Origin of the sequence: Streptomyces incarnatus (genome assembly GCF_001027185.1) — a bacterium.
In the GTDB taxonomy this organism is placed as follows: Bacteria; Actinomycetota; Actinomycetes; order Streptomycetales; family Streptomycetaceae; genus Streptomyces; species Streptomyces puniciscabiei.
Genome location: NZ_CP011497.1, coordinates 4,558,518 through 4,613,395, shown reverse-complemented (window position 1 = coordinate 4,613,395; position 54,878 = coordinate 4,558,518). Strand labels below are relative to the sequence as shown.

Below are 54,878 nucleotides of genomic sequence, written 5' to 3'. Positions count from 1 at the left end.
TCGCCCTGCAGCTCGTACCGGAAGGCCTCGGCCGGCTTCTTGAAGTCGCTCGCGTAGTCGCCCAGGTCCAGCCAGCCGTCGGCGCTCCCGAAGTCGGTGGCCCGCGCGCCCTTGGGCCGCTTCAGCAGCAGCTTGCGCAGGTCGCCGTCGGTCTTCACCCGGCGGTCGTACGCCGCCGACAGAGGCTCGACGGGTCCCTTGGCCTGGGCGACGACGGGCTGCGACAGCGAGGGCAGCTTCGTGGGCGCGCGGTCGGCCTGGACGACGTAACCGGTGCAGACACCCGCGACGACACCGAGCACGGCGGCCCCCGCGACCAGCGCGGCGGTCCGGCGCCGGCCCGGTCTTTCAGGTGATTCCAAGACGTCTCCCTACAGAACGGGAAGCGCGGGTTCCGTCACCCGCGCCCCACAGGAGACTCATGGCATGCGCATGGAGTTGTAGCGCAGTTGATTACGATTCAGCGCTTGACGCCTTCGACGAACGCGCCCCAGGCGCCCGCGCCGATCAGCAGGGGGCCACGGGTGATGTCCTTGCTGTCCCGGACAGGGACGAAAGAGGGGATGTTGTCGGCGACTTCCAGGCAGGCGCCGCCGTCCTGGTTGCTGTAACTGCTCTTGCGCCACGTGAGGGTGCTCAGATCGATGGCTCGCATGGCGCCTCCTCCAGGATCCGTTCGATGAACTCCCGCGATTCGCCCGGAGATAGGGCCACATCGCGCACCCGATCGTAACGGAGCTGAAGCTGGTCGACGGCCGTGCTTTCCTGGACAAGTTCGCCCGAGTAGCCCGTCTCGACCCAGGCGACGATACGGCCGGCGCTGTGCAGGAGCATCGTGTCGGTGTTCGTCAGTCCGTGCAGGCCTTTCGCGAAGGGCAGCACCTGAACGGTGACGTTGGCGTGCTCCCCCATCGCCAGAAGATGGCGCAATTGCGCCTGCCACGCGGCCGGTTCACTCAGCGGGCTGCGCAGCACCGTCTCCGAGAGGATCGTGCGGAACTGCGGCCCGCCATCCATCAGCAGCAGCTCACGCCGCCCCATGCGAGCCGCCACCTGCTTCTCCAGCTCAGCGCCCGCCAGCCCTCCCAGTGCCAGCAACTCAGTGGCGTACTCAGGCGTTTGCAACAGGCCGTGAATGATGCTCGGTGAGTAATGGCAGATACTCACCGCCTCCGCCTCCAACACCATGTACCGCCGGTACCGCTCCCTGAACTGCGTCGGGTCGGCGACCGCCAGCTCCCACAGGGTGAGCAGCATTCCGTTCGTGCCGTAGTAGTGGTCCAGCGCCTGCACCACCTCCGGGCCCCGGCCTGTCTGGCGCTCGCCGAGCGGCGGGACGCGGCGCGGGCGGTGTGCGACCGGAGCGCGGAGACCGACGCCAACGTGCTGCTGCGCCAGCACCGGCGGCAGGAGCACCAGGCATGAGGGGCGAGGGACTGCCGTACGAGGAGTGCAGGCGACAGCTGGAGCAGGCCCCGCCGGGCGAGACACGCGAGCGGACGCCGGTCTCCCCGGGGTACGCGCTCCCGCCCTTCCACCCCTACTTCGCCGAGCGGGCACGGGAGCGACGGCGCTCGCGGCGGCCGGTCGACGGGGCCACGGTCAGCGGCGTACTCACGGCCTTCTGCGTGGCCATGCTGATCGCGACGGTCGTGCTCACGGCTACGCTGCCGGTATGACCAAGAAGCTCGTGATCAAGGTGACGGCCGGGGCCGACGCGCCCGAGCGCTGCTCGCAGGCGTTCACCGTGGCGGCGGTGGCCGTGGCCAGTGGCGTCGAGGTCTCGCTGTGGCTGACCGGGGAGTCGTCCTGGTTCGCGCTGCCGGGACGGGCGGCGGAGTTCGAGCTGCCGCACGCCGCCCCGCTGCCGGACCTGATCGAGGCGGTCCTGGCGGCCGGCAGCATCACGCTGTGCACCCAGTGCGCGGCCCGGCGGGAGATCACCGAGAAGGACGTCATCGAGGGCGTGCGCATCGCGGGCGCGCAGGTCTTCGTGCAGGAGGCGCTGGCCGACGGCACGCAGGCGCTCGTCTACTGACCCCTCACCTGCGCGGGGGCTTCTTGCCGTCCAGCTCGTCCCACCACTCGTCGGACTGGGGATCGCCGGAGGGGTCGTCCCACCAGCGGTCCTCCGGGCCCCGCCGGTTGGCGATCATCGCGGCGACCGGCGGGATGACCATGGCCACGATGCACATGCCGACGGCCGCCGGGACCGACCAGATACGCACGACTCCCCAGGCCAGGACGAAGAGCCCGATGCAGGTCCCCATCATGGCGAAGTAGATGTGACGCCGCCGTGCGTACATACGTACAGGGTAGGCCGACAGCGACACGGGCGAAGCCCGGGAAGTAACCGCGGATAACGCATGCCATCGAACATGTATTTCCTATTGCACTCAATCGAGTAACCGCCGACGAATTCAGTGCGGGCGTTCGGTTCTCGTATATACGGTCTTGCGGTGGAAGCCGGGGAATCGGGCAGGCCTGCGTGGGGGATGGGGCGTGGTGGCAGCTTCGGATACTGACAGTGGCCTTCATGCCAGGTACACGTATCGCCTGCGGCTGTCGTCAACGGCCCGTGCAAGGCTGCTGGCCGAATGGGGGCGCTGCCGCTGGATCTGGAACGAGTGCGTGGCCCGTTCGAAGAAAGCCCACGCAGAGAGGGAAGCGTGTGGTCCGGCCCGGTTGGACCGTATGCTTACCCAGGCCCGCGCGGTGACGCCATGGCTGGCAGCGGGGTCCTCAGTCCCACAGCAACAACTCATCCGCGACTTCGGCGCATCCCGTGCGAAAGCCTTGAAGGACATCAAGGAGCGGTTGCCAGTGCACCGTCGGGCCGGGATGCCGCGCTACAAGAAAAAGCGCGAATCCGATCCGAGTTTGAATTACACGCGGCGCGGCTTCCGGCTCAAGGACGAACGGCTGCACCTTGCGGGCGGGATCGTTCTGACTGTGGTGTGGTCACGTGAGCTGCCGGCCGAGCCCTCCTCGGTACGGGTGTTCCGGGACAGCGTCGGCGACTGGTACGCCTCGTTCGTCGTCCCCACCCAGGTGGAACCGCTGCCCGCCACCGGCCGGGTGCTCGGTGTGGACTGGGGCGTGAGGGAGATCGCCACCACCACCAGCGACGCCCACGACCTCGCCCACCCCCAACACGGCGGAAAGGCCAAGGCCAAGCTGACCCGGTACGACCGGATGATGGCCCGCCGCAAGCCGAAGAAGGGACAGGCCGCTTCGAGGGGCTACCGCGAGGCGAAGAAATGGCGGGCGAAGACGTACCAGAAGATCGCCCGTCAGCGGCGGGACACCGCCCGCAAGTGGGCCAAGCGGGTCGTGCGTGACCATGATGCGGTCGCGGTGGAGGACTTCCGGCCGAAGTTCCTCGCCAAGACCCGCATGGCACGCAAGGCTGCGGACGCCGCGATCGGCGCGACCAAGAAGACCCTGATCGAGATGGGTCGCAAGCACGGGCGGGACGTACGCCTGGTCCATCCCGCACACACCACCATGGACTGCGGACGCTGCGGAGCGAGAACCAAGCACGCACTGCCGCTGTCGGAACGCACCTACACCTGCACCGCGTGCGGAGCCGTATCCCCTAGGGACAAGAACTCCGCACGCGTGATGCTCGTCCGGGCTGGTCTGAACCCGGCTGGTGTCGAGGGCGTAAGACCTCCCGGAGCGCAGCTCCCGGAGGCGGCCTGAGCCAGAAATCCCCTCCTCCAGGGAGGGGAGCAGTCAAAAGTGATCGACAATCGGCGCCCGGGTGGCGCCCTCGGGGTTACCGTGGCGTAGCCGAAGACCGCTCTCGCCCCGGGGGAACACCACATGCGCGCCCTGCGAATACTCCTCATCCTCGTCGTGATCCTGGGTGGGCTGTTCGTGATCGCGGACCGGGTGGCCGTGCACTTCGCCGAGGGCGAGGCCGCCGACAAGCTGAAGTCGACGGAGAACCTGGCCTCGACGCCGGACGTGAACATCAAGGGGTTCCCGTTCCTCACCCAGGTCGCGGGCGGGTCGCTCGACGACGTGGAGGTGGGGATCAAGGACTACGAGGCCGCGACCGGCACCGCCGGGAAGACGATCCGGATCGACGACCTGAAAGCCGACATGAAGGGCGTCTCCTTCTCCGGCGACTACAGCTCCGCCACCGCGGCCAGTGCCACCGGCACCGCGACGATCTCCTACGCCGAGCTGCTGCGGACCGCCAAGTCGGAGCCGACCGAGGTGGCCCCCGGGGTCAGGGCCCGGGTCGTGGGCCTGTCCGACGGGGGCAACGGCAAGATCAAGGTCGCGGTCCGGGTGACCGGCAGCTTCCTGACCGTGCCGATCGACCGGACGGTGTCCCTGCTCAGCACGGTGACCGTCGTGAACGACAAGGTCGAGGTGCACGCCGACTCCCTGCCCAAGCTGGCCGCGATCTCCCTCGCGGAGAACCGCGTCCGCAACATCACCGACTTCCAGCAGGCCATCGACCACCTCCCGGGCGGCATCACGCTGGACAAGGTGCAGGCCGCGCAGGACGGTGTGCAGGTCAGCGTGAAGGGTTCGGACGTCAGGCTGGCGGGGTAGGAAGACCGCCGGGTGGACCGGCGGTGGACCAACCTCGTCCGACTGGCGAGACGGTCACGTCCGTACCGTAGATCCAGTCAGCCACACGAGCGCCCGCAGACCGTCCGGCGACGGTCCGGGCGCTCTTCTCGTCCCGCCATACGGACGATCGTGTCTCGTCATATGACACACCGGTGACACGCCCACCCGGACGTCCCTACGATCGGGCCCATGAAGCGACAGGCGGATCTCACGAAGCGGCGGGCAGTGGACCTGTGCCGCGTTGCCGCCATGCTCTGTCGCCCCTTCTGAGCGAAAGTCCCCGACTTCCGCATCCCTCAGCCGCCCTGCTGGAAGGGCACCCGTGCGCCGCCCGGTTCCCGAGCGCGCGCATCCCCGTACCCGCACGCCCCGCCGCAACTGCCCCGGAGGAGAAAGAGCATGAGCCGCACCGACGTCCTGGTCGACGCCGACTGGCTGCAGGAGCACCTGGACGACCCGGCCATCGCCATCGTCGAGGTGGACGAGGACACGTCCGCCTACGAGAAGAACCACATCAAGAACGCGATCCGCATCGACTGGACCAAGGACCTCCAGGACCCGGTCCGCCGCGACTTCGTCGACCAGGAGGGCTTCGAGAAGCTCCTGTCGGAGAAGGGCATCGCCAACGACACGCTGGTGGTCCTGTACGGCGGCAACAACAACTGGTTCGCCTCCTACGCCTACTGGTACTTCAAGCTCTACGGCCACGAGAACGTCAAGCTCCTCGACGGCGGCCGCAAGAAGTGGGAGCTGGACGCCCGCGAGCTGGTCCCCGGCGACGAGGTCCCCGAGCGCCCGAAGACGGACTACAAGGCCAAGCCGCAGGACACCTCGATCCGCGCCTTCCGTGACGACGTCGTCGCCGCGATCGGCTCGCACAACCTGGTCGACGTGCGCTCCCCCGACGAGTTCTCCGGCAAGCTGCTCGCGCCGGCGCACCTGCCGCAGGAGCAGTCGCAGCGTCCGGGTCACGTCCCGAGCGCCCGCAACATCCCGTGGTCGAAGAACGCCAACGACGACGGCACCTTCAAGTCGGACGAGGAGCTCAAGGAGCTCTACGCCGAGGAGAACGTGGACCTCGCCAAGGACACGATCGCCTACTGCCGCATCGGTGAGCGCTCGGCCCTGACCTGGTTCGTGCTGCACGAGCTGCTCGGCGTGGAGAACGTCAAGAACTACGACGGCTCCTGGACCGAGTACGGCTCCCTCGTCGGCGTGCCGATCGAGCTCGGCGCGAACAAGTAAGCCAACAGGTATCCCACTCCCGACCGGCCTTCCGGTCAGACCCCTCTGGAGAAACAGCATGTGCGGAGCGAAGGCCGGCGGCCCGGACGCCTCGACGATCAAGCCCGGTGAGACCACGATCCAGGGTCAGGTGACCCGCGACGGCGAGCCGGTGACGGGCTACGTCCGTCTGCTGGACTCGACCGGCGAGTTCACGGCCGAGGTGCCCACCTCGGCGACCGGCCAGTTCCGGTTCTACGCGGCCGAGGGCACGTGGACGGTCCGGGCGCTCGTCCCGGGCGGCACGGCCGACCGCACGGTCGTCGTGGCGGAGAAGGGCGCGCTGGCCGAGGTCGCCATCGCGGTCTGAACCGGCTCGCGCGAAGCAGCGGCACAGTGACGGTCGAAGGGCCGCACCCCTGGGTTGGACGCCAGTGGGGGTGCGGCCCTTCGGCATGCGTGGGGGGCCGTCGCTAGCGCGCGAGGGCTCCCCGCGCCAGTAACGACACGCTTGCCGCTGGGGTAGCGACTTGTCATAAGATCATCCAAAAGGTCTAGCGGTGTATCAATTCCCCTTGTTTCGCGGCGATTTGACACCTCCTCCAGGAACGAGGAACGGCAGCCAGGTGCCGTAATTCCCCTGATTGGCGCACAAAAACCAGGTCTCCGGGCATTCCCGACATGACAGCCATGGCGGTCGGTCCGTACGTTCATCACGACCGGCCAACGAGTCGGCGTCTCAGAGACTGGAGTTGCACCATGAAGTTCTCGCGTTCCACCGTCGTCACGGCCTCTGCCCTCGGTGCAGCGGCCCTGGCAGCGACCGGCGTCACCTACGCCTCCGCTGCCTCCGCGCCCGAGGCGGCGCCGGCCGCAGCCGCCCCGCAGGCGGCGCCGGCCGCTCCCGCGCCTCTCGGTGGCGCCGGAGGCAGCAACAACAACGGCAACAGCAACAACAACAACGACAACAACAACAACGGCAAGGGCAACGAGGGCAAGGGCAACGAGGGCCGTGAGGGCCGTCGTCACTTCGAGGGCCGGATCGAGATCAACGAGCGGTCCTACTCCGCCCACCCCGGTGACTGCATCACCGTGGTCAGCGGCCTCGGCGCGAAGACCCTGAACATCCGCAACGACAGCCACCGGGTGGTCGAGGTCTTCCGCGGCGCGGTCTGCGACAACGGCGCCCCTGTCGCCACCGTCGGACCCTTCAGCCAGAGCGACGGCGTGCGCGTCCGCCAGACCCGTGGGATCCACGTCCACGACGGTGTGGTCGGCAGCTTCCGCGTCGTCGGTCACGACGGCTGGGGCTGGGGCGGCCGCGACGGCGGTCACGACGGCGGCTGGGACGGTGGCTGGGACGGTGGTGACGGCGGCGACGGCGGCCGGTAATCCACAGTCCCTTGCGAGATAGGGAGCCCCGGCCCGCCGGAATCGGGCCGGGGCTCCGGCTTGTCCGGGTGCGGACGACGGCGCTAGCCGAGCGCCCGCCCCAGCACCCACACCACCGGTGCGGCGGCGGACAACGGCAGCGCCACACCGGCCGTGAAGTGCACGAACCGGGACGGGTAGTCGTAACTGGCGACGCGGTGGCCGACCAGCGCGCACGCCCCGGCCGCCGCCCCGAGCAGCGCGCCCTTCGCGCCCAGCCCGGTCATCCCGCCCACGGCGATCCCCGCACCCGCCGCCGCCGTCAGCGACACCACGACCGACGCCGGTCCCGGCAGCGGCAGCGCCCGGGCCAGGACCGCCACCGCCACCGCCGCGGCGCCCACGGACACCGCGTGCGCGTCGGCGCCGAGGTAGCCGGTGGCCAGCACCGACAGCGCCGCCGAGACGACCGTCGCCATCAGGCCGTACATCCGCTCGTCCGGCGAGGCGTGCGAGCGCAGCTGCAGGACCAGCGCCAGCAGGACCCAGACGCCGAGCGGGCCGAGGATGGCCGCGGGGGCGTGGTCACGCCCGGCGGCGAGGACCGCCGCGTCGGCCGCCAGCCCGCCCAGGAACGCCAGCGCGATGCCCTGCCGGGCCGGCCACATGCCGTTCAGCCGGAACCAGCCCGCCGCCGTCACGCCCTGGAGCACCACGAGCGGCACGACCAGCGCGTACGAGGCGACCGGCGCCGCCGCGGCCAGCAGCAGACCCAGCACCGCGGTCAGCAGCGCCGGCTGCATGCCGGGCTCGATGATCGGCGAACGGCCCTCCAGGCGCGCCCGCTGGGCATCGGTGATCCGGGCGTTCCCGGCGAGCGTGGCGGGGCCGTAGTCCGGCCCGGAGTCCGGTTCCGCGTGCGGCGCGGGCGCCGATGCGGACCCAGGCGCGGGCGCGGGCTGCGGCTCCGGGTGCGGGGCGGCCGCGTACTGCTGCTGGTGCTGGTGGTACTGCTGCTGGTGCTGCGGGTACTGCTGGTACTGCCCCTCGTACGGCTGCGCGTACGCCGTCTCTGCCGTCTGCGCCGGCATCTGCGTCGAGGCGTGGGTGTGCGTGTCCCAGGTCTGGCCCTGCCACTGCTGGGTGTGCTGGGGGTCGTAGCCCTGCTGCTGGTGCTCGTACCCGGCCCATTGCTGCTGCTGGTAGGGGTCGTGGCCCTCGTAGGGGCCGCCCTGGTACGGCTGCCCGCCCTGATGGGGCTGACCGCCCTGATACGGCTGGTCGCTCATCGCCTCACCCTCCTGCGAACGGCGGGAGCACCTCGACCGTGCCGCCCTCGGCCAGCCGTACCGTCTCATGCGCGCGCGTCCCGACGGGGTCACCGTCGACGAGGAAGGAGCATCGCTGCAGCACGCTCGTGAGTTCACCGGGGTGTCGCGCGCGCACGGCGGCCAGCGCGTCGGCGAGCGTCTCCGCGGCGTACGGCTCCTCGGCGACACCGGCCGCGGCCTTGGCGGCGGCCCAATAGCGCACCGTGACCTTGGGCATCTGTTTCCTCAATCGACGGCAGGAAAGAAATAAAGAGTGCTGTCAGGCTAGCCCGCCTTGGCGGCGGCCCATTCCCCGATCCGGCCCAGCAGGGCGTCGTCCGCCGCGTGCTCGGCGTGGCCCATACCCGCCTCCACCCAGAGTTCGCCGTGGTCACCGGCCGCCTCGGCGAGCATCCGGGGATGGTCGAGGGGGAAGTAGCCGTCGCGGTCGCCGTGCACGATCAGCAGGGGCGTGGGGGCGATCCGCGGGACCGCCTCCGTCGGGGAGAGCGGGACCGGGTCCCAGTCGCGGTGGTGGATGCGGGTGCGCAGGCCGTAGCGGCCGACCAGGCGGCCCTCGGGGCGGGTGACCAGCCAGTGCAGGCGGCGCATGGGGGCCGTGCCCCGGTAGTACCAGCGGGCCGGGGCGCTGACCGAGACCACCGTGTCGACCGTGCCGCGGTTCAGGGCCGCGTGCCGCAGGACCACCGAGCCGCCCATGGAGAAGCCGACGGTCGCCACGCGCGCGTGCCCCAGGCCCCGGGCCCAGGCGACGGCGGCGGCCAGGTCCAGCACCTCCTTGTCACCGACCGTGGAGCGGCCGCCGGAGCGCCCGTGGCCGCGGAAGGAGAAGGTGACGACCGCGCCGTAACCGCGCAGCACGCCCGCCACCCTTCGTACGTGCGGGCGGTCCACGTCGCCGGTGAACCCGTGGGCGACGACGAACACCAGGTCACGGGCGGGCGAACGGCGGGCGTCCGGATCGGATCCGGAGGTTTCGTATACGACGGGGGCCGGATCGTATACGGAATCGATCGGGATTCCGTCGGCGGTGCACAGAAACGTCCGGATAGGCGCCTGTCTGCGCGTCTCGCGATTCGGACGAACGGTGGAATGCGCCACTTGACCTGCCGAACGGTTCCTCATGTGGGCTATTCTGCTGGGCAGAGGACTCGGGCAGCGCAGCCCCCGGGTCCTTTTGTGCTTTCGGAAGCGTTGTATACGAAGTGGGAAACCTCAGGTGAAGACGCCGGGGCGACCGCCGGTGTACGGGCCTTCGGGATCGCAGAGCAGTGCCCGTCCGCACAGCCTCGCAGGGACCGAGGAGGAACCAGACGTATGAGTTCTCTGCTGCTCCTGACCAACGCCCTCCAGCCGTCGACGGAGGTGCTGCCCGCCCTCGGCCTGCTCCTGCACAACGTGCGGGTGGCCCCGGCGGAGGGCCCCGCCCTCGTCGACACGCCGGGCGCCGACGTCATCCTCGTCGACGGCCGCCGTGACCTGCCCCAGGTGCGCAGCCTGTGCCAGCTGCTGCGCTCCACCGGGCCCGGCTGTCCGCTGATCCTCGTCGTCACCGAGGGCGGTCTCGCCGCCGTCACCGCCGACTGGGGCATCGACGACGTGCTCCTCGACACCGCAGGCCCCGCCGAGGTGGAGGCGCGCCTCCGCCTCGCCATGGGCCGCCAGCAGATCGTCAACGACGACTCCCCCATGGAGATCCGCAACGGCGACCTGTCCGTGGACGAGGCGACCTACTCCGCCAAGCTCAAGGGCCGGGTCCTGGACCTGACCTTCAAGGAGTTCGAGCTGCTGAAGTACCTCGCCCAGCACCCGGGCCGGGTCTTCACCCGCGCCCAGCTGCTGCAGGAGGTGTGGGGGTACGACTACTTCGGCGGCACCCGGACGGTCGACGTCCACGTACGGCGGCTGCGGGCCAAGCTCGGCCCGGAGCACGAGTCGCTGATCGGCACCGTCCGGAACGTCGGTTATCGATTCGTTACGCCCGAGAAGGCCGACAAGGCCGACCGGGCCGGCGAGGAGGCGCGGGCCAAGGCGGACCGGGCAAAGGCGGAGGATGCGGACGCACCGGCCGTCCTGGACGGCACCGAGGTCCACGCGGACGTCTAGTTCCGGAAAGTTACCGACGGGTTCCCGCCGGGCGGGTGTGACGACCGCCCGGGCGGGGCATCGCCTGCGCACATCCAAGCAGTGATACGCCCTGCCCAGAAGTGGTCAATCCGCGTAGACTCCGCGCGTGGCCAAGGTGACTCGGGATGACGTGGCACGGCTGGCTGGAACCTCCACCGCCGTCGTCAGTTATGTCATCAACAACGGACCCCGGCCGGTCGCCCCGGCCACGCGCGAGCGTGTCCTCGCCGCGATCAAGGAACTGGGGTACCGCCCCGACCGGGTCGCCCAGGCGATGGCCTCCCGGCGCACGGACCTCATAGGCCTGATCATCCCGGACGCCCGCCAGCCCTTCTTCGGCGAGATGGCGCACGCGGTCGAGCAGGCCGCCTCCGAGCGCGGAAAGATGGTCCTGGTCGGCAACACCGACTACATCGGCGAGCGCGAGGTCCACTATCTGCGCGCCTTCCTCGGCATGCGCGTCTCGGGCCTGATCCTCGTCTCGCACGCCCTGAACGACCTGGCCGCCGCCGAGATAGACGCCTGGGACGCCCGGGTGGTGCTGCTGCACGAGCGCCCCGAGGCCATCGACGACGTGGCCGTGGTCACGGACGACCTCGGCGGCGCCCAGCTCGCCGTACGCCACCTGCTGGAGCACGGCTACGAGTACGTCGCCTGTATGGGCGGTACGGCCGAGACACCGGCCGTCGGCGACCCGGTCTCCGACCACGTCGAGGGCTGGAAGCGGGCCATGGCCGAGGCGGGCCTGTCCACCGAGGGCCGGCTGTTCGAGGCGCCGTACAACCGCTACGACGCCTACCGGGTCGCCCTGGAGATCCTCGCCCGGCCCGACCGGCCGCCGGCGGTCTTCTGCTCGACCGACGACCAGGCGATCGGCCTGCTGCGGGCGGCGCGCGAGCTGCGCATCGACGTGCCGGGCGAGCTGGCGGTGGCCGGGTTCGACGACATCAAGGAGGCGGCGCTGGCCGACCCGCCGCTGACCACGGTCGCCTCGGACCGCTCGGCGATGGCCCGGGCGGCGGTCGACCTGGTCCTGGACGACGGCCTGCGGGTCGTCGGCTCCCGGCGGGAGCGGCTGCGGACCTTCCCGTCCCGGCTGGTGGTGCGCACGAGCTGCGGCTGCGAGTCCTGAGCCGCACCGGCGGGTCCGTATCCTGAGCCGCACCGACGGGTCCTTGTCCTGAGTCGCACCGGCGGGTCTTTATATCGGGCAAACGAGGTTCTGCCGGGCTTCTCAGCGAGCACTCAGGAAGCTCTCATGGTCACAGGGGAGGCTTCTAGGCATGACCGAGAGCCAGGGTGACCACACCCAGCCGCAGCAGCACAGCTACGCCGCTCCCGTGAACCCGGAGTGGCCGCCTCCGCCGCCGTACCAGCCGGTGACGGCGACCGGTGTCACGCCGGCGCCCGAGCCCGCCCCCGCGGCGCGCAGGAAGCGCAGTCGGGGTCCGGCGGCGCTCCTCGCGGCCGTCGCGGTCGTCGCGGCGGCGGTGGGCGGCGCCACGGCCTACGGCTTCCAGGAGCTGACCGGCAAGGACACGGTGTCGTCCTCCTCCGGCGCCAGCACCACCGTGGTGCCGACCGGCAAGCGGGGTGACGTCGCGGCGATCGCCGCCGCGGTCAGCCCGAGCGTGGTCGAGATAAACGCGACCCTCGGCAGCGGCTCCTCCACCGGCTCCGGCGTGATCATCACGTCGAACGGCGAGATCGTCACCAACAACCACGTCATCTCCGGCGCGCAGACGATCAAGGTGCGCACCAGCGACGGCAGGAGCTACACCGCCGACGTCGTCGGCACCGACAGCTCCAAGGACCTCGCGCTGATCAAGCTGCGCGGCGCCTCGGGCCTGAAGGCCGCCTCCCTCGGCAACTCCTCCGCCGTCCAGGTGGGCGACTCGGTGGTCGCGATCGGCTCTCCCGAGGGCCTGACCGGCACCGTCACCAGCGGCATCGTCTCCGCGCTCAACCGGGACGTGACGGTCTCGACCGACGAGAGCCAGGGGCAGGGCCAGGGCGACGGCCAGTGGCCGTTCCAGTTCGGCGGCCGCCAGTTCAACGGCGACACGGGTTCGTCCACGACGACATACAAGGCGATCCAGACGGACGCGTCCCTCAACCCCGGCAACTCCGGCGGCGCGCTGATCGACGCGAACGGCAACGTCATCGGCATCAACTCGGCCATGTACTCGTCGAGCCAGCAGTCCTCGTCGTCCTCGGACGCGGGCAGCATCGGCCTCGGTTTCGCGATCCCCGTCAACACCGTCAAGTCCGACCTGACCAAGCTGCGGGCGGGCCACAACAGCTAGCGCGGCAGCGCGCACGAGCCGGCGTCCGCGCCTGAGCACTGGACCAGCCCGGCGCGTGAGCACCGCATCAGCCGGCGCGTGAGCACCGCACCACTCAGCGCGTGAGCACTGCACCACTCAGCAGGGAGTACGTCATGATCACCAAGGTTTCGCACCAGATCGCCGACCACGGTCCCGCCGACCTCGGCCTGGCCCTCGCGGTCACCCGGACCCTGCACCTGCCGATCCCGGCGCCCCGCAAGCCCGAGTCGGCGCCCCGCGCGCCCGAGGTGGTCGTCACGCCGGTCCCGGAGCTGATGGGCCTGCGCACCGCTCCCGTCCGCACCCACCGCCGCAAGGTCCCCCTGAACCGCCTGACCGCGGTCCGTGCCTGACCCCCAGCGGGTCCTCCCCCCGGCCGGGTTCACCCCGGCCGGGGGCGCCCTTGGGACGGGCCAGGCGCAGGTGTGCTTCACGCGGCGCCGACCGTGGCAGGCTGAGAGACAGGCGTGAGACACCCGACCGACACCCCGTCCACCCCCACACCACCGCATCCCGAGGAACCCCGAGCCATGAGCCCCGCCGAAGGCGACCGTGACCCGCAGCGCATCCTGATCGTCGACGACGAGCCGGCCGTACGCGAGGCGCTCCAGCGCAGCCTCGCCTTCGACGGGTACGACACGGAGGTGGCCGTCGACGGCGCGGACGCGCTGGAGAAGGCGACCGCCTGCAAGCCCGACCTGATCGTCCTGGACATCCAGATGCCGCGCATGGACGGCCTGACCGCGGCCCGCCGCATCCGCGGGGCGGGCGACACCACCCCGATCCTCATGCTCACGGCCCGGGACACCGTCGGCGACAGGGTGACCGGCCTCGACGCCGGCGCCGACGACTACCTGGTCAAGCCCTTCGAGCTGGACGAGCTGTTCGCCCGCATCCGCGCGCTGCTGCGCCGCAGCTCGTACGCGGCGGCGGTGTCGGCCGAGGCCCAGGAGGACGAGGCGCTGACCTTCGCCGACCTGCGCATGGACCTCGCGACCCGCGAGGTCACGCGCGGTGGCCGGCAGGTGGAGCTGACCCGCACCGAGTTCACCCTGCTGGAGATGTTCATGGCGCACCCGCGCCAGGTCCTCACCCGCGAGCAGATCCTGAAGGCGGTCTGGGGCTTCGACTTCGAGCCCTCCTCCAACTCCCTCGACGTCTACGTCATGTACCTGCGGCGCAAGACCGAGGCCGGCGGCGAGCCGCGCCTCGTGCACACGGTGCGGGGCGTGGGGTACGTCCTGCGTCAGGGCGGCGCCGAGTGAGCAGGCTCGTACGGCGCTACCGCTCCCTGCCGATCCGGGCCCGGCTGGCGATGCTGGTCGCGGCGGCGGTGGCGTTCGCGGTGGCGGCGGTGTCGGTGACGGCGTGGTTCATCGTGCAGGGCAAGCTGTACGACCTGGTCGACACGGACCTGCAGAACTCGGCGAAGCATCCCGTGCGGCCCGGGCAGGTGCTCGATCTGCTGGCCACGTGCCCGTCGAAGCCGACGGAGTCCACCAGCGGGCTCCCGCCCCGCAACACCCTCTACTGGCAGCTGGTCAAGCCGGACGGCACGGCCTGTGTGTCCTCGGACTCGCCGGGCGTGGTGAAGACCACCGCGGCGGACCGGGCCGTCGTCGGACGCGCCGACGGCCGGGGCATCCTCCGCAACGGCACGGACACCGAGGGCAACCAGCTCCGGGTGCTCACCATGCCGCTGATGATCGGCACGGACACCGGGTCCCAGGCGTACCCGGGTGCCGCCTGGATGACCGCCGTCCCGCTCGCGAACACCGAGAAGACCCTCAACGACCTCGCCCTCATCCTCCTCGTCGTCTCCGGCATAGGAGTGGTGGGCGCCGGCGCCGCCGGCCTGGCCGTGGCCCGGGCCGGTCTGCGCCCCGTCGACAAGCTGACCGAGGCCGTGGAGCACGTGGCGCGGACGGAGGACCTGACGATCCGCATCCCGGTGGAGGACGACAGCGAGGACGAGGTCGCCCGGCTCTCCCGGTCCTTCAACTCCATGACCGCCTCCCTGGCCAGCTCCCGCGACCTCCAGCAGCAGCTGATCGCCGACGCCGGCCATGAACTCCGTACGCCGCTGACGTCGTTGCGCACGAACATCGAGCTCCTCACCCGCAGCGAGGAGACCGGCCGCCCGCTCCCGCCGGAGGACCGCAAGGCGCTGCTCGCCTCGGTGAAGGCGCAGATGACCGAACTGGCCGCGCTGATCGGCGACCTGCAGGAGCTGTCCCGCTCGGAGGGGCAGCACGGCGAGCGGGTCCAGGTGGTGTCGTTCCAGGACACGGTCGAGGCGGCCCTGCGCCGCGCCCGGCTGCGCGGCCCGGAGCTGACGATCACGGCGGACCTGGAGCCCTGGTACGTCCGGGCCGAACCGTCCGCGCTGGAGCGGGCAGTCGTCAACGTCCTGGACAACGCGGTGAAGTTCAGCCCCGACGGCGGCTCGGTCGAGGTGCGGCTGAGCGACGGCGTGCTGACCGTCCGGGACCACGGCCCCGGCGTCCCCGAGAACGAACTCCCGCACGTCTTCGACCGCTTCTGGCGCTCCCCCAGCGCGCGGGCCCTCCCGGGCTCGGGACTGGGCCTGTCCATCGTGGCCCGCACGGTCCAGCAGGCGGGCGGCGAGGTCACCCTGGCCCGCGCGGCGGGCGGCGGCACGGTGGCGACGCTCCGGCTGCCGGGCGCCCCGACACCGCCGCCGGAGACACCGGAGACGGCCGAGACCCTGGCCGGCTGAGCGGGACCTTCGCGAGCGGAGCCGCCCGGCTCAGTCCGGCTTGGGCAGGGCGCGCAGGCGCTGGATCTGGGTGCGGCTCAGTTCGTTCGCGCGGCGCATGTGGCGGGTGATCGCCCGCAGTTCGTCCTCGCTGTGGTCGTCGAGCAGGGTCTGCCAGGTGCGGCCGAGCTCGTCCCACACCGCGGTGACCCGGGCGATGCGCTCCGGCACCGGGCTGACCAGCACCCGGCGGCGGTCCCGCGCGTCCGGCGTACGGGCCACGTAGCCGCCGCGTTCGAGCCGGTCCACCAGCCGGGTGGCCGAGCCCGTGGTGAGGCCGGTCAGGTCGGCGATCTGCCGGACCGTGAGCGGCGCCGCCTCGACGGTCAGCAGGCTCAGGGCCTGCACATCGGTGGGGTGCAGGCCGAGGTGGTCGGCGACGGCCTGGTTGAACAGCACGAACGCCGCGTGGTAGCGGCGCGACTCCGTGGCCAGCTCCTCGTACAGCCGGGCCCGGCGCGGGTCGGTCGCGTCCGTCACGTGGCTCACCTCCAAAATCACTGCGCGGCGCAGCAGAAGTTCCGCTACTCTCCTGCGTGGCGCAGCTAATGCGTCACGCAGCTACTAGCCGCCCGTCATCCTATCCACCGGGGGACACCCATGCTCACCGTCGCCGTCACCGGCGCCACCGGCGCCCAGGGCGGAGCCACCGCCCGCGCCCTGCTGACCGCCGGGCACCGGGTCCGCGCCCTGACCCGCCACCCGGACGCACCGGCCGCCGCGGCCCTGCACGCCCTCGGCGCCGACGTCCGGCACGCCGACTTCGACGACCGCGCCTCGCTCGACGCCGCCCTCACCGGCGCGGACGCGCTCTTCGCGGTCACGACCCCCTTCGGCACCGACACCGACACCGAGGTGCGCCAGGGCAGGGCCCTCGTCGACGCCGCGGCGGCCGCCCGCCTCGGACACGTCGTCCTCACCTCCGCCGCCCACGCCGACCGCGGCACGGGCGTCCCGCACTACGACAGCAAGTACGAGGTCGAGCGCCACCTGCGGGCGTCCGGCGTGCCCTGGACGGTGATCGCCCCGGCGGCGTTCATGGACAACTACGCCACCGGCTGGACCCTCTCCGGACTGCGCGAGGGCGTCTTCGGCTGGCCCATGCCCGCCGGCCGGCCCTTCGCCCTGATCCCCGCCACCGACATCGGCGCGTTCGCCGCGCTGGCCCTCGAACGCCGGGCAGACTTCACGGGCCGCCGCATCGACATCGCCTCCGACACGTGCACCCCGGAGCAGATCGCGGCCGCCCTCACCACCGCCACGGGCCGCCCGGTCACCCACCACGAGGTCCCCCTCGACACCGTCCGCACCCACTCCACGGACCTCGCGGCCATGTTCGCCTACTTCACCACCACCGGCCTCGACGTCGACACCCCGACCCTGCACCGCACACACCCCGAGATCACCTGGCACACCTTCGCGGACTGGGCGGCGGGGGAGGACTGGGGGGCGTTGCTGGGGCAGGGGTAGCCGCGAGGGGCTCAGCCGTCGCCCGAACGGGTGAGCGTATGTCATTTTCCCCGGTCATATACACCGCCACGCCTACGGTGATCGCGTTGCTTGTGCCGCTCGCACACCCAGCCCACACTTGAGGAGGAGGTGCCACCTTGACCGCTCTCGCACAAGAGAGGCCGAAGACCATGTCCGAGGCGCAGGCCGAATCTCTGAACGGACCCGACCTGGACGAAGTCCTGTGGCAGGCATGGAAGGCCATGGAACTCCCCGAGGGCTACCGCGCCGAGATCATCGAGGGAGCCATCGAGGTGTCGCCCACCGCCCGCCGCTCGCACGGTCAGATCACCAACCGCCTGCGAAGGGCTCTCGACAGGTTTCTGGATGGGACCGAGTACGCCTGTCATCAGGACGTGAACGTCATCCACAAGCGCAAAGCGTGGATCCCTGATGCCTTCATCGCCCCAGAGGACACCGAACCGTGCGGCGATGAGGACGACATGGGCGTGAAGGCCGACGCCGTGCACCTCATCGTCGAAGTCGTCTCCCCCGGCAAACGCAACCAGGACCGCGACCGCATCCGCAAGCGCCGCGAGTACGCCCGCGCCGGGATCCCCGTCTACCTGCTCATCGACGACTACGACGGTCAGGGCGCCGTCACCCTGTTCACCGGCCCGCGCCCCGAGAAGGCCGACTGGGAGGACATCCACCGGGTCCCGTACGGCACGGAGGTCACCATCCCGGAAGGCCCCGCCAAGGGGTTCGTCGTCGGGGAGGGCATCACCGGGCCCAAGCGGAGCTGACCGCGGCTCGCGGTGACGCAAGCCGGGCGTACGTGCCGCCCCGGCATCGGCGACAACTCCTTTCCACAGCTGTGGACAACACGCCCCGCGCACATACCCGAGGCGGGGCCACCGGTACGACCACGCGGTAACCGGTGACCCCGCCTCACCACGGCCTGACTCAGTGCTTTTCCCCGACCGGGCGGCGCCGCGGCGCGGGATTCTTCGGCGCCGGCTTCTTCCGCTCCGGGGCGAGCTTGTGGAAAGACATGGAATTATCCTTCCTGAATCCTATGACTTCTGAGAATTAGTTGTGGCCGACCGGGCGCCTGGGCTCGTGCCTCTTGGGGGCGTGCTTCTTGTGCCGCGAGGCCGGGGTCGGGGCAGGCCGGCGGGTCCTCTTCACCGGGACGGGTGCGGTTCGCTTTCGGCACGGAAAACATTACGGCATTCAGGAGTCAGGAAAAGCCGATTCCGATGAGACCTCGATTAAAGAGCACTGTGCGCAATTCACAGGCAATTCCGGAAACCACGGCGCCATTCACATGGGTTTTACCGGGTGGCTGCCGTACCCTCTACGCATGAGCAGCGACGACACCGTACGGGCCTTCCCCGCCCGCTCCATCGAGACCCACTCCGCGCTCACCCCGGACCAGGCCGAGGCGGTGCGGGCCATGCTCGCCGAGGCCGCCGCGGTCGACGGACAGCAGCCGGTGTCCGAGCAGGGCCGGCTGCAGCTGCGCGGGGGCACCCGGGAGGGCGTCTCGCATCTGCTGCTGTCCGTCGACGGCGAACTCGTCGGCTACGCCCAGCTGGAGGACACCGACCCGGTGGAGGCGCCGGCCGCCGAACTCGTCGTACACCCCGCGCACCGCGGGCACGGGCACGGCCGGGCGCTCGGCTCGGCGCTGCTCGCCGCCTCCGGCAAGCGGCTTCGCGTGTGGGCGCACGGCGGGCATCCCGCCGCCCGGCATCTCGCGCAGGTGCTCGGCCTGACCCTGTTCCGCGAACTGCGGCAGATGCGGCGGCCGTTGACCGACCTGCAGCTGCCCGAACCGGTACTGCCGGAGGGCGTGAGCGTGCGCACCTTCGTGCCCGGCAAGGACGACGCCGCCTGGCTCGCGGTCAACGCGGCCGCCTTCGCCCACCACCCCGAGCAGGGCTCGCTGACCCAGCGGGACCTCGACGACCGCAAGGCCGAGCCGTGGTTCGACCCGGCCGGGTTCTTCCTCGCCGAGCGGCGCGGGGAGCTGGTCGGCTTCCACTGGACCAAGGTGCACGCCGAGGAGGGGCTGGGCGAGGTCTACGTCCTCGGGGTCCGCCCCGGCGAACAGGGCGGCGGGCTCGGCAAGGCCCTCACCACGATCGGCCTGCGCCACCTGGCCGGCCAGCAGCTGCCGACCGCGATGCTCTACGTCGACGCCGACAACCAGGCGGCGGTGTCGGTGTACGAGCGGCTGGGCTTCACGACGTACGAGACGGACCTGATGTACCGCACGGAGACCTGACATACGGCAGGACGAGGGGCGGCCGACTTGACGGCCGCCCCTTCCTTACACCACCCTTTCACTACTCAATTAGTGAAAGGGTGGTTCAACGCATGGTCGAGTACCGCATCGACCGGCACAGCGGGGTCGCCACCTACGTGCAGATCGTCCAGCAGACCAAACAGGCCCTGCGCATGGGCCTGCTCCGGCCGGGAGACCGGCTGCCCACCGCGCGCGAGGTGGTGGAGGCCACCGCGATCAACCCCAACACCGTCCTGAAGGCGTACCGGGAACTGGAACGCGAGGGGCTGGTGGAGGCGCGCCGGGGGCTCGGGACCTTCGTGCGGCGGGCACTCGGCACCACCCCGGTCGACCCCTCCCTCCGTACCGAGCTGGCGGCCTGGGCCGAGAAGGCCCGCGCCGCCGGGCTCGAGCGCGACGACGTGGCCGCGCTCTTCACCGCCGTACTCGACAAGCACTTCCAGGGAGAACGTTCATGAGCGACACGGCGATCGAGGCGACCGGCCTCGGCAAGCGCTTCGGGCGCCGGGGCGGCTGGGCGCTGCGCGACTGCGCCTTCCGGCTGCCCGCCGGGCGGGTGTGCGCCGTCGTCGGGCCCAACGGCGCGGGCAAGTCGACGCTGCTCGCCCTCGCCGCGGGCCTGCTCCCGCCCACCGAGGGCCGGATACGGGTGCTCGGCACCGGCCCGGCCGCGGCCCGCCCCCGGGTCGGCCACGTCGCCCAGGACAAGCCGCTGTACCCGCAGCTCACCATCGCCGAGACGCTGCGCATGGGCGCCGACCTCAACCCCGGGCACTGGGACGCGGCCACCGCCGAGCACGTCGTCGCGGGCGGCGACCTGGACCCCGGGGCGCGCATCCGCTCCCTCTCCGGCGGTCAGCGCACCCGGGTCGCGCTCGCCCTCGCCCTCGGCAAGCGGCCCGAACTGCTGCTCCTGGACGAGCCGATGGCCGACCTCGATCCCCTCGCCCGGCACGAGCTGATGGGCACGCTGATGGCCCAGGCCGCCCGGTACGGCACCACCATCGTGATGTCCTCCCACGTGGTCGCCGAACTGGAGGACTCCTGCGACCATCTGCTCCTCGTCGGCGGCGGCCGGATCCGGCTGGCCGGCGAGATCGACGAGCTGCTCGACGCGCACGTCCGGGTGAGCGGCGCCGCCGAGGGCGCCGACCTCGGCCCGCACACCGTGGTCGAGTCCCGGGTCACCGGCCGCCAGCTGAGCGCGCTGATCCGCCCGGCCGGACCGCTCCCCGCCGACTGGCGCGTCTCCGCGCCCTCGCTGGAGGAACTGGTCCTCGCCCACCTGCGCAATCCCGAGGCCCCCGCCCTGACCACCGCTCCGGCCGTCACCGAGGAGAGTGCCGCGTGACCACCGACCCGACCACCCCGCGCCCCCGCACCGCCCGCTGGCTGCTGCGGCTGCACCGCCCCGCGCTGTACGGCTTCACCGGGCTGGTGATCGTCCTGGCCGCCCTGCAGCTCGCCCTCGCCGGTCCGTGGGCCGACGCGGCGGCCAGAGGCTGGCGGCAGTTCGACGCCTGCACCGGCACGGGCATGTGCGGCTACGACCAGAACGCGATCCTGCGCTACAAGGACTACTACGACTACGCCACCTACGCCCTGGACGCGCTGCCCTTCCTGGTGGCCGCCTGGGCCGGCGCCGCGCTGACCGGCCGCGAGCTGGAGTCCGGTACGGCCCGGCTGGCCTGGACCCAGGGCATCTCACCGGCCCGCTGGCTCACCGTCCGGCTGGCCGTCCCGGCCGCCCTCGTCACCGCCGGCACGTCCCTGCTGTTCTGGCTGCACCACCGCGCCTGGGCGGCGGGCCGGGGCCGCATCGACACGCTCAAGACCTGGTACGACCTGCCCACCTTCCACGCCAACGGCCCCACCACCGTCGCCCTGGCCCTCGCCGCGCTCGCGGCCGGCACGCTGGCGGGGCTGCTGCTGCACCGTACGCTGCCCGCGTTGGTCCTCGGCACGGCCGTCACCGGCGGCGTCGTATGGGCGGCCCAGCGGCTGATGCCCCACCTGTGGCCGGCGGTCACCCGGGTCACCACGCTCAAGCAGGGCGGCGTCGGTACGGGGATCCTGGTCGAGCAGGGCCTCGTGACCAGGTCCGGCGCCCACCTGCCGCTCCCGCGATGTTCCAGCGAGGCGGCGTGCGACGCGGCCCTCGCGAAGGCCTCCGGCTACTACAGCGCCTACCACCCCTACTCCCACTACTGGCCGCTCCAGCTCACCACCAGCGCGTTGCTCCTGGTGGTCGCCGGTGTGCTGGTGCTCGCCTGCTACCTGGAGCTGCGGCGGCAGACGGGGGCGCTGCGAGGGGCCGGGGAGGCCACGGCCTGTGGAGCCAAGGGGATTCTTGTCGGCGCCTGATCGCCGTGGGGCTCTGCCACCGTGCGCGAGCGCGGGGGCGTGTGGCTCGTCGCGCCGTTCCCCGCGCCCCTCACGGGGCGCTGCGGCGCCGCGGGCCCCCAGGCACGGAAACCGTCGCTTTCGCGACCGCGGCCCCTGTGATCCGCCCCGCGCTATCCCGCACGTCATGTCGCCGTAACCATCGATTCAGCCGGGCTTGCGACGCTCGGCCAATGAAGCCCGTCGTGCCAGAGCCTTCGCCGCCCCCCGAGGGGCCCGCGGGGAACGGGGCCGTGACGCTCCCGCCCGCACGTTCCGACGCGCCTGTGCTGCCCCTGGCGCGGAAGAATGGGGTCATGAGTCAGCCAGACACCCAGGCAGAGGTCCAGCGCATCCAGCCCGACGTGGGCTCCATAGCCGCGCACCGCACGCATGTCGCGCAGGGCGCGGTGTCCGACCTCGAACCCGACCTCGACGCGGACCTCGACGCCTACGAGGAGTCGAAGGCCGACGGTGCCGCGCTGCCCCAGGGGCGTTTCCTCGACCGGGAGCGCAGCTGGCTCGCGTTCAACGAGCGCGTCCTGGAGCTGGCCGAGGACCCGGACACGCCGCTGCTGGAGCGGGCGAACTTCCTCGCGATCTTCGCCAGCAACCTGGACGAGTTCTTCATGGTCCGGGTCGCCGGACTGAAGCGCCGCATCGCCACCGGCGTCGCCACCCGGTCCGCCTCGGGGCTGCAGCCGCGCGAGGTGCTGGAGATGATCTGGGCCCGCTCGCGCGAGCTGATGGCCCGGCACGCCGCCTGCTACCACGAGGACGTCGCCCCCGCGCTGGCGGACGAGGGCATCCACCTGGTCCGGTGGAACGAGCTGGCCGAGAAGGAGCAGGCCCGCCTCTTCACGCTCTTCCGCCACCAGATCTTCCCGGTCCTCACCCCGCTGGCCGTGGACCCCGCGCACCCGTTCCCGTACATCTCCGGCCTGTCCCTGAACCTGGCCGTCGTCGTACGCAACCCGGTGAGCGGCCACAAGCACTTCGCGCGCGTGAAGGTGCCGCCGCTGCTGTCCCGCTTCCTGGAGAGCAGCCCCGGCCGGTACGTCCCCATCGAGGACGTCATCGCCGCGCACCTGGAGGAGCTGTTCCCGGGCATGGAGGTGCTGGAGCACCACGCCTTCCGCCTCACCCGCAACGAGGACCTGGAGGTCGAGGAGGACGACGCCGAGAACCTGCTCCAGGCCCTGGAGAAGGAGCTCATGCGGCGCCGCTTCGGCCCGCCGGTGCGCCTGGAGGTCGAGGAGTCCATCGACCGCGAGGTGCTGGACCTGCTGGTCCGCGAGCTGAAGATCTCCGAGGCCGAGGTGTACCCGCTGCCGGGTCCCCTCGACCTCACCGGTCTCTTCCGCATCCACAGCCTCGACCGGCCCGAGCTGAAGTACCCGAAGTTCGTCGCCGGCACCCACCGCGACCTCGCCGAGGTCGAGTCGGCGTCCGCGCCGGACATCTTCGCGGCCCTGCGCACCCGGGACGTGCTACTGCACCACCCGTACGACAGCTTCTCCACGTCCGTGCAGGCCTTCCTGGAGCAGGCGGCGGCCGACCCGGACGTCCTCGCGATCAAGCAGACCCTGTACCGCACCTCCGGCGACTCCCCGATAGTCGACGCCCTGATCGACGCCGCCGAGTCCGGCAAGCAGGTCCTCGTCCTGGTCGAGATCAAGGCCCGCTTCGACGAGCACGCCAACATCAAGTGGGCGCGCAAGCTGGAGGAGGCCGGCTGCCATGTCGTCTACGGCCTGGTCGGCCTGAAGACCCACTGCAAGCTGTCCCTGGTGGTCCGCCAGGAGGGCGACACCCTGCGCCGCTACAGCCACGTCGGCACGGGCAACTACCACCCGAAGACGGCGCGCCTGTACGAGGACCTGGGGCTGCTCACCGCCGACCAGCAGGTCGGCGCGGACCTCTCCGACCTCTTCAACCGCCTGTCCGGCTACTCCCGCCGGGAGACCTACCGGCGCCTGCTGGTGGCCCCCAAGTCCCTGCGCGACGGCCTGATCTCGCGGATCGACAAGGAGGTCCAGCACCACCGCGCGGGCCGCCCGGCCTTCGTCCGCATCAAGGTCAACTCGATGGTCGACGAGGCGGTCATCGACGCCCTCTACCGCGCGTCCCAGGCGGGCGTGCCGGTGGACGTGTGGGTGCGCGGCATCTGCGCGGTCCGCCCCGGCGTCACCGGCCTGTCGGAGAACATCCGGGTCCGCTCGGTCCTCGGCCGCTTCCTGGAGCACTCCCGGGTGTTCGCCTTCGGCAACGGCGGCGAGCCCGAGGTGTGGATCGGCAGCGCCGACATGATGCACCGCAACCTCGACCGCCGGATAGAGGCCCTGGTGCGGGTGGTCGACCCCGCCCACCGGGCGGCCCTGAACCGGCTGCTCGACACCGGCATGTCCGACTCGACCTCCTCCTGGCACCTCGGTCCGGACGGCGAGTGGACGCGACACGCGACCGACGCGGACGGCCAGCCCCTGCGCAACGTCCAGGAGATGCTCATAGACGCCCGGAGGCGCCGGCGTGGCACAGCAACACCTTGACCCGACGGACCCCACGGCCGAGGTGGTGACCGGGGACACCCTCGGGGCGTACCTGCGCGCGCAGGCCACGGAGTTCCTGCGCGCCCTGCGCCTGCACCGCGAGACCGGCGGCAGCACGGCGGCCGGTGCGGAGGAGTCCGTCGACGCGGCGCGCCTGCTGCGCCGCTCGGCCCGCCGCATCAGCGGCAGCCTGCACACCTTCCGCCCGCTCCTCGACGCCGACTGGTCCGAGGAGATGCGCCCCGAACTGGCCTGGCTGTCCGGCACGTTGGGCCTGGAGCACGCGTACGAGACCCGACTGGAACGGCTGTTGCTGGCGTTGCACCGGTTGTCGGGGGCCACGGTCCTGCCCGCCCAGGCAGTCGACGTCGTAGCTGCGGGCAGTCGTGCCGCTGGGGCGGCACCCGTCCCACTGAAAGCGGCACTTGAAAACACCAGTGGCCCGGCCAACGCGACGCCCACGGCAGAACGCGGCAACCTCACAGTGGGCGCAGCCAAAGCAGGCGCCCTGCTCGAACGCCAGCTCACCCTGGCCCGGACCCGCGCCCACTCCACGGCGCTGCAAGCCCTCGGCTCGTCCCGCTTTCACGCCGTCGCCGACAAGGTCGCCGTACTCGCCAGCGAGGTCCCGCTCACCCCCGCCGCGCCCACCACCGGCCTGCGCCCCCTGGCAGCCGCCGCGGAGGAACGGCTGACCGACGCGATCGCCGCGCTGCCGCTGGTCGTCGCGGGGAACCCGTACAACGCGGAGGCCCTGGTGCACGGGCTGTCCCCGGACCCGTCCCCGCACCCCCAGGACGGCCCCTGGCACCAGGTCCGGCTGCTGCTGCGCCTGCACCGGTACGCCCAGGAGGCGCTGCACGGCGGCAACTCGCCCGTGGACGTACGCCTGCTCGCGGCCGGCCGGGCCCTGAACCGGCACCGGGACGCCTCGGAGGCGGCAGCCGCGGCGGCCCAGGCCGCCCGTACGCCCCGGATCGCCCCGGCGACGGCGTACGCGCTCGGTGTGCTCCACGCCGACCAGCGGCACGAGGTGGAGGCCGCCAGGTTCGCCTTCCAGCAGGCCTGGCAGAAGCAGACCGTCAGCACACCCTGAGTTCTCCCGAGGAGGCGGTGTGAACGACACGTTGGTCCGGGCGGCCGGCTGCGTGCTGTGGCGCCGCTCGCCGGTCTCCGGTGACCTGGAGATCTGTCTGGTCCACCGGCCGAAGTACGACGACTGGTCGCACCCGAAGGGCAAGCTCAAGCGCGGCGAGGACCCGCTCGCGGGCGCCCTTCGGGAGGTCGCGGAGGAGACCGGGTACACGGCCGAGCCCGGCGCGGAGCTGCCGACCCTGCGGTATCTCGCGAACGGCCGCCCGAAGCAGGTGCGTTACTGGGCGGCCGAGGCGGTCTGCGGGCACTTCACCCCGAGCGCCGAGGTCGACCGGATCCTGTGGCTCTCCCCCGCCGCGGCGCGCAGCCTCCTCACCCAGCCCCGCGACCGCGAGCTCGTCGACGCCCTTCACAGCTCCGCGGCGTGAGCCTCCGCGTCCGTACGCGCCTGGCTGCGGGCCCGGCGAGCGGGACCCCGCCAGCCGCAACTGCAGCGGGCCACGCAGAAACGGCCCTGTTCCGTCGTCGAGGTGAGGTGCTCCTGCCCCTGCCGGACGCGCTCCGGCCCCTCCTGCTGCGCCACGGTGACAACGCTACCGGCCGCACGGTAAAGGGCTCGTACGGCCTGCCCCGCCCCCGGCGGCGCGTGACGGCGCCCCCTACCCGTCGTTAACCGGACGAGTAGGGGGCCCGTGACGGACGTACCGGCTGGGGGTAGGCAGGCGATGGATCGGCGGCAGCACAGGAACGCGGGCAGGACGGTCGTCGCGGTCGGGCTCATGCTCGGCCTCGCGGCGGGTGCCACGGGCTGTTCCGGCTTCGGGGCCGCCGCCGAGGACGTCAAGGGCGGGGGCGATCCGGTCGCCGTGCTGCGGCGGGCCGCCGACACCCTGCGCGGCGCGGGGAGTTCCAAGGCCACCACCTCCATGGAGATGGCCACGGGCGGCACCCGGGTCACCATCCGCGGCCAGGGCGTCTACGACTTCCGGCACCGGCTCGGCCGGCTCACCGTCGTCCTGCCCGAGGACCCGGCGGGCACCTCCGAGCACAAGCCGATCACCGAACTCCTCGCCCCCGGCGCCCTGTTCATGAAGAACCGGGGCGCGGGCGTGCCCCCCGACAAGTGGGTCCGGGTGGACATCGCCACGCTGTCCGACGGCAACCTGGTCACCGGCGGCGCGACCGACCCGTACGCGGCGGCCGAGGTGCTGCGCGGGACGCGTACGGCGGCCTACGTCGGCCGGACCGAGGTCGCCGGGACCGCCGTACGGCACTACCGGGGCACCGCGGACCTGACCGGCGCGGCCGGCCAGGCCGCCGCCGAGAACAGGGAACCGCTGGCCGCGGCGGCGAAAGGGTTCGCCACGGCCGAAGTGCCGTTCGACGCCTATCTCGACGACCAGGGCCGCATCCGCAAGCTCAGGCAGCGCTTCAGCTTCGTCAACGGCCGGCAGAAGACCCCCGTGGCGGTCGCCTCGACGACCCTGCTGTACGACTTCGGCGCCCCCGCCGACGTACGGCTGCCGCGCCCGGCGGACATCTACGCGGGCCGTATCGCCGAGGAGGACGACTAGTCCGCGGCACCACCCGGTAAGTAGCCCGTCCGTGCCATGCGCGGTATGTAGGGCGCTGCCTACTCTAGGAAGTCGGTACGGCAGAAAAGAGACGGCGGGGAAGAGGTGAGGCGGGTGGCTCCGGTCGGCGGGACGGCGGTACAGGACCACGTGGCCCTCGCCGAGATCGAACTGTGCGGGGAGCTGATCATCGCGGCCTCCGCGGCCGAGGAGCGGCTCAGCCTGGAGAGCATCGACGCGGTGCTGCGGGTGGCCGAGGAGCGGGAGTCCTGAGAGATCAGGAACGCAGGAGGCGGCCGATCGCCTTCGTGGCCTCGTCCACCTTCGTGTCGATCTCGTCGCCGCCCTTGAGGGCCGCGTCGGCCACGCAGTGCCGCAGGTGCTCCTCCAGCAGCTGCAGCGCGAAGGACTGCAGCGCCTTGGTGGACGCCGAGACCTGGGTCAGTATGTCGATGCAGTACGTGTCCTCGTCGACCATCCGCTGCAGGCCGCGGATCTGCCCCTCGATCCGGCGCAGCCGCTTGAGGTGCTCGTCCTTCTGCTTGTGGTAGCCGTGCGTGGCGCCGGCCTCGGTCGTCGTCATCACAGGCCTCCCTCTCCGGACGAGCCGCCAATACATACCCCTAGTGGGTATATGGTAACCAATTTCGCGGGGTAGGGAGCCCTTGGTACGCCCCCGTGCTGATCACTCTGCCCGATGGGCGACACTGGGATACGGCCCGATAGCCGTGGCCGAATGATGCGCCTAGCATCAGCGTGACCGAAACCGAAGCACCCCGAGGACCCCACGTGCGCTTTCGTCTGACCCCCAGGGAGACGAGCTTCTACGACATGTTCGCCGCCTCCGCGGACAACATCGTCACCGGCTCGAAACTCCTGATGGAACTGCTCGGGGCGGACGCATCTGCCCGAGCCGAGATCGCAGAGCGTATGCGGGCCGCGGAACACGCGGGTGACGACGCCACGCACGCGATCTTCCACCAGCTGAACTCCTCGTTCATCACGCCGTTCGACCGCGAGGACATCTACTCCCTCGCCGGGTCCCTCGACGACATCATGGACTTCATGGAGGAGGCCGTCGACCTGGTCGTCCTCTACAACGTCGAGGAGCTCCCGAAGGGCGTCGAGCAGCAGATCGAGGTCCTGGCCCGGGCCGCCGAGCTGACCGCGGAGGCGATGCCGAACCTCCGCACGATGGACAACCTGACCGAGTACTGGATCGAGGTCAACCGCCTCGAGAACCAGGCGGACCAGATCCACCGCAAGCTGCTGGCCCACCTCTTCAACGGCAAGTACGACGCCATCGAGGTGCTCAAGCTCAAGCAGATCGTGGACGTCCTGGAAGAGGCGGCGGACGCGTTCGAGCACGTGGCGAACACGGTGGAGACCATCGCCGTCAAGGAGTCCTGAGGCGTCGATGGCCACCTTCGCCCTGGTCGTGACCATCGCGGTCGCGCTCTTCTTCACGTACACCAACGGCTTCCACGACTCGGCGAACGCGATCGCGACGTCCGTGTCGACCCGCGCCCTGACCCCGCGCGCGGCGCTCGCCATGGCGGCGGTCATGAACCTGGCCGGTGCCTTCCTGGGCTCCGGCGTCGCCAAGACGGTCAGCGAGGGCCTGATCGAGACGCCCTCCGGCGCGCACGGGATGGGCATCCTGTTCGCCGCCCTGATCGGCGCGATCACCTGGAACCTGATCACCTGGTACTTCGGCCTGCCGTCGTCCTCGTCCCACGCCCTGTTCGGCGGCCTGGTGGGCGCGGCCCTGGCCGGCGGCACGGCGGTCCACTGGAACGGCGTGCTGGACAAGATCATCATCCCGATGTTCCTGTCCCCGGTGGTCGGCCTGATCGTCGGCTACCTGGTCATGCTGGCCATCATGTGGCTGTTCCGCCGGGCCAACCCGCACAAGGCCAAGCGGGGCTTCCGCATGGCGCAGACCGTCTCGGCGGCCGGCATGGCCCTCGGCCACGGCCTCCAGGACGCCCAGAAGACCATGGGTGTGGTCGTGATGGCACTGGTGATTTCCGGCCACGAGACGTTCGGTGATCCGATCCCGGTCTGGGTGAAGATCATCTCCGCCCTGATGCTCTCCCTCGGCACCTACGCGGGCGGCTGGCGCATCATGCGCACGCTCGGCCGCAAGATCATCGAGCTGGACCCGCCCCAGGGATTCGCGGCCGAGGCCACCGGCGCCTCGATCATGTTCGGTACGGCGTACCTCTTCAAGGCGCCGATCTCCACGACCCACGTCATCACCTCGGCGATCATGGGCGTCGGCGCGACCAAGCGCCTCAACGCCGTCCGCTGGGGCGTGGCCAAGAACATCGTCCTGGGCTGGTTCATCACGATGCCGGCAGCCGCGCTGGTCGCCGCGCTGGCTTTCGGCGTGGTGGACCTGACGGTGCTGTAACACCCTTTCCGCCCACCCGCCCACCCGCCTCGGCCGGCTGCACTGCCGCCCAAGGGGGTGGGCGTTCGCCTTTCCGGAACCGGCTCGCCGCCGTAGCGGCCGCCGAGGGGACGTCGCACGATCATCGCCACCACCCCGGACCGGTGGATCGGCGGGCCGGTGCGCGTGCTGGACCTCAATCCGTGGCGGCCGCACGCAATGGGCCCGCCCCCGGGAGCCAGGGGCGGGCCCTCTTGCGTCCTCGCGGTGGCACCGCCATGCAGCACCGCGAGGGGTCGTACCGGCCTAGCCGAAGCGGCCGGAGATGTAGTCCTCCGTCGCCTGGACGGACGGGTTGGAGAAGATGCGCTCGGTGTCGTCGATCTCGATCAGGCGGCCGGGCTGGCCCACCGCCGCGAGGTTGAAGAACGCCGTACGGTCCGAGACACGCGCCGCCTGCTGCATGTTGTGCGTCACGATGACGATCGTGAAGCGCTCCTTCAGCTCGCCGATCAGGTCCTCGATCGCGAGGGTGGAGATCGGGTCCAGGGCGGAGCAGGGCTCGTCCATCAGCAGGACGTTCGGTTCGACCGCGATCGCGCGGGCGATGCACAGACGCTGCTGCTGACCGCCGGACAGGCCGGAGCCCGGCTTGTTCAGGCGGTCCTTGACCTCGTTCCAGAGGTTCGCGCCCTTGAGCGACTTCTCGACGATGTCGTTCAGCTGGCTCTTCTTGTAGTTGCCGTTCAGGCGCAGGCCCGCCGCCACGTTGTCGAAGATCGACATGGTGGGGAAGGGGTTCGGGCGCTGGAAGACCATGCCCACCTCGCGGCGGACGGACACCGGGTCGATCCCGGTGCCGTACAGGTCCTCGTCGTCGAGGAGCACCTTGCCCTCGACGCGGCCACCGGGGGTGACCTCGTGCATGCGGTTCAGCGTGCGCAGGAACGTCGACTTGCCGCAGCCGGAGGGGCCGATGAACGCCGTCACCGAACGCGGCTCGACGGTCATCGAGATGTCCTCGATCGCCTTGTGGGAGCCGTAGTACGCGGTCAGTCCGCTTACGTCGATTCGCTTGGCCATGTCTTCTACTTCACTTCCAGGGATTCAGGCTCGGTCGCTGTTGGCCGCGTCAGCGACCGGTCTTCGGGGCCTTCCAGCGGGCGATGCCGCGGGCCACCAGGTTGAGGATCATCACGAAGGCGATCAGCGTGAGCGAGGCCGCCCAGGCACGGTCGTACGCCGCGCTGGCACCCGCGCTCTGCTGGTACTGCTGGAAGATGAACAGCGGCAGCGACGCCTGCGCACCCTCGAACGGGTTGTTGTTGATGAACGGGTTGCCGAACACCAGCAGCAGCACCGGCGCGGTCTCGCCCGCGATACGGGCGATGGCCAGCATGACGCCGGTGGTGATGCCGCCGATCGAGGTGGGCAGGACCACCTTCAGGATGGTCCGCCACTTCGGCACACCGAGCGCCAGCGAGGCCTCGCGCAGCTCGTTCGGGACGAGCTTGAGCATCTCCTCGGTGGAGCGCACGACGACCGGCATCATCAGGATGGCCAGCGCCAGCGAACCGGCGAAGCCGAACGGCTGCATCTGGAAGATGAGCATCAGCGACAGGATGAACAGGCCGGCGACGATCGACGGGATGCCCGTCATGACGTCGACGAAGAACGTGACGGCCTTGGCGAGCCGGCCCCGCCCGTACTCCACCAGGTAGATCGCGGTGAGGATGCCGACCGGCGCACCGATGACGGTGGCGAGGCCGACCTGCTCCAGGCTGCCGATGATGGCGTGGTAGATGCCGCCACCGGGCTCGGAGTCGGCGACGACGCCCATGGAGTGGGTGAGGAAGTAGACGTTCAGGACCTTCACGCCGCGCGAGACGGTCACCCAGATCAGGGAGACCAGCGGGATGACGGCGAGCAGGAAGGCGACCCAGACGAACGAGGTGGCGATCCGGTCCTTGGCCTGCCGGCGGCCCTCGACCCTGGCGGCGATGCCGTAGGTGCCGAGGACGAAGAGGACCGCGGCGATCAGACCCCACTGGACCTTGCTGTGCAGGCCGCCGGCCAGGCCGATGACCACGGCCAGGGCGATCGAGCCGGCGGCGATGGCCCACGGGGACCACCTCGGGAGGCTGGCGCCGCGCAGCGTGCTGGGGCGCTTGTGGGTGACGGCTGCGGTGCTCATGCGTTGGCCCCCGAGTACTCCTTGCGGCGGGCGATGATCATGCGGGCCGCGCCGTTGACCAGCAGGGTGATGACGAAGAGGACGAGGCCGGAGGCGATCAGCGCGTCCCGGCCCTGCTCGGTGGCCTCACCGAACTTGCTGGCGATGTTCTGGGCGAAGGTGCCGCCGCCCGGGTTCAGCAGGCTGGCGTGGATGACGTAGTCCGGGGAGAGCACGGTGGCGACGGCCATCGTCTCGCCGAGGGCGCGGCCGAGGCCGAGCATGGACGCGGAGATCACACCGGAGCGGCCGAAGGGCAGGACGGCCATGCGCACGACCTCCCAGCGGGTGGCGCCGAGGGCCAGCGCGGCCTCCTCGTGCATCCGCGGGACCTGCCGGAACACCTCACGGCTGACGTTGGTGATGATCGGCAGGATCATGATCGCCAGCAGGATGCCGACGGTGAGCATGGCGCGGGGGGCGCCGCCGTCCCAGGAGAAGACGCCGGTCCAGCCGAGGTAGTCGTTCAGCCAGCCGTACAGGCCCGTCATGTGCGGGACGAGGATGAGGGCGCCCCAGAGGCCGTAGACGATGGACGGCACGGCGGCGAGCAGGTCGATCACATAGGCGATGGGACCGCTCAGCCGGCGCGGGGCGTAGTGCGTGAGGAACAGCGCGATCGCGACGGCGACCGGTACCGCGAGGGCCATGGCGATGACCGAGGAGACGATCGTGCCGAAGGCCAGCACCGCGATGCCGAAGCTCGGCGGGACGAGGTTGGTGTTCCACTCGAAGGTGGTCAGGAAGTTCCCGTGGTCCTTGCTGATCGCGAGGGAGGCGCGGTAGGTGAGGAAGACCGCGATCGCGGCCATGATCACCAGCAGCAGGATGCCGGAGCCACGGGACAGGCCGAGGAAGATGCGGTCGCCGGGGCGGTTCGCACCCCGGGCGTTGCGCTTCCGCTCGGCCGGCGAGGGCTGGGGCGCGGGGGGAGGTGCGTCGGTTGTCTTGGTCGATATGTCCATCGGGTTCTCCGGTCTGCGGAGCCGTTCGTCCTCACGGACGGCGGCTCATGGCGGCGGTGCACCGGACGGTGCGGCCCGGGCCCTGTCGGGCACGGGCCGCACTCTCGGATCAGGTCAGCTGAGGCCCTCGATGGTGGTGCGGACCTTGCTGTTGATCTCGGCGGGGATCGGGGCGTAGTTGTTGCTCGTCAGAAGCTTCTGACCGTCCTCGCTGGCGATGTAGCGCAGGAACGCCTTGGTGGCGGGCAGGGTGTCCGCCTTGTTGCCCTTGTCGCAGACGATCTCGTACGTCACCAGGGTGATCGGGTAGGCACCCTCGGCCTTGGTGGCGTAGTCCAGCTTCAGCGACAGGTCCTTGCCGGTGCCGACGACCTTGGCGGCCGCGATGTCGGCGGTGGCGGAGTCGGTGGAGGGCTTCACCGGAGCCTTGGCACCGGTGTTGATGGCGACGGTGGTCATGTCCTTGGCGTAGGACAGCTCGAAGTAGCCGATCGCGCCGGTGTTCTGCTTGACGCCCTGGGCCACACCGGCGGAGCCGGAGGCCGCCTGGCCGCCCTTGGCCTGCCAGGCCTTGCCGCCGGAGTACTTCCAGTTGTCCGGGGTGGTGGCCTTCAGGTACTTGGTGAAGTTGTCCGTGGTGCCGGAGTCCTCGGAGCGGTGGAAGGCCTGGATCTTCAGGTCCGGGAGCTTCGCCGACGGGTTCAGCTTCTTGATCGCCGGGTCGTTCCAGTTCGTGATCTTGCTGTCGAAGATCTGGGCGATGGTCGGGGCGTCCAGGACCAGGTTGTCGACACCCGGGACGTTGTAGCCGAGGGCGATCGGGCCGCCGACCATCGGCAGGTCGATGCCGGTGCCGCCGGAGCAGACCTTCTGGGAGGCGGTGACCTCGTCCGGCTTCAGCGCGGAGTCGGAACCGGCGAAGGCGAGCTGGCCCTGGTTGAAGGAGGTCACACCGGCGCCGGAGCCGCCGCCCTTGTAGTTGATCTGCACGCCACAGGCCTGGGAGAACTCCTTGACCCAGGCGTCGATCGCGTTCTTCTGCGCGGAGGAGCCGTCTGCGAGCAGCTGACCCTTGGCGTTGTCACACTTGATCGAGGAAGCGTTGGTGGCACCGGACGGGTTGCCCGAGGACTTGCCACCGTTGCCGGTGTCGTCGGAGCCGCACGCCGTCAGGGCCAGGGCGCCGGTCACGGCGATCGCACCGAGGGACAGGGCGCGCAGCCGGTTCTTGCGCTGAAGCTTCACTTTCGGGAGTTCCTTCCAGGAGCCGCCGCGGTCGGCGGCGTGCGAGGTTTCGAGGAGTGCGCGAGCGCATCTATGGCCGCACTCCGCACCGTGCACGGCCGAAATTAGGCAGAACAGGTGAAGCCGCCGATGGCCGGAAGTGAACGGGGGGTGAACCCCTGCCGTCGGCCCGGTTAGGTCACGGAATGCTCACGGGGAGGGCACACGAAGGTTCCGACCGGCGGGTTACGCGCACGCGTATTCGGTGTTCGAACCGCTGTGGGCGAACTGTTACGAACCATCGTGCTCATGGCGCCGTCTCACCCCAGGAAGGGCCAAGGTGGCCCGTGGAAGGGCGACTGAGGACGATGGGCATGGAACGGCGTACGTTCATCGCGGGCGGCACGGCCGTACTGACCGCAACCGCACTGACCGGCTGCAGCTCGGGTACGGACAGGTCCACCGCCGCGGCGACCACCCGCTCATCGTCACTCACGTCCCTCAAGACCACCAGCGCGAACGCCGCCGCGAACTGGACGGCCCTCGCGCACGCCCTGGACGGCACCCTGGTCCGGCCCGGGGACGCCTCCTGGGCGACGGCCCACCAGCTGTACAACACCCGCTTCGACACCCTGAGGCCCGCCGCGGTGGCGTACGTCGCACACGCCGACGACATCCGCACGACCCTCTCCTACGCCCAGGCGCACGGCATCCGGGTCTCCATACGCAACGGCGGCCACTCCTACGCGGGCTACTCCTCCGGCGACAACCGCCTCGTCCTCGACGTGTCCAAGCTGAACCGCATCCGGGTCTCCGGTGGGACGGCGGTCGTCGGCGCCGGCTCCAAGCTGATCGACGTCTACCGGGCGCTGGCCGCGAAGGGCGCGACCATACCCGCGGGCTCCTGCCCCACCGTCGGCGTCTCCGGCCTGGTCCTCGGCGGCGGCCACGGCGTCGCCTCCCGCGCCTACGGCCTGACCTGCGACAGCCTCACCCAGGCGACGGTCATCACGGCCGACGGCACCCAGGTGACGGCGAACGCGTCGTCCCACTCCGACCTCTTCTGGGCCCTGCGGGGCGCCGGCAACGGCAACTTCGGCGTGGTCACGGAACTGCAGTTCAGGACCCACCCGGCCCCGCAGGCGGTGACGGCGTACATGACATGGCCCTGGTCCAAGGCCGCGGCCGTGCTGAAGGCCTGGCAGGAGTGGGGCCCGAGCCAGCCGGACGAGATCTGGTCCTCGCTCCACCTGTCCTGCTCGCCGGGCGGCACCCCCTCCGTCTCCGTGGCCTGCTTCTCCCTCGGCACCTACGGCGAACTGCAGAACGCCGTGGACCGCCTGGCGCACGCCGCCGGCGCGAACGCCTCCTCCGTCACCCTGCGCCGCCGGGGCTACGAGGAGGCGATGGAGATCTACGCCGGCTGCTCCTCCTTCTCCTCGGACGCCCAGTGCCACCTGCCGGGCTCCACCCCCGGCCGCTCCCCCCAGGGCCGCCTGGGCCGGGAGACGTACGCGGCCCGCTCGGACTTCTTCGACCGCTCGCTGTCGGCGGCGGGCATCCAGACGGTGCTGCGGCAGATCGCCGCGGTCCGGGGCGGCGCGGGCAGCATCGCGTTCACCGCCCTCGGCGGCGCGGTCAACCGCGTCTCCCCCACGGCTACGGCCTTCGTCCACCGCCGCTCCCGGATGCTGGCCCAGTACATCGCGTCCTGGGGCGCGGGGGCCTCCGGCGGCACGGCCCAGTCCTGGCTGACCTCGGCCCACCGGGCGATGGCCCCGTACGCCTCCGGAGCGGCGTACCAGAACTACACGGATCCGACGCTGACGGACTGGAAGAAGGCGTACTACGGGGACGCGGCGACCCGGCTGGGCAAGGTGAAGCAGAGTTACGACCCGCAGCGCTTCTTCTCGTACGCGCAGGGGCTGTAGGAGACCTGGAGGGGACGCCCAGCAGGCGACGGGCGACGGGATCCGGCCTACGCCGCCAGGTCCCGTTCCTCCGACTCGACCGGCTTACGGGTGCCCGGAAGGAACGCGCCCTCGCGCCCCACCGACCGCGCCCGTACGACCCACCCCGCCCGCCGCGACCGCTCCACCGCTCGCATCAGCGGGGTGAGCAACGCCGTGGCCAGCGGCGACAGCAGCAGCGCGACGGCCGTACCGAGGGCGAAGCCGCCGACGACGTCGGTCGGATAGTGCACGCCCATGTAGACCCGGCAGAAGCCCTCCAGCAGGGCCAGCCCGATGCCCGCGATGCCGAAGCGGCGGTTGGCGACGAAGAGGCCGACACCCAGCGCCATGGTGATCGTCGCGTGGTCGCTGACGAAGGAGAAGTCGGTCTTGCCGGAGACGAGGACGTCCAGGCCCTGGTGATCGACGAAGGGGCGGGGGCGTTCCACGAAGCCCCGGATCGGGATGTTGACCAGCACCGCGATACCGGCCGCGAGCGGTGCCCACACCAGCGCGGCCACGGAGGGCGCCGCCTCCTCGCCGCCCCGGCGCCGCACGGACCACCAGCACCACAGCACGAGCAGCACCATGGCCACCAGCAGGCCGTACTCACCGACGAACTCCATGACCCGGTCGAACCAGCGGGGCGCGTCCTTGGCCAGGCCATTGATGTCGTAGAGCAGGTCGACGTCGGGGTTCGATCCGGATTCGGCGAGTACAGCCATGGTGCTGCGGCCCCTTCGTCGTCTACCGGACGCACCTCGTGTGCGCCGCTCCTACCCCCGTGGTTCGTAGATCCGCTTCCGCTGCACTGCCGTACTGCCCGCACTGACGTCCGCTCGGCTACGTCAACAGGAACGCACGGCCCCCATCATTACGTTCCACTCTCCACTGAATGATCACGCAGACGTTATCGAAGAGAGACTCATCTTCGCAGCTCAGGGGGTTGGTTCACGCTCGGTCACACCGTCGTGGGGAGCGCTTTCGCGCCATCCTCGGTGACCCGGGTGGCGCCGAAGTACTCGGCCGTGTCGACCGGATCGAACCGGATGACGGCCCCCGTCCTCGGCGCGTCGATCATGTACCCGCCGCCCACATAGATGCCCACGTGGTGGATGGCCCGCGAGTCAGCGGGGTCGGTCGAGAAGAACACCAGGTCACCCGGGAGGAGCTGGTTCCGCGACGGGTGCGGCCCGGCGTTGTACTGATCGTTGGCCACACGCGGCAGACTGATCCCCACCTTCGCGTACGCCGCCTGCGTCAACCCGGAACAGTCGAACCGCCCGCCCTGCTCGGCCGCCCCCTCCCCACCCCACAGATACGGCGTGCCCAGCTTGCTCTGCGCGAAGGCGATGGCACCGGCGGCCTGCCGGGTGGGGTCGATACGGGTGACGGGGGCGGCGAAGCTCTTGGCCAGGCTGTTGATCCGCTGGACGTAGTTCTGGGTCTCGCTGATGCCGGGCACCCCGCCGGCCTTTATCACCCGGTAGGCACCGGCGTTGTAGGCGGCGAGCATGTTGTCGGAGACGTTGCCCGGCACGTCCTTCACGTCTTTCGCCAACTGGCAGTCGTACGAAGCGGCAGACGGAATGGCGTCGTTGGGATCCCACACGTCCCGCTTGCCGTCCCCGTTGCCGTCGATGCCGTAGATGGCCCACGTGCCAGGGATGAACTGCGCGATGCCCTGCGCGTTGGCCGGGCTGACGATTCTCGGATTCCAGCCGCTCTCCTGGTACAGCTGCGCGGCGAGCAGCGCGGGGGTCAGCTGGGGGCACAGATTGCCCCACTTCTGCACGAGCGCCTGGTAAGCAGCCGGTACAGCCCCCTTGGACAGCCCCCGGCCCGCCGAGGTGAGCCCGCCCATGATGTTCCCGGCGACGAGGTAGACCCCGACGACGAGCAGCATGACGAACCCCATGCCGAGCCCGACGGCCGCCCCACCGATCACCCATACCTTCCGCACGGTTCAACTTTCCCCCATGCGTCGCCCGTTCAAGACGCTTTCCGCATGATGTGGCGTCATTTCACAGTGGAGACCCGGCCCATGATGCCGCCGTAGTCGCCGGGCGAGCGGATGTGGAAGGCGGACGTGGAAGGTCGACGGGCTTGCTGGTGCAGCCCGGCGTCACGCCGCCGAGTACGCCCGCCGCTCCGCGGGCACCGTCGTCACGACCGCCCGCCGCCAGTGGAACGCCTTCGTACTCGGCGTACAGGCGGGCGAGTTCGACCACTTCGCTGAAGGGACCTCGCCGACCCGGCGCGGTGCACCACTCACATGGACGTCGTCCCGGTCACCGCGTGGTCGTCTCCGCGACGCCCGGCGCGGTCCCGGCCGGCACGCGGGTGGCCGGCGCCTCGCCGACCGCGCCCGCGCCGACCGCCGGCAACCTGTGCCGGCGCCGGTCCGCCCAGCACACGGCGACGGCAGCGGCGGCGAACGTCGCGGCCGAGAGGCCGGCGGTGAAGGTGACGGACGGGAAGACCTCACCGGCCGCGGCGGCCCGCTGACCGGCCGACGGGCTTTGCGAAGGGCGGCTGACCGCAGGTGCTCCCCCCGCCGGAGCCACCTGCGCGCCGTCCGCTCTTCAGGGATCGCCGATCGCGTCCTTGTACAGCTCGGCCGCCTTGCTGCCGAGCACCACGCTGTAGGACACGTCGTCGGTCGAGCCGCCCTCCTCGTGGCCGCCGAGGATGCCGACGACCTGGTGGTCCCCGTTGATCCAGGGGCTGCCGCTGGTGCCGCTGGTGAGGCTGGGGCAGTCGATGCGCTGCTGGGTGCTGCTGTGCGGGACCGGCTTGTTGGTGCAGCTGATGGGCACCTCGCGGGAGTCCGGGTAGCCGACGACGGTCACCGCCGTGGCCCCGGTGGCCGTACCGGTGGTGAACCGATTGGCCCCCACCACGTCCTCGATCCGCCTGCCGTCCAGGTCGTCCACGGTGACGAGGGCGACGTCACTGTCCTCGTCCTGGTCCTTGGACCAGCCGTCGGGCAGGTGGCGCTTGGCGACCTTCCACACCCCGAACGGTGCCTGCCCGTCCCGGTAGCCCGGCACGAACACCAGGTCGGTGCTGGGGTCGCCCACGCAGTGCGCGGCGGTGACGAGGAGGTTGCCCTGCGGGCTGTGCACGACCGAGGCCGTGCAGAAGTGGCCGCCGGACAGGTCGTCGGCCCGGTCGGCACCGAATAGCGCGCCGACCCTCGCCGTCTGCCGTGTCGCCGCGGCATCGGCGGTGACCCCCAGGGGCCCCGGCCCGTCATCGGCGGCCGCCACGGACGCCGACGTCAGGGCAAGCATCACCACGGCCCCGAGCAGCGCGGGACGCGAGGTGACCGTGATGCGTGAGATGCGCTTCATCAGGTCTCACTGTCCCCCACGAACGTGAGATTCCCGCTGCGACTTATCTGAGATTTTCCTGTGAAACCTTCTGCCCTGCGCGCGGCGCACCCACAGCGACTCTCCGACCAGGACCGATTACGCCACGTCACTCCCGTGACAATCCGCTCACAAGGGCTTCCCGCCCCACGACGCGCTTCCGGCACCCACAGATTCTCTCGCGAAACAGCCGTTTCGCCACCCATGTGGGTGACACAAAAGCCTGTCCTGTGCGGTGAGCAGGTAGTTCCGCGAGGCGGACCTCAGTCACTCGGCTTGTGGTCGACAACGGCCCCGCCCAGCCTGTCAGCCGCTTCCCGCCCCGCGGCGGCGTCGCAGAACTGGATCGTCCAGTTCCCTGCCGTGACCACGTAGTACGGCACGTGATCGTCGCTCATGAGCAGTCGGAGGTAGTCGTCGCGGGCTGCTGAGCTGTCGTGGAGCCTGAGTCCGGCGTCGCGTGTGCCGCCGGACGCACCGCATGGACGCGTCCGGGCCACCTTCGTCTCGCACAGAACTTCCCCGGCGGAGTGCTTCCGCTGAGTGCAGCCGACAGCCCTGTCCAACGCACCGGCGAGTGCGTCAACACTTCCGTACACGGGCTTCGTCGGGATGGACGGCAAGCGGTACAGGGGAGGAAGAACAACGGCGTCGACGGCCTTGGCGATCTTCTCGGAATAGGAGGGGGTGCCGTTCGGCAGCACGCGGATGAACCAGTTACCGGCAGCCACGACGGTGTTTCCGCTGGTGCGCCACCGTGCGATCGAATCCCCCACCTCGTTCCGGCTGAACTTCTCGGGGTCCAGCACCTGGATCTGGTTCTCGACCTCCGCTCCATCGATCCGCGTCTTGCAGTCGAGGCCGCCGGGTTTGCGCCGGAGCACGGCGCAGTCGACCCCTCCTCGCCCGAGCGCTGTCACCACGTCCTCCGGCGTCTTGTACTGCGGCGCCGCAGGGACGTAGCTCGGCATGGGAGTGAGCTCCCCGGAGCTGGGCGCCTTGAAGGCGTCGCATGCGGTGAGCAGCCCTGCCAGGAGGCATGCGGTCAGTGCCGTTGCGGTCCTCTTCATGTGGTCAGTGGGCTCCTGGCGCTGTGGGGGCCGGGCCGGGGCTCGGTGACGGGGTTCCCGGCTCGGGCGCGCCGGAGCCGGTGCCCGTGGTCTGGCCGGTGCTGTAGAGAGGATCGAGATCGATGTGATGCCCTGCCGGCGTCTGTGACTCCAGCTGTTGGACGGCCTTGGCCCGTTCGTCGTCGCTCAGCCGGTTCCAGGCCATCGCGTCGTCGAGGTGGGGTTCCATCCTGTCCCAGTTCCTGCCCCGGACCTTGATGTCGGCGCCTCGGTGATCCGAGTCGTCTCCGTACTGCTCGTTCTTCTCCCGCACATCAGGAGTGTCAGCGGCATAGAGGGTGAACAACTGCTTGTCCGTGCCCGCGCCGTACGGATTGTCACGCAGGTCCGAGAGGTGATAGGCGCTGAGCCGCACATCCAGGTCGGGGTGTCCCTCGATGGTCGCGGCGAGTTCGGCGTCGCTCAACTGGCTCAGAGACCTGCCGTCCGTGGTCTGGAACGCCTCCCGGTGCTTGTCGACGACATCCCGGGCGGTCTCCAGCTTCATGTGCGTGATGCCCAGGGACTTGTCGGGCTTCGCGCCCAAGGTCAGGCTCCAGTCGAAGAACCGTCCGAACTCGGTCAGCGGGCCGCTCAGGCTCGGGTTGTAGTTCTGGTACCACTGCTGTTCCTGCCACAGAACGGCCAGCAGCAGCTTCTGGCTGACGCCGGTTTCGGCCGAGGCCGACGTCACCGCGTCGAGGACATTGGGCGGGACGTTGATGGGATGGAGGCCGTCCAGGCCGCCGGACAGTCGGAGCGCGATGGCCAGCGGGCTCTTGCCGTCCAGCGCCTCCTTGGCGAGCTTGGGGTCGCCTATCCGAGTCAGCCCTTCGATGGTGCGCAGTGCGCGAGCGGCCTCCGCATCGGCCTTGTTCGCCTTGGCCAGAGCGCCGGTGATGACCTCGTGGGCATGGCTGACCTTGTTGTTTTCATCGCTTCCTGGTGAGGTCGCAACGGCGTGGGCGAAGTCGACACGCCCACTGTCGTCGACTTTGAGGTCGTTACGGCGTGCGTAGTCCAGGCCACTGTTCAGATCGCGCTGAGCGTCGGTGATGTCATCGGCGAGATTGTCGTAGACCCCCGCCAGTGCTCGCAGGGAGATCGCGGCCGCCTCGTAGTCATCGGCGTGTTTGACGAACCTGTCGCGGGCCGCGCGACCCGCGTCGCCCACCCAGCACTGCCGCAAGGTGGCCGCCATCTCGTCGCGTGCGACGGAGGCGATGCCGTCGCACTGCTTGGCGGCCTGAACCGCGTCGGTGGCCGCCTCGCGCCATTGCTGCGGCTTGGCCGCTTCGAGGTCGCTCACGGAGACCATCAGGCGTCCTCCAGCCAGCCGGCCGACTTCCGAAGTTGTGCGGCGACCGAGCCGTCCTGGCTGATCTGTTCGTCCATGGCCTTCGTCAGCGCGTCGGCAGCCGTCTCGACGAGATCGCTGAGCTCGTGCAGATGCGCCTGCCATGCGGCGACGCAGTCGTTGCTGGCGGCCCCCGCGTCCCAGCCGGGATGCGCCTTGCCCACGGCCGCCGCGTCGTGGAGCTTCGACTTGTCCTTCGCTTCAGCGTGCGCGGTACGGAGGTCCGTCGCCTTGGCGCGGATCGGCGCGTCGGTCAGTCCGAGATCGGCGTTCCCCGACAAGCCCGACAACGGCGTGCTCGGGACACCGCCCCCGGCGGAATCGAGCTCCATACCTGCGTTGCGCCTGCGGAGCGCGTCCGCTTTGAGCTGGTTCCACTCTTCCTCGAACGACATGCAATTCCCCCGTTGCACAGACGCCTTGGGTCACAGCATCGAACAACTGTAGCCGTCGCGTGCAGAGATCGCTCAGAACGTCGTCGTCATCCCCCCGTCCACCGCGATCGTCTGGCCCGTAATGAAAGACGCCGCATCGCTCACCAGAAACAGCACGACCCCCGCGATCTCCTCCGGCCGCCTCCAGCGGCCCAGGGCGGTACGTATCCGCAGCCGGCGCTGCCATTCGGGGTCGGACGCCGGCTCCGCGTTGACGTCGGTCGCGAAGGTGCCCGGTGCGATCGAGTTGACCGTCGTGCCGGTCGGGCCCGGGTCGGCAGCGAGGGTCCGGGTCAGGCCGTCGAGGCCTGCCTTCGCGGTGGCGTAGGCGACGTCTCCGGTTCCTCGGCCCGCAGCCGCGCCGCTACCGGCTCGAGGGCGGCCGGATTCCACCCGTTCAGGACGACCCGCGCCCCGGCCCCGCCCAGCCCCAGCCCCAGCCCGCGCACCGAGCCGGTCACGAGGGCGGTACGACTGTCGAGCCGGAAGTCCACCGATGAGCTTTCGCGCATGACCGGACGTGTCCCCTGCGGGTGCTCTTCACAGCCAAGGGCACGTCACGACCCGCTGACCGGCTTCAGCCCCCACTCCACCCCCGTCATCTCCTCCGACAGCGTCCACAGGCGCCGGGCCGCCGCGGGGTCGGCGGCCGCCGCGCTGCGGCCGACCAGGGTGGGGGCGCCGCGCATCTCGCCGAGGCCGGCCGGGCCGACGTAGGACGCGCCGGGGAGGTCCTGGCTCGCGGCGTAGAGGGTCGGCTGGGCGCCCGCCTTGTCGCTCTGCGCGAAGAGCCGGTTGCCGATGGCCATGATGCCCCGCGCCAGGGGGTTCGCGTGGTGGCTCTGGAGGTTGGTGGCCGCGTAGCCGGGGTGTGCGGCGAGGGCGCGGACCGGGGAGCCGGCCTCGGTGAGGCGGCGCTGCAGTTCCAGGGTGAAGAGGAGGTTGGCCAGCTTGGACTGGGCGTAGGCGCGGGTCGGGGTGTAGCGACCGCGCAGGTTGACGTCCTCGAAGTGGATCGCTCCCCCGCGGTGCAGGCCCGAGGACACCGTCACCACCCGGTCCGTCACCTGGGGCAGCAGCAGGTTCGTCAGCGCGAAGTGGCCCAGGTGGTTCGTGCCGAACTGCATCTCGAAGCCCTGCTTGGTGCGCTGCTCCGGCAGCATCATCACGCCCGCGTTGTTGATCAGCAGGTCCAGCGGGCGGTCCCAGCCGGCCGCGAACTCCCGTACCGAGTCCAGGTCGGCCAGGTCCAGGCGGCGCACCTCGGTGCTGCCGCTCACCTTCGCCGCGGCGGCGCCGCCCCGCGCGAGGTCCCGTACGGCGAACACCACATGCGCCCCGGCCCGGGCCAGCGCCTCGGCGGTGACCAGGCCGAGGCCGCTGTTGGCGCCGGTGATCACGGCCGTACGGCCGGTCAGGTCGGGGAGGTGGGTCGCGTTCCAGTTATCGGTCATGCCCCCAAAGTAGGCACCGACAACAATGATGTCAACGACAACATCGCGTTACGATGGTCCGCATGCCGCGCATGTCCCCGTCACCGACGAAGAACCGCCCCTACCACCACGGAGACCTGCGCGCCGCCCTGCTCAAGAGCGCCGAGCGCACCCTGCGCGAGAAGGGGGCCGGCGCGCTCTCGCTGCGCGAGCTGGCCCGGGACGTCGGGGTGAGCCACGCGGCCCCCGGCCGGCACTTCAAGGACAAGCAGGCCCTCATGGACGCCCTCGCGCTGGACGGGTACGAGCGGCTGAACCGGGCCCTGGGCACCGCCGCCGGACAGGCCGGGCTCACCTTCGAGGGGCGGATGGCCGCCCTCGCCCGGGCCTACCTCGGCTTCGCCGTCGAGAACCCCGAACTGCTGGAGCTGATGTTCGCGCGCAAGCACGACCCCGACAGCTCCGACCGGCTCGCCGCGGCCGTCGACGAGTCCTTCGGCTCCCTCACCCGGATGATCGCGGACGCCCAGGAGCGGGGGGAGATCGTCGCGGGCGACCCGGAGCAGATCACCATGATCGCCGCCGCGAGCCTGCACGGCCTCGCCGCCCTCATCGCCGCGTGCGCGCTCGACGCCGAGGAGGCGATGAGCGGCCTGGACGAGCACGTGCACCTGCTGCTGAACGGACTCCGGCCGCGTTGAACGGGCTTCCGGTCGCGTTGAAGGGGTTCCGGCCGCGCTGAAGGGGCTCCGGCCGCATTGAAGGGGCTCCGGCCGCTGTAAACGAACGCCGCCGCCATAAAAGAACCCCGGCAGCGACAACCCGCCCCGGTCGCACCTCGGTTACGCGCGTAACCGCACCGCCCTGTGGCCGCGCTGTGCGCCGGGTCAAGCAACGGCCAGCACAGAGCCAGCACACAGCCATTGATCAGTAAGCCTCCAACCGCCTTGGGTAACGCGGAAGTCAGAATTCCGAAAGCCTCTTGTTGTCGCGTACTCAACAAGGTGATGGTCGTCGCGGGCCGCCGCCCCCACCGGTCACCCACCGGTGGCCCCCACACCCGCAGGCCTCTGCCCCACCACATCCAGGAGGCTGTACCTTGCGTACGACCAACCCCAACTCCCCCCACATACACGGCAGATGGCGCCGCATGGGCGCGGCCGCCGCGGCCACCGCCGCACTCCTCGCCGCCGGCCTGACCACCGCGGCCCACGCCGAAGCCGCCTCGGCCGCCGCCCCGGCCGCGCCCCACAAGGTGAGCGCCAGGGCCGTCGCCGCCCAGGTCGCCAAGGCCCATGTGCGCTACGAGAAGGCGTGCGGCGCCACCCCGAAGAAGGGCTACGCCGCCTGCGACGCCCTGCGCGTCACCGGCGGCACCACCGCCTTCATGGAGAGGCAGGCGGCCCTGAAGGGCATCGCGCCGAAGACCGTCTCGCCGAAGGCCGCCTCCGACTCCCCGACCGGCTACGGTCCGAGCGACCTGCAGTCGGCCTACGGCCTGACCGACGCCGCGTCCGCGGGCGGCTCGGGCGAGACCGTCGCCATCGTCGACGCCTACGACGACCCCAACGCGGAGTCCGACCTCGCGACCTACCGGTCGTACTACGGCCTGCCCGACTGCACCAGCGACAACGGCTGCTTCACCAAGGTCGGCCAGACCGGCTCCACGACCTCCCTGCCCTCCGCCGACAGCGGCTGGGCCGGTGAGGAGTCCCTCGACCTCGACATGGTCAGCGCGATCTGCCCGAACTGCAACATCCTGCTGGTCGAGGCGAAGTCCGCCTCCGACGCCAACCTGGGCACCGCCGTGAACGAGGCCGTCAAGCTGGGCGCCAAGTTCGTCTCCAACAGCTACGGCGGCTCGGAGTCCTCCTCCGACACGACGTACGACTCCTCGTACTACAAGCACCCGGGCGTCGCCATCACCGCGAGCGCCGGCGACGAGGGCTACGGCGCCGAGTACCCGGCCGCCTCCAAGTACGTGACCGCCGTCGGCGGCACCGCCCTCAAGACCTCCTCCGACAGCCGCGGCTGGACCGAGAGCGTCTGGAACACCTCCAGCACCGAGGGCACCGGCTCCGGCTGCTCCGCCTACGACGCCAAGCCCAGCTGGCAGACCGACTCGGGCTGCGCCAAGCGCATGATCGCCGACGTGTCCGCCGTGGCCGACCCCGCCACCGGCGTCTCCGTCTACGACACCTACGGCTCCGACGGCACCGGCTGGAACACCTACGGCGGCACCAGCGCCTCCTCGCCCATCATCGCGAGCGTGTACGCCCTCGCCGGCACCCCGGGCAGCAGCGACTACCCGGCCCAGTACCCGTACAACGCGGCCGGCACCTCCGCCCTGAACGACGTGACCAGCGGCAGCAACGGCAGCTGCTCGACGACGTACTTCTGCACCGCCCGGTCCGGCTACGACGGCCCGACCGGCTGGGGCACCCCTCAGGGCACGAGCGCCTTCTCCGCGAGCTGACCGACACGCAAGACCGCCCCGTCGGGTCACGGGGAGCCGCCGGATGAGGGGGACGTGGGGTCCCCTCGGCGGCACGGAAAGGAAGACGGGCCACGGCAGCCGGCCGCGGCCCGTCTTCTTTCCTGTGCTACGGCTCCTCCGACGTCCCTGTGCTACGGCCCTTCCGGCCTCCAGTCGGCCCAGCGCGCACCGCGCCGCACGTCACGGGCCCGACGGCACCCGCCGCCGGGCCCTTGTCCATTTTCCGCTCCCCACCCATGAGAACATCATCCCGACTCCTCACCCGACCAGCCGTCAGAAGCCTTGCCAGGTCGTGAAGGGGAACAACGACCGAACCACACGACAGGTTCCGGTCGGACCTCGTTGCCCGGCGTGACCTGCCGTGATACACAGAGTGACCGTACGCACCATTCGTACGAAACCCGCCAGTCAATGACGTCAAGTCGACATGCGTCGGCGGCGTTGTCGGCGACAATGAGGCCTGACCTCTGCACACCGCAGGGGCCGACGGAACTACCCACCAGGGGCGGTGACTTACATGCTCTTTGCGGCCGACAAGGGAGACATCAACACCATCATCGGCGGAATCGCCCCGAACTGGGGCCCCTTCGGCAGCCTGGGCAACGAGGCCAAGGTGATGATCGAGGTGGTCATGGCCGTGGCCATCCTCCTGTGCCTCGGCATCGCCGTATGGGGTGCGGCCAAACAGCGCATCGGCGCCACGGCCCTCCGGGACACCTTCAGCGCCGAACAGGGCAAGGGCCTCATCATCGCCGGCCTCACCGGCGTCTTCATCATCGGCTCCCTCGGCACCCTGTTCACGATCGTGTACGGCATGGCGGTCTGAGTCCCTGAAGGTTGCGTCTCCCTGATGTCGAGTCACCACACCGCGCCCGCGCGGCAACCAGCACGGCTACCGTCGTACGCCTACGAGGGTGAGGGAGCGCGCACGCCATGACCTCCGGAGACGACCAGTCCTACGCCGACTACGGCGACACGGGCGGCCACACCCGCACCCGCCTCCCCGAAACCGACCCCTACGGCGGCGCCCCCCGCCGCCCCACCCGCTCCTCCTCCCGCTCCCTGGTCACGGTGGTGGGCGTGGTGGTCCTCCTGATCGCCGCGATCGCCTTCGCCAACAGGGGCGACCATTCGTCCGCCGGCGGCTCGGCAGCGAAGAACTCCCACCCCCAGAGCTCCGCGACGGCCCCCACCGGCACCCGCCCGGTGCAGACCAAGACCGGCACCATCCCATCGGGCTTCGCCCATACGGAGCAGGGGGCGGAGAGTGCGGCGGCGAACTATGCGGTGGTGCTCGGGTCCACCGGCATGTTCAACAGGGACAGCCGACACGGAATCGTGGACACCATCTACACGCCGACGGCCGCGACGAAACTGCAGGGCGCGATGGACGGCGCCTACTCGGCAAGCTTCCTTGGCAGGATGGGGCTCGATGCGAACGGTAATCCCCCAGCGGGCAGCACTTTCGTGTCTCGCTCCGTCCCAATTGGCACCAAAGTAGAGCAGTACACCAACACCCAGGCCAGAGTGTCGGTCTGGTACATGGGTCTCATCGGCATGTCCGGAGACTCATCCACCAACCCGGTGACCTCTACCTGGAAGACGTGGACGTGTGATCTGCAGTGGCTCAACGACGACTGGAAGATCGCCGCGGATAGCCAGAAGGACGGCCCGGCACCAGTTCCCGGCGACGACAAGGCCGCAAGCTCCGACGAAATCAGCAAGGCCATTGAGCAGTACGGAGGGTTCACTTATGCCCGGTAACCCGCGCCGCGTACTAACGCTCACCAGTTTGGTGGCCGCCGCACAATCAGCCGCCGTGCTGCTGGCCACGCATGCCGTCGCAGCGCCTTCACCCAAGCCGTCGAACAGCAGTGACCCCTGCGACCTGTTGATCGGCCCTGCCAAACAGTTCTGCGAAAAAGACGGCGGCGGCTCCAAAAACGGAATCACCGGCCCCAGCAACAACCCCCTCACCGACACCCTCGACCCCCTCTCCTCCCTGGCCAAGGGCTGTGCGGATGCCGCGACCTGGACCATCGACAAGCTCAGCAAGGCCGTGAAGGAGACGGCCAACGTCGACTTCACGAATCCGAAGTTCCTGCAGCAGTACGCGATCGTGTTCGCCGCGTCCACGATCCTCACCCTGCTGCTGTGGCTCCTGGCCGTGGCCAAGCGCGCCGTGCGCGGCGTACCGCTGACGACCGCGATCTCGGAAGCGGTCGGGTTCCTCTGGCTGACCGTGCTCGCCTCCGCCTTCACCCCGCTGATCCTCTACACGGTCGTATCCGCGACCGACGGAGTGACCGACGTCCTCGCCAAGGCCACCGGCGACCAGGCCGACACGTTCTTCGGCACCTTCTCCGGCGCCCTGGGCAAGGGCACCGGCATCGGCGGCGGCCCGATCATGCTGATCGTGGTCTCCCTGGTCAGCATCCTCGCCGCCGGTGTCCTCTGGCTGGAGCTGGTCATCAGGGCCGCGCTCCTGTACGTCGGCGCCCTCCTCGGCACCGTCGTCTACGCGGGGCTGGTGGACAAGAACCTGTGGGGGCACGTACGGCGCTGGGCGGGCATCATGATCGCCGTCATTCTGGTCAAGCCCGTCATCGTCATCGTGCTCGGCCTCGCCGGGGCACTGTCCAGCGGCAACGGCCCCGACGCCTTCTCCGCCGTCGTCTCCGGCCTCGCCATCATCCTGCTCGCCATCTTCGCCAGCGCGATGATCTACCGCTTCGTCCCCGGCTTCGGCGACGAGATCGCGAACGGCCGCAACAACCGCATCATGCAGGGCGCCGAGAGCAAGGCAGCCGCCGTCATCAGCTCCCCCGCCACCCTCGTCGCCCAGGGCATCAAGACCCACAGCACCCGCGCCGACAACAACGGAGCCGGCGGAGGACAGGCCAGCGCCCCGCGCCCCGCCAACCCCGCCACCGGCGGTGTCGCCGCCCACAGCAGCCGTACCCCCACCGGTGGCGGCGGAGCCGTCCCTTCCGCCGCGCCCGCGCCCCGCGCGCCCAGCCCCGTCAACACCCCGCACGCCGGCAACACCCGCAACATCAACCGCACGGGAGGTGAAGGGCGTTGACGACCGAGTCCCACCTGTCCCATCCGGTCACGCCCCGCCGTACGTATCTCATCGGCCGCGCCCGGCCGAACGCGATCATCGGCCGGAACCGCGAGTCCGGCGAGATCGCGCTGATCATCGCGGGCGCGTTCCTCGGCATGATGTGCGGCCTCCTCGTCCCGGTGCTGTCCCTGCGGATCGTGCTGCTGATGGGCTTCCCGCTGCTCGCGCTCGCCGCGGTCTACGTGCCGTACAAGCGCCGCACCTTCTACAAGTGGTTCGAGATCAACCGCAGCTACAAGCGCGCCGTCAAGCGGGGCGAGGCCGTCTACCGGTCCGGCGCCATGGAGGCCGGGACCCGGCTCGACGGGCGGGAGATCGAGATCGGGCCGCCGCCCGGCATCGGACGGATCACCTGGCTCGCCGCACCCTTCGGGCCCGACGAGATCGCCGTCCTGCTGCACGCCGACCGCAAGACCGTCACCGCCGCCATCGAGATCGAGGGCCCCGGCGTCGGCCTGCGCGACTCCGAGGACCAGGAGGCCCTGGTCGACCGGTTCGGCACGCTGCTCAAGCACGTCGCCAACGGCGACGGGTTCGTGACCCGGCTGCAGATGCTCGCCCGCACCCTGCCCGCCGACCCCGACGCACACGCCAAGGACGTCGCCCAGCGCGGCGACCCCCGCTCCCTGGCCTGGCTCCAGCAGTCGTACGACCAGCTGCAGTCCATGGTGTCGACCAGCAGCGAGCAGCACCGCGCCTACCTCGTCGCCTGCATGCCCTACAACCGCGAACTGGCCGCCGAGGCGCATGCCATGGCCCGCGCGATGCGCGCCCGCGGCAGCAAGGTCGACCGGGACGCGGGCCTCGCCGTGGTCATGGCCCGCGAGCTGACCGACATCTGCTCACGGCTCCAGGAGGCCGACATCCGGGTCCGCCAGCCGCTGGGCCAGGGTCGCCTCGCCTCCCTCATCCACTCCATGTACGACCCCGACCACCCCATCGACCACATCCAGGCGATGACCAAGCGCAACGCCTGGCCGGCCGAGCTCGACGCCACGGAACCCACCTTCCTCCAGGCCAAGACCCGCGAGTCCAACACCCGCGCGCCCTGGTGCCACGCCACCGCCTGGGTGAAGGAGTGGCCGATGACCCCGGTCGGGGTCAACTTCCTCGCGCCCCTCCTCGTCCACACCCCGGACGTCATCCGAACGGTCGCCGTGACGATGGATCTCGAGCCCACCGAGGTAGCCATCGAACGCATGCTGACCGAGAAGACCAACGACGAGGCCGAGGCCTCCCGCGCCGCCAAGATGAACCGCACCGTGGACCCGCGGGACGTCGCCGCGCACAACCGCCTCGACCAGCGGGGCGAGGACCTCGCCAGCGGCGCCGCCGGCGTCAACCTCGTCGGCTACATCACCGTCTCCGCCCGCACCCCGGACGCCCTCAACCGCGACAAGCGCACGATAAGAGCCTCCGCCGGCAAGTCGTACCTCAAGCTGGAGTGGTGCGACCGAGAGCACCACCGCGCCTTCGTGAACACACTTCCCTTCGCCACCGGCATCCGAAGGTAGGGGCTGATTCACCGATGCGGGATCCGCTGTCCGTCCTCACCGACGCCTTCACCTCCTTCCTCTTCGGGAAGGTCGAGACGACCCGGTCGCCGGTGCGCACCTCCACGGGCCAGGCCCAGGCGGTCTACCTGCCCACGGCCGCGCCCGGCCTCGGCGACTCCGGCGTCATCATCGGCCGCGAGGTGTACTCCGGCAAGGGCTACATCTACGACCCCTTCCAGCTCTACGGCCAGCAGCTCCCGGCCCCGCACTGGCTGGTCCTCGGCGAGTCCGGCAACGGCAAGTCGGCCCTGGAGAAGACCTACGTCCTGCGCCAGCTGCGCTTCCGCGACCGCCAGGTCGTCGTCCTGGACGCGCAGGGCGAGGACGGCGTAGGCGAGTGGAACCTGATCGCGGAGGAGCTGGGGATAACACCCATCCGGCTCGACCCGATGGCCGCGCTGGACCACGGCATCCGGCTGAACCCCCTCGACCCGGCGATCACCACCACCGGCCAGCTCGCGCTGCTCCGGACGATCATCGAGGTCGCGATGGGCCACGGCCTGGACGAACGTGCCGGCTTCGCGCTCAAGGTCGCCCACTCCTACGTCAACGAGTCGATCCTCGACCGCCAGCCGGTCCTCTCCGACATCGTCGAGCAGCTACGGCACCCGGAGCCGGAGTCGGCCGAGGCGATGAACGTCGCCATAGACGACGTACGGGCCTGGGGACTCGATGTCGCCCTCGTCCTGGACCGCCTGGTCGACGGTGACCTGCGCGGCATGTTCGACGGCCCGACGACCGTGGGCATCGATCTGGACGCCCCGCTGATCGTCTTCGACCTCTCCCACATCGACCGCAACTCCATCGCCATGCCCATCCTCATGGCGATCGTCGGCGTGTGGCTGGAGCACACCTGGATCCGCCCCGACCGCAAGAAGCGCATCTTCCTGGTCGAGGAGGCCTGGCACATCATCAACAGCCCGTTCGTGGCCCAGCTCTTCCAGCGGCTGCTGAAGTTCGGCCGCCGGCTGGGTCTGTCGTTCGTGGCGGTGGTCCACCATCTGTCGGACGTGGTGGACGGGGCGGCGGCCAAGGAGGCCGCGGCCATCCTGAAGATGGCCTCGACCAGGACCATCTACGCTCAGAAGGCCGACGAGGCCCGGGCCACCGGCCGTGTGCTGGGTTTGCCGAGGTGGGCCGTGGAAATCATCCCGACACTGACGCCCGGCATCGCGGTATGGGACGTCAACGGCAACGTCCAGGTGGTCAAACACCTGGTCACGGAGACGGAGCGCCCGCTGGTCTTCACCGACCGCGCGATGACCGAGTCCTCCAGCGACCTCACGGCCGACGACGCGCTGCGCGCCGCCGAGCTGGAGGCCGAGCAGCGGGCGGCGGCCTTCGTGGAACAGCATCTGGGCGACTCCGAGTCGACCGTGGCGTAGGGGCGGGACAGGGAGGAACGGGTGAGACCGGACGCTCGCGACCGCCGCGAGGACCGCCGGGACGGCCAGGGCGGCATCCCCGACGGCCTGCTGATCGGCATACTCGCGTTCCTCCTCGGCATGACCCTGCTGGTGTGGACGGCGACAGGCCTCGCGGCCCTGTTCACGCACGGCGCCTGGCCGCACGGCGTCACCTTCACCCGCACCCCCCTCGCCATGCGCCACCTCATCGGCGCACCCCACGACCTCACCGGCGCCTGGCCCGACACCCCCGCCTCCCAGCTCTCCGGCTGGGGCCTGTTCTGGGGCCTGTTCATCGGCCAGCTGATGGCCCTGTTCGTCCTCACCGTGTTCGTGATGGGGACGGTGGCGAGATGGCGGGCGGGCAGAGCGCGGCGCAGGGAGCAGCAGAAGGAGGCGGTGAGGGAGGCGGTGAGGGAGCCGGTGACGGAGGCGGTGACGGAGGTCGCGAAGGAGGCACCGCAGCCGGTGCCTCAGGTCTCGATGCCGGAACCTCCCCATGGGGTACCCGGGCCCCGCAGCGAACCCCAGGCGCACCCATCGGGCGCCTTTCCCGCTGACGGCGAACGGATGGGCGAGTGGGAATCCCCCCGTGCCGAGGGCCCGGTTCTCTACGCCCCACCCGCGGCCCGCCAGACGGCCGCGACCCAGGCCGTACGCGACGCGGCAGGCCCCACCCTCGTCGTCACCTCGAACCCGGCCCTGTGGACGGAGACGAAGGACGCCAGAGCCAAGCTCGGCCCCACCCTCCTCTACGACCCCGCCCACCTCTGCGACACCCCGGCCCGCCTGCACTGGTCCCCCACAGCCGGCTGCGAGGACAAACAGACCGCACTGAACAGAGCCACCGCCCTGCTGTCCCCCGTACAGCCCACGGCCAAGATCGACCAGGCGGTCGCCGACACGGCGGTGACGCTCCTGCGGAGCTACCTCCACGCCGCCGCCCTGGAGGACCGCACCATCCGCCACGTGCACCGCTGGTCCCAGGGCACCCAGGTCCAGGACGCCGTACGCACCCTGCGCACCCATCCCAAGGCCGCCCCTGGCGCCGCCGGCGAGCTCGAGGCCGCGCTCACCGCGCACCCCGAACGCCGGGACATCGCCCAGGAGCTGACCAGCCGGGCCCTTTCGGCCCTGTCCACGGTGAACATCCGCGAGGCCTGCACCCCGAACCGAACGGATGCCCTGTCACTGGATTCCTTCGTCCACGAAGGGGGCACGCTTTATGTGGTCGGTGAATCCATCGAGGACCCCAGGAGCAACCCGGGCGCGATGCCCCTCCTGACGGCCCTCGTCTCCAGCGTGGTCGAGCGCGGCCGGCGCATGGCCGAACGGTCATCCTCCGGTCGGCTCGACCCACCACTCACGCTCGTCCTGGACGACGTCGCGGCCGTGGCCCCCGTCCCCCAGCTGCCCGACCTGCTCGCCACCGGCACCGACCAGGGCCTGCCCACCCTCGCCCTGCTCCGCTCCCGTGAACAGGCCCGCGCGCGCTGGCCGCACCGGGAACTACCGGTCTAGGACGAACTCCAGCTCGGAATCATCCGGACGGTTCTCCAGCGGCACGATCACCCCGCTCGGCACGAATCCGGCCTTGCGGTAGGCACCCTGAGCCCGGGCGTTGTCCTCGTGCACCAGCAACCGCACCCGCTCCGCACCACGCTCACAGGCCCATGCCGCACCGGTGGCCAACAGCGCCTGGATCAGCCCGTTCCCACGGTGCTCGGGCCGTACGAACACCCCGACCACGTGTCCCTGCCGGCGCTCGACCGGAAACCCGGCCCAGTCCGTGCTTCCGGCTTCCTCGATGAGCACGGTGACCGAGCCGACCCACGTCCCGTCGGGCGCCTCCGCGATGAACTGCCGTGCCCCGCTGTCCTCCTGGGCCGACCGCTCGGCCCGGTCCCGGTAGAAGGAGTCCGGCCGGGCCACGGCATCCTCGTAGGTCTCCAGAAATGCCAGGTGGGCGACGGGATCCTGCAGCGCGTCGAGCCGCAGCCGCTTCGCCTCCGCCCACTCCGTGGCCCGTATGCCGCGCACCACATAGCCATTGCTCGTCAAGGTAGTCATGGGGGAACCGTAATGCGGGCCCGCTGTCGGTGGCAGCTCATATTGTGGAAGCCATGACAACACTGCCCGAGCGGCCGAACACGGCCTTGCTCGTCATCGACGTGCAGAACGGCGTCGTGGCGGGTTCACCCCATCGCGACGACGTCGTCGCGAACATCAACACCCTGGTCGGCAAGGCCCGCGAGGCCGGCGTCCCGGTGATCTGGATCCAGCACTCCGACGACGAACTGAAGGAGGGCACCGAGGACTGGCGGTACGTCCCCGAGCTGACCCGGCAGGACACGGAGCCCCTGATCCCGAAGAACTACCCGGACTCCTTCGAGGACACCGAGTTGGAGACCGTGCTCGCCCGCCACAAGGTGGGCCGGCTCGTCGTCACCGGCGCCCAGACGGACGTCTGCATCCGCTCCACCCTGCACGGCGCGATCGTCCGCGGCTACGACGCGACGCTGGTCGCCGACGCCCACACCACGGAGGACCTCACCCGGTACGGCGCTCCGACCCCGGAACAGGTGATCGCCCACACCAACCTCTACTGGAAGTGGCACGAGGCCCCCGGCCGGCGGGGCGGGACCGTGGAAACGGCGGAAGTGACCTTCTGAGACTGCTGCTGAGACTGCTGCTCGGAAAA

At 70.5% G+C, this 54,878-nt stretch carries 62 protein-coding genes and 1 pseudogene (1 of these 63 only partly in view); 40 read left to right on the top strand and 23 right to left on the bottom strand.

What is annotated here, in order from left to right; all coding sequences use genetic code 11:
* The 3 genes from ABB07_RS20750 to ABB07_RS20740 all read right to left on the bottom strand — a co-directional run.
* Positions 1–362, bottom strand: partial view of a hypothetical protein gene (locus tag ABB07_RS20750; protein ID WP_244189445.1) — the 5' portion only. The gene continues 352 nt to the left of window position 1, outside the view; the window shows 362 of its 714 coding nt (coding positions 1–362); it begins with the start codon at positions 360–362; its stop codon lies off the left edge, out of view.
* Positions 363–460: 98 nt separating this feature from the next.
* Positions 461–655, bottom strand: coding sequence for a DUF397 domain-containing protein (locus tag ABB07_RS20745; RefSeq protein WP_208900100.1), 195 nt, complete (start codon positions 653–655; stop codon positions 461–463).
* Positions 637–1,293: a DUF5753 domain-containing protein gene (locus ABB07_RS20740; RefSeq protein ID WP_208900099.1), complete on the bottom strand. Its 657-nt coding sequence runs from the start codon at positions 1,291–1,293 to the stop codon at positions 637–639. Before ABB07_RS20740 ends, ABB07_RS20745 begins: the two co-directional genes overlap by 19 nt.
* Here ABB07_RS20740 and ABB07_RS20735 point away from each other — a divergent pair.
* From ABB07_RS20735 to ABB07_RS20725, 3 genes are read left to right on the top strand one after another with little or no spacing between them, the layout of a single operon-like run.
* Complete coding sequence (locus ABB07_RS20735) at positions 1,276–1,425, top strand: hypothetical protein (protein WP_208903847.1); 150 nt, start codon at positions 1,276–1,278, stop codon at positions 1,423–1,425. The genes ABB07_RS20740 and ABB07_RS20735 overlap by 18 nt on opposite strands.
* Positions 1,422–1,679 (top strand): hypothetical protein, encoded by a 258-nt coding sequence (locus ABB07_RS20730; RefSeq protein ID WP_208900098.1) that lies wholly within the window; start codon positions 1,422–1,424, stop codon positions 1,677–1,679. Before ABB07_RS20735 ends, ABB07_RS20730 begins: the two co-directional genes overlap by 4 nt.
* Positions 1,676–2,038, top strand: coding sequence for a DsrE family protein (locus ABB07_RS20725; RefSeq protein WP_208900097.1), 363 nt, complete (start codon positions 1,676–1,678; stop codon positions 2,036–2,038). The genes ABB07_RS20730 and ABB07_RS20725 overlap by 4 nt, the downstream gene beginning before the upstream one ends.
* A gap of 4 nt (positions 2,039–2,042) precedes the next feature.
* Here the strand turns inward: ABB07_RS20725 and ABB07_RS20720 are convergent, their stop codons facing one another.
* Positions 2,043–2,306: a DUF3099 domain-containing protein gene (locus ABB07_RS20720; protein WP_208900096.1), complete on the bottom strand. Its 264-nt coding sequence runs from the start codon at positions 2,304–2,306 to the stop codon at positions 2,043–2,045.
* Positions 2,307–2,502: 196 nt separating this feature from the next.
* Between ABB07_RS20720 and ABB07_RS20715 the strand changes: the two genes are divergently transcribed.
* From ABB07_RS20715 to ABB07_RS20695, 6 genes are all read left to right on the top strand, one after another.
* Positions 2,503–3,705, top strand: coding sequence for an RNA-guided endonuclease InsQ/TnpB family protein (locus ABB07_RS20715; RefSeq protein WP_425264742.1), 1,203 nt, complete (start codon positions 2,503–2,505; stop codon positions 3,703–3,705).
* A 123-nt stretch (positions 3,706–3,828) separates the two neighbouring features.
* Positions 3,829–4,572: an LmeA family phospholipid-binding protein gene (locus ABB07_RS20710; RefSeq protein ID WP_208900095.1), complete on the top strand. Its 744-nt coding sequence runs from the start codon at positions 3,829–3,831 to the stop codon at positions 4,570–4,572.
* Positions 4,573–4,782: 210 nt separating this feature from the next.
* Positions 4,783–4,863 (top strand): Ms5788A family Cys-rich leader peptide, encoded by an 81-nt coding sequence (locus tag ABB07_RS42020; protein ID WP_350751515.1) that lies wholly within the window; start codon positions 4,783–4,785, stop codon positions 4,861–4,863.
* A gap of 129 nt (positions 4,864–4,992) precedes the next feature.
* Positions 4,993–5,838, top strand: coding sequence for a sulfurtransferase (locus ABB07_RS20705; protein WP_208900094.1), 846 nt, complete (start codon positions 4,993–4,995; stop codon positions 5,836–5,838).
* 58 nt (positions 5,839–5,896) lie between these two features.
* Positions 5,897–6,187, top strand: coding sequence for a DUF1416 domain-containing protein (locus tag ABB07_RS20700; protein ID WP_043502058.1), 291 nt, complete (start codon positions 5,897–5,899; stop codon positions 6,185–6,187).
* A 389-nt stretch (positions 6,188–6,576) separates the two neighbouring features.
* Entirely contained in the window at positions 6,577–7,209 is a 633-nt protein-coding gene (locus ABB07_RS20695; protein WP_244189444.1) for a hypothetical protein, read from the top strand.
* Between the two features lie 83 nt (positions 7,210–7,292).
* On the opposite strand, the gene ABB07_RS20690 is transcribed toward ABB07_RS20695, so the two are convergent.
* From ABB07_RS20690 to ABB07_RS20680, 3 genes are read right to left on the bottom strand one after another with little or no spacing between them, the layout of a single operon-like run.
* Positions 7,293–8,477 (bottom strand): hypothetical protein, encoded by a 1,185-nt coding sequence (locus ABB07_RS20690; RefSeq protein WP_208900093.1) that lies wholly within the window; start codon positions 8,475–8,477, stop codon positions 7,293–7,295.
* A 4-nt stretch (positions 8,478–8,481) separates the two neighbouring features.
* Positions 8,482–8,736 (bottom strand): MoaD/ThiS family protein, encoded by a 255-nt coding sequence (locus ABB07_RS20685; protein WP_208900092.1) that lies wholly within the window; start codon positions 8,734–8,736, stop codon positions 8,482–8,484.
* Positions 8,737–8,783: 47 nt separating this feature from the next.
* On the bottom strand, positions 8,784–9,644 hold the full coding sequence (locus ABB07_RS20680; RefSeq protein WP_208900091.1) for an alpha/beta hydrolase: 861 nt from the start codon (positions 9,642–9,644) through the stop codon (positions 8,784–8,786).
* A 192-nt stretch (positions 9,645–9,836) separates the two neighbouring features.
* Between ABB07_RS20680 and ABB07_RS20675 the strand changes: the two genes are divergently transcribed.
* The 6 genes from ABB07_RS20675 to ABB07_RS20650 all read left to right on the top strand — a co-directional run bounded on the left by ABB07_RS20675 (position 9,837) and on the right by ABB07_RS20650 (position 15,713).
* Complete coding sequence (locus ABB07_RS20675; protein ID WP_208900090.1) at positions 9,837–10,625, top strand: response regulator transcription factor; 789 nt, start codon at positions 9,837–9,839, stop codon at positions 10,623–10,625.
* 127 nt (positions 10,626–10,752) lie between these two features.
* Positions 10,753–11,778, top strand: a complete 1,026-nt coding sequence (locus ABB07_RS20670) for a LacI family DNA-binding transcriptional regulator (protein ID WP_208900089.1) — start codon at positions 10,753–10,755, stop codon at positions 11,776–11,778.
* A 151-nt stretch (positions 11,779–11,929) separates the two neighbouring features.
* A complete protein-coding gene (locus ABB07_RS20665; RefSeq protein WP_208900088.1) occupies positions 11,930–12,952 on the top strand; it encodes a S1C family serine protease in 1,023 nt (340 codons plus the stop codon).
* 134 nt (positions 12,953–13,086) lie between these two features.
* Entirely contained in the window at positions 13,087–13,326 is a 240-nt protein-coding gene (locus ABB07_RS20660; RefSeq protein ID WP_208900087.1) for a hypothetical protein, read from the top strand.
* Between the two features lie 177 nt (positions 13,327–13,503).
* Entirely contained in the window at positions 13,504–14,238 is a 735-nt protein-coding gene (locus ABB07_RS20655; protein WP_208900086.1) for a response regulator transcription factor, read from the top strand.
* Positions 14,235–15,713: a sensor histidine kinase gene (locus ABB07_RS20650; RefSeq protein WP_208900085.1), complete on the top strand. Its 1,479-nt coding sequence runs from the start codon at positions 14,235–14,237 to the stop codon at positions 15,711–15,713. Before ABB07_RS20655 ends, ABB07_RS20650 begins: the two co-directional genes overlap by 4 nt.
* A 30-nt stretch (positions 15,714–15,743) precedes the next feature.
* Here the strand turns inward: ABB07_RS20650 and ABB07_RS20645 are convergent, their stop codons facing one another.
* A complete protein-coding gene (locus ABB07_RS20645; protein ID WP_208900084.1) occupies positions 15,744–16,232 on the bottom strand; it encodes a MarR family winged helix-turn-helix transcriptional regulator in 489 nt (162 codons plus the stop codon).
* A 120-nt stretch (positions 16,233–16,352) separates the two neighbouring features.
* On the opposite strand from ABB07_RS20645, the gene ABB07_RS20640 reads away from it, so the two are divergent.
* The 9 genes from ABB07_RS20640 to ABB07_RS20600 all read left to right on the top strand — a co-directional run bounded on the left by ABB07_RS20640 (position 16,353) and on the right by ABB07_RS20600 (position 25,969).
* Complete coding sequence (locus tag ABB07_RS20640; RefSeq protein ID WP_208900083.1) at positions 16,353–17,222, top strand: NmrA/HSCARG family protein; 870 nt, start codon at positions 16,353–16,355, stop codon at positions 17,220–17,222.
* Between the two features lie 137 nt (positions 17,223–17,359).
* Positions 17,360–18,007 (top strand): Uma2 family endonuclease, encoded by a 648-nt coding sequence (locus ABB07_RS20635; protein ID WP_244189443.1) that lies wholly within the window; start codon positions 17,360–17,362, stop codon positions 18,005–18,007.
* A gap of 560 nt (positions 18,008–18,567) precedes the next feature.
* A complete protein-coding gene (mshD, locus tag ABB07_RS20630) occupies positions 18,568–19,494 on the top strand; it encodes a mycothiol synthase (protein ID WP_208900082.1) in 927 nt (308 codons plus the stop codon).
* A 92-nt stretch (positions 19,495–19,586) separates the two neighbouring features.
* Positions 19,587–19,973 (top strand): GntR family transcriptional regulator, encoded by a 387-nt coding sequence (locus ABB07_RS20625; protein ID WP_208900081.1) that lies wholly within the window; start codon positions 19,587–19,589, stop codon positions 19,971–19,973.
* The gene (locus ABB07_RS20620) at positions 19,970–20,866 is read left to right on the top strand and encodes an ABC transporter ATP-binding protein (protein ID WP_208900080.1); all 897 of its coding nucleotides are present in this window, start codon (positions 19,970–19,972) and stop codon (positions 20,864–20,866) included. Before ABB07_RS20625 ends, ABB07_RS20620 begins: the two co-directional genes overlap by 4 nt.
* Positions 20,863–21,879, top strand: a complete 1,017-nt coding sequence (locus ABB07_RS20615; protein WP_208900079.1) for an ABC transporter permease — start codon at positions 20,863–20,865, stop codon at positions 21,877–21,879. Before ABB07_RS20620 ends, ABB07_RS20615 begins: the two co-directional genes overlap by 4 nt.
* A gap of 212 nt (positions 21,880–22,091) precedes the next feature.
* Entirely contained in the window at positions 22,092–24,446 is a 2,355-nt protein-coding gene (locus ABB07_RS20610) for an RNA degradosome polyphosphate kinase (RefSeq protein ID WP_208900078.1), read from the top strand.
* A complete protein-coding gene (locus tag ABB07_RS20605) occupies positions 24,427–25,542 on the top strand; it encodes a CHAD domain-containing protein (RefSeq protein WP_208900077.1) in 1,116 nt (371 codons plus the stop codon). Before ABB07_RS20610 ends, ABB07_RS20605 begins: the two co-directional genes overlap by 20 nt.
* A gap of 19 nt (positions 25,543–25,561) precedes the next feature.
* Complete coding sequence (locus tag ABB07_RS20600) at positions 25,562–25,969, top strand: NUDIX hydrolase (protein ID WP_208900076.1); 408 nt, start codon at positions 25,562–25,564, stop codon at positions 25,967–25,969.
* On the opposite strand, the gene ABB07_RS20595 is transcribed toward ABB07_RS20600, so the two are convergent.
* Positions 25,951–26,124, bottom strand: coding sequence for a hypothetical protein (locus tag ABB07_RS20595; protein WP_167528488.1), 174 nt, complete (start codon positions 26,122–26,124; stop codon positions 25,951–25,953). The two genes, ABB07_RS20600 and ABB07_RS20595, sit on opposite strands and share 19 nt — an antisense overlap.
* Before the next feature lie 142 nt (positions 26,125–26,266).
* Here ABB07_RS20595 and ABB07_RS20590 point away from each other — a divergent pair, with 142 nt between their 5' ends.
* Positions 26,267–27,115 carry an SCO4651 family lipoprotein gene (locus ABB07_RS20590; protein WP_208900075.1) on the top strand — a complete coding sequence of 283 codons (849 nt, stop codon included), beginning with the start codon at positions 26,267–26,269 and terminating at the stop codon, positions 27,113–27,115.
* A gap of 114 nt (positions 27,116–27,229) precedes the next feature.
* Positions 27,230–27,388: a hypothetical protein gene (locus ABB07_RS20585; protein WP_208903846.1), complete on the top strand. Its 159-nt coding sequence runs from the start codon at positions 27,230–27,232 to the stop codon at positions 27,386–27,388.
* Between the two features lie 4 nt (positions 27,389–27,392).
* On the opposite strand, the gene ABB07_RS20580 is transcribed toward ABB07_RS20585, so the two are convergent.
* A complete protein-coding gene (locus ABB07_RS20580) occupies positions 27,393–27,698 on the bottom strand; it encodes a metal-sensitive transcriptional regulator (protein ID WP_208900074.1) in 306 nt (101 codons plus the stop codon).
* Positions 27,699–27,904: 206 nt separating this feature from the next.
* On the opposite strand from ABB07_RS20580, the gene ABB07_RS20575 reads away from it, so the two are divergent.
* Positions 27,905–28,525: a DUF47 domain-containing protein gene (locus tag ABB07_RS20575; RefSeq protein ID WP_094216994.1), complete on the top strand. Its 621-nt coding sequence runs from the start codon at positions 27,905–27,907 to the stop codon at positions 28,523–28,525.
* A gap of 7 nt (positions 28,526–28,532) precedes the next feature.
* Positions 28,533–29,531 (top strand): inorganic phosphate transporter, encoded by a 999-nt coding sequence (locus tag ABB07_RS20570; protein ID WP_208900073.1) that lies wholly within the window; start codon positions 28,533–28,535, stop codon positions 29,529–29,531.
* A gap of 285 nt (positions 29,532–29,816) precedes the next feature.
* On the opposite strand, the gene pstB is transcribed toward ABB07_RS20570, so the two are convergent.
* The 4 genes from pstB to pstS form a co-directional block, all read right to left on the bottom strand.
* Positions 29,817–30,593, bottom strand: a complete 777-nt coding sequence (pstB, locus tag ABB07_RS20565) for a phosphate ABC transporter ATP-binding protein PstB (RefSeq protein ID WP_208900072.1) — start codon at positions 30,591–30,593, stop codon at positions 29,817–29,819.
* A 49-nt stretch (positions 30,594–30,642) separates the two neighbouring features.
* Positions 30,643–31,704 carry a phosphate ABC transporter permease PstA gene (gene pstA, locus ABB07_RS20560; RefSeq protein WP_208900071.1) on the bottom strand — a complete coding sequence of 354 codons (1,062 nt, stop codon included), beginning with the start codon at positions 31,702–31,704 and terminating at the stop codon, positions 30,643–30,645.
* Positions 31,701–32,708 carry a phosphate ABC transporter permease subunit PstC gene (gene pstC / locus ABB07_RS20555; RefSeq protein ID WP_208900070.1) on the bottom strand — a complete coding sequence of 336 codons (1,008 nt, stop codon included), beginning with the start codon at positions 32,706–32,708 and terminating at the stop codon, positions 31,701–31,703. The genes pstA and pstC overlap by 4 nt, the downstream gene beginning before the upstream one ends.
* Before the next feature lie 114 nt (positions 32,709–32,822).
* Positions 32,823–33,953 (bottom strand): phosphate ABC transporter substrate-binding protein PstS, encoded by a 1,131-nt coding sequence (gene pstS, locus ABB07_RS20550; RefSeq protein WP_208900069.1) that lies wholly within the window; start codon positions 33,951–33,953, stop codon positions 32,823–32,825.
* Positions 33,954–34,306: 353 nt separating this feature from the next.
* On the opposite strand from pstS, the gene ABB07_RS20545 reads away from it, so the two are divergent.
* Complete coding sequence (locus tag ABB07_RS20545; protein ID WP_208900068.1) at positions 34,307–35,863, top strand: FAD-binding oxidoreductase; 1,557 nt, start codon at positions 34,307–34,309, stop codon at positions 35,861–35,863.
* Positions 35,864–35,910: 47 nt separating this feature from the next.
* On the opposite strand, the gene ABB07_RS20540 is transcribed toward ABB07_RS20545, so the two are convergent.
* Positions 35,911–36,609, bottom strand: coding sequence for a phosphatase PAP2 family protein (locus ABB07_RS20540; RefSeq protein ID WP_208900067.1), 699 nt, complete (start codon positions 36,607–36,609; stop codon positions 35,911–35,913).
* Between the two features lie 236 nt (positions 36,610–36,845).
* Positions 36,846–37,802: a C40 family peptidase gene (locus tag ABB07_RS20535; RefSeq protein WP_208903541.1), complete on the bottom strand. Its 957-nt coding sequence runs from the start codon at positions 37,800–37,802 to the stop codon at positions 36,846–36,848.
* Positions 37,803–38,043: 241 nt separating this feature from the next.
* Between ABB07_RS20535 and ABB07_RS40910 the strand changes: the two are divergent.
* Together ABB07_RS40910 and ABB07_RS20530 are read left to right on the top strand one after the other, a co-directional pair.
* Positions 38,044–38,127, top strand: a pseudogene (locus tag ABB07_RS40910) (DUF397 domain-containing protein); the annotation flags it as partial.
* A 55-nt stretch (positions 38,128–38,182) separates the two neighbouring features.
* Positions 38,183–38,392, top strand: coding sequence for a hypothetical protein (locus ABB07_RS20530; RefSeq protein ID WP_208900066.1), 210 nt, complete (start codon positions 38,183–38,185; stop codon positions 38,390–38,392).
* A gap of 77 nt (positions 38,393–38,469) precedes the next feature.
* Here the strand turns inward: ABB07_RS20530 and ABB07_RS20525 are convergent, their stop codons facing one another.
* The 6 genes from ABB07_RS20525 to ABB07_RS20500 form a co-directional block, all read right to left on the bottom strand.
* Positions 38,470–39,240, bottom strand: coding sequence for a trypsin-like serine peptidase (locus tag ABB07_RS20525; protein ID WP_208900065.1), 771 nt, complete (start codon positions 39,238–39,240; stop codon positions 38,470–38,472).
* 281 nt (positions 39,241–39,521) lie between these two features.
* Positions 39,522–40,328 (bottom strand): hypothetical protein, encoded by an 807-nt coding sequence (locus ABB07_RS20520; RefSeq protein WP_208900064.1) that lies wholly within the window; start codon positions 40,326–40,328, stop codon positions 39,522–39,524.
* A 4-nt stretch (positions 40,329–40,332) separates the two neighbouring features.
* Positions 40,333–41,685, bottom strand: coding sequence for a hypothetical protein (locus tag ABB07_RS20515; protein ID WP_208900063.1), 1,353 nt, complete (start codon positions 41,683–41,685; stop codon positions 40,333–40,335).
* Positions 41,685–42,119, bottom strand: a complete 435-nt coding sequence (locus tag ABB07_RS20510) for a hypothetical protein (protein WP_208900062.1) — start codon at positions 42,117–42,119, stop codon at positions 41,685–41,687. Before ABB07_RS20510 ends, ABB07_RS20515 begins: the two co-directional genes overlap by 1 nt.
* Before the next feature lie 72 nt (positions 42,120–42,191).
* Entirely contained in the window at positions 42,192–42,551 is a 360-nt protein-coding gene (locus ABB07_RS20505; protein ID WP_244189441.1) for an SDR family oxidoreductase, read from the bottom strand.
* Between the two features lie 164 nt (positions 42,552–42,715).
* Complete coding sequence (locus ABB07_RS20500; protein ID WP_208900061.1) at positions 42,716–43,612, bottom strand: oxidoreductase; 897 nt, start codon at positions 43,610–43,612, stop codon at positions 42,716–42,718.
* A gap of 53 nt (positions 43,613–43,665) precedes the next feature.
* Here ABB07_RS20500 and ABB07_RS20495 point away from each other — a divergent pair, with 53 nt between their 5' ends.
* The 8 genes from ABB07_RS20495 (at position 43,666) to ABB07_RS20460 (ending at position 53,698) form a co-directional block, all read left to right on the top strand.
* Positions 43,666–44,292: a TetR/AcrR family transcriptional regulator gene (locus tag ABB07_RS20495; protein WP_425264741.1), complete on the top strand. Its 627-nt coding sequence runs from the start codon at positions 43,666–43,668 to the stop codon at positions 44,290–44,292.
* Positions 44,293–44,690: 398 nt separating this feature from the next.
* On the top strand, positions 44,691–46,067 hold the full coding sequence (locus ABB07_RS20490) for a S53 family peptidase (RefSeq protein ID WP_208900059.1): 1,377 nt from the start codon (positions 44,691–44,693) through the stop codon (positions 46,065–46,067).
* Between the two features lie 538 nt (positions 46,068–46,605).
* Positions 46,606–46,914: a hypothetical protein gene (locus tag ABB07_RS20485; RefSeq protein ID WP_009189392.1), complete on the top strand. Its 309-nt coding sequence runs from the start codon at positions 46,606–46,608 to the stop codon at positions 46,912–46,914.
* Between the two features lie 107 nt (positions 46,915–47,021).
* A complete protein-coding gene (locus ABB07_RS20480; protein WP_208900058.1) occupies positions 47,022–47,852 on the top strand; it encodes a DUF8175 domain-containg protein in 831 nt (276 codons plus the stop codon).
* Positions 47,842–49,173 (top strand): hypothetical protein, encoded by a 1,332-nt coding sequence (locus tag ABB07_RS20475; RefSeq protein WP_208900057.1) that lies wholly within the window; start codon positions 47,842–47,844, stop codon positions 49,171–49,173. Before ABB07_RS20480 ends, ABB07_RS20475 begins: the two co-directional genes overlap by 11 nt.
* Positions 49,170–50,729, top strand: coding sequence for an SCO6880 family protein (locus ABB07_RS20470; RefSeq protein ID WP_208900056.1), 1,560 nt, complete (start codon positions 49,170–49,172; stop codon positions 50,727–50,729). Before ABB07_RS20475 ends, ABB07_RS20470 begins: the two co-directional genes overlap by 4 nt.
* Before the next feature lie 14 nt (positions 50,730–50,743).
* On the top strand, positions 50,744–52,156 hold the full coding sequence (locus tag ABB07_RS20465) for an ATP-binding protein (RefSeq protein WP_208900055.1): 1,413 nt from the start codon (positions 50,744–50,746) through the stop codon (positions 52,154–52,156).
* A gap of 21 nt (positions 52,157–52,177) precedes the next feature.
* Entirely contained in the window at positions 52,178–53,698 is a 1,521-nt protein-coding gene (locus tag ABB07_RS20460) for a type IV secretory system conjugative DNA transfer family protein (RefSeq protein WP_208900054.1), read from the top strand.
* Here ABB07_RS20460 and ABB07_RS20455 read toward each other — a convergent pair.
* Positions 53,687–54,247 carry a GNAT family N-acetyltransferase gene (locus ABB07_RS20455; RefSeq protein WP_208900053.1) on the bottom strand — a complete coding sequence of 187 codons (561 nt, stop codon included), beginning with the start codon at positions 54,245–54,247 and terminating at the stop codon, positions 53,687–53,689. The genes ABB07_RS20460 and ABB07_RS20455 overlap by 12 nt on opposite strands.
* A gap of 53 nt (positions 54,248–54,300) precedes the next feature.
* Between ABB07_RS20455 and ABB07_RS20450 the strand changes: the two genes are divergently transcribed.
* A complete protein-coding gene (locus tag ABB07_RS20450) occupies positions 54,301–54,849 on the top strand; it encodes a cysteine hydrolase family protein (RefSeq protein ID WP_208900052.1) in 549 nt (182 codons plus the stop codon).
* Positions 54,850–54,878: the final 29 nt, after the last annotated feature.

Coding starts and splice junctions, on each gene's coding strand:
- ABB07_RS20745 (WP_208900100.1), bottom strand. CDS start 655: ATGCGAGCCATCGATCTGAGCACCCTCACGTGGCGCAAGAGCAGTTAC.
- ABB07_RS20730 (WP_208900098.1), top strand. CDS start 1,422: ATGAGGGGCGAGGGACTGCCGTACGAGGAGTGCAGGCGACAGCTGGAG.
- ABB07_RS20725 (WP_208900097.1), top strand. CDS start 1,676: ATGACCAAGAAGCTCGTGATCAAGGTGACGGCCGGGGCCGACGCGCCC.
- ABB07_RS20720 (WP_208900096.1), bottom strand. CDS start 2,306: ATGTACGCACGGCGGCGTCACATCTACTTCGCCATGATGGGGACCTGC.
- ABB07_RS20710 (WP_208900095.1), top strand. CDS start 3,829: ATGCGCGCCCTGCGAATACTCCTCATCCTCGTCGTGATCCTGGGTGGG.
- ABB07_RS42020 (WP_350751515.1), top strand. CDS start 4,783: ATGAAGCGACAGGCGGATCTCACGAAGCGGCGGGCAGTGGACCTGTGC.
- ABB07_RS20705 (WP_208900094.1), top strand. CDS start 4,993: ATGAGCCGCACCGACGTCCTGGTCGACGCCGACTGGCTGCAGGAGCAC.
- ABB07_RS20700 (WP_043502058.1), top strand. CDS start 5,897: ATGTGCGGAGCGAAGGCCGGCGGCCCGGACGCCTCGACGATCAAGCCC.
- ABB07_RS20695 (WP_244189444.1), top strand. CDS start 6,577: ATGAAGTTCTCGCGTTCCACCGTCGTCACGGCCTCTGCCCTCGGTGCA.
- ABB07_RS20690 (WP_208900093.1), bottom strand. CDS start 8,477: ATGAGCGACCAGCCGTATCAGGGCGGTCAGCCCCATCAGGGCGGGCAG.
- ABB07_RS20685 (WP_208900092.1), bottom strand. CDS start 8,736: ATGCCCAAGGTCACGGTGCGCTATTGGGCCGCCGCCAAGGCCGCGGCC.
- ABB07_RS20680 (WP_208900091.1), bottom strand. CDS start 9,644: ATGAGGAACCGTTCGGCAGGTCAAGTGGCGCATTCCACCGTTCGTCCG.
- ABB07_RS20675 (WP_208900090.1), top strand. CDS start 9,837: ATGAGTTCTCTGCTGCTCCTGACCAACGCCCTCCAGCCGTCGACGGAG.
- ABB07_RS20665 (WP_208900088.1), top strand. CDS start 11,930: ATGACCGAGAGCCAGGGTGACCACACCCAGCCGCAGCAGCACAGCTAC.
- ABB07_RS20660 (WP_208900087.1), top strand. CDS start 13,087: ATGATCACCAAGGTTTCGCACCAGATCGCCGACCACGGTCCCGCCGAC.
- ABB07_RS20655 (WP_208900086.1), top strand. CDS start 13,504: ATGAGCCCCGCCGAAGGCGACCGTGACCCGCAGCGCATCCTGATCGTC.
- ABB07_RS20640 (WP_208900083.1), top strand. CDS start 16,353: ATGCTCACCGTCGCCGTCACCGGCGCCACCGGCGCCCAGGGCGGAGCC.
- mshD (WP_208900082.1), top strand. CDS start 18,568: ATGAGCAGCGACGACACCGTACGGGCCTTCCCCGCCCGCTCCATCGAG.
- ABB07_RS20625 (WP_208900081.1), top strand. CDS start 19,587: ATGGTCGAGTACCGCATCGACCGGCACAGCGGGGTCGCCACCTACGTG.
- ABB07_RS20620 (WP_208900080.1), top strand. CDS start 19,970: ATGAGCGACACGGCGATCGAGGCGACCGGCCTCGGCAAGCGCTTCGGG.
- ABB07_RS20610 (WP_208900078.1), top strand. CDS start 22,092: ATGAAGCCCGTCGTGCCAGAGCCTTCGCCGCCCCCCGAGGGGCCCGCG.
- ABB07_RS20590 (WP_208900075.1), top strand. CDS start 26,267: ATGGATCGGCGGCAGCACAGGAACGCGGGCAGGACGGTCGTCGCGGTC.
- ABB07_RS20580 (WP_208900074.1), bottom strand. CDS start 27,698: ATGACGACGACCGAGGCCGGCGCCACGCACGGCTACCACAAGCAGAAG.
- ABB07_RS20570 (WP_208900073.1), top strand. CDS start 28,533: ATGGCCACCTTCGCCCTGGTCGTGACCATCGCGGTCGCGCTCTTCTTC.
- pstB (WP_208900072.1), bottom strand. CDS start 30,593: ATGGCCAAGCGAATCGACGTAAGCGGACTGACCGCGTACTACGGCTCC.
- pstA (WP_208900071.1), bottom strand. CDS start 31,704: ATGAGCACCGCAGCCGTCACCCACAAGCGCCCCAGCACGCTGCGCGGC.
- pstC (WP_208900070.1), bottom strand. CDS start 32,708: ATGGACATATCGACCAAGACAACCGACGCACCTCCCCCCGCGCCCCAG.
- ABB07_RS20545 (WP_208900068.1), top strand. CDS start 34,307: ATGGAACGGCGTACGTTCATCGCGGGCGGCACGGCCGTACTGACCGCA.
- ABB07_RS20540 (WP_208900067.1), bottom strand. CDS start 36,609: ATGGCTGTACTCGCCGAATCCGGATCGAACCCCGACGTCGACCTGCTC.
- ABB07_RS20535 (WP_208903541.1), bottom strand. CDS start 37,802: ATGGGGTTCGTCATGCTGCTCGTCGTCGGGGTCTACCTCGTCGCCGGG.
- ABB07_RS20525 (WP_208900065.1), bottom strand. CDS start 39,240: ATGAAGCGCATCTCACGCATCACGGTCACCTCGCGTCCCGCGCTGCTC.
- ABB07_RS20520 (WP_208900064.1), bottom strand. CDS start 40,328: ATGAAGAGGACCGCAACGGCACTGACCGCATGCCTCCTGGCAGGGCTG.
- ABB07_RS20515 (WP_208900063.1), bottom strand. CDS start 41,685: ATGGTCTCCGTGAGCGACCTCGAAGCGGCCAAGCCGCAGCAATGGCGC.
- ABB07_RS20510 (WP_208900062.1), bottom strand. CDS start 42,119: ATGTCGTTCGAGGAAGAGTGGAACCAGCTCAAAGCGGACGCGCTCCGC.
- ABB07_RS20500 (WP_208900061.1), bottom strand. CDS start 43,612: ATGACCGATAACTGGAACGCGACCCACCTCCCCGACCTGACCGGCCGT.
- ABB07_RS20495 (WP_425264741.1), top strand. CDS start 43,666: ATGGTCCGCATGCCGCGCATGTCCCCGTCACCGACGAAGAACCGCCCC.
- ABB07_RS20485 (WP_009189392.1), top strand. CDS start 46,606: ATGCTCTTTGCGGCCGACAAGGGAGACATCAACACCATCATCGGCGGA.
- ABB07_RS20480 (WP_208900058.1), top strand. CDS start 47,022: ATGACCTCCGGAGACGACCAGTCCTACGCCGACTACGGCGACACGGGC.
- ABB07_RS20475 (WP_208900057.1), top strand. CDS start 47,842: ATGCCCGGTAACCCGCGCCGCGTACTAACGCTCACCAGTTTGGTGGCC.
- ABB07_RS20465 (WP_208900055.1), top strand. CDS start 50,744: ATGCGGGATCCGCTGTCCGTCCTCACCGACGCCTTCACCTCCTTCCTC.
- ABB07_RS20455 (WP_208900053.1), bottom strand. CDS start 54,247: ATGACTACCTTGACGAGCAATGGCTATGTGGTGCGCGGCATACGGGCC.
- ABB07_RS20450 (WP_208900052.1), top strand. CDS start 54,301: ATGACAACACTGCCCGAGCGGCCGAACACGGCCTTGCTCGTCATCGAC.